The 57671-nt window shown below is 72.9% G+C and carries 53 protein-coding genes, 1 pseudogene and 1 riboswitch (1 of these 55 running past the window's edge); of the genes and pseudogenes, 10 read left to right on the forward strand and 44 right to left on the reverse strand.

Translation table 11 applies throughout. The features are described 5' to 3' along the window. Positions 1–345: 345 nt before the first annotated feature. A complete protein-coding gene (gene rpmG, locus ABZ495_RS22310; RefSeq protein WP_329486785.1) occupies positions 346–510 on the forward strand; it encodes a 50S ribosomal protein L33 in 165 nt (54 codons plus the stop codon). A gap of 113 nt (positions 511–623) precedes the next feature. On the opposite strand, the gene ABZ495_RS22315 is transcribed toward rpmG, so the two are convergent. Beyond that, the gene (locus ABZ495_RS22315; RefSeq protein WP_359837673.1) at positions 624–1796 is read right to left on the reverse strand and encodes a HoxN/HupN/NixA family nickel/cobalt transporter; all 1173 of its coding nucleotides are present in this window, start codon (positions 1794–1796) and stop codon (positions 624–626) included. A 32-nt stretch (positions 1797–1828) separates the two neighbouring features. Beyond that, positions 1829–2021: riboswitch (cobalamin riboswitch) on the reverse strand. Between the two features lie 81 nt (positions 2022–2102). Between ABZ495_RS22315 and ABZ495_RS22320 the strand changes: the two are divergent. After that, positions 2103–2441: pseudogene (locus ABZ495_RS22320) on the forward strand (metalloregulator ArsR/SmtB family transcription factor); the annotation flags it as partial. A 158-nt stretch (positions 2442–2599) separates the two neighbouring features. On the opposite strand, the gene ABZ495_RS22325 reads toward ABZ495_RS22320, so the two are convergent. Together ABZ495_RS22325 and ABZ495_RS22330 are read right to left on the reverse strand one after the other, a co-directional pair. Continuing rightward, a complete protein-coding gene (locus ABZ495_RS22325) occupies positions 2600–3079 on the reverse strand; it encodes an SRPBCC family protein (protein ID WP_359837675.1) in 480 nt (159 codons plus the stop codon). After that, the gene (locus tag ABZ495_RS22330) at positions 3076–3594 is read right to left on the reverse strand and encodes an RNA polymerase sigma factor (protein WP_359837678.1); all 519 of its coding nucleotides are present in this window, start codon (positions 3592–3594) and stop codon (positions 3076–3078) included. The genes ABZ495_RS22325 and ABZ495_RS22330 overlap by 4 nt, the downstream gene beginning before the upstream one ends. Before the next feature lie 139 nt (positions 3595–3733). Between ABZ495_RS22330 and ABZ495_RS22335 the strand changes: the two genes are divergently transcribed. Continuing rightward, positions 3734–4186 (forward strand): DUF3995 domain-containing protein, encoded by a 453-nt coding sequence (locus ABZ495_RS22335; protein ID WP_329486789.1) that lies wholly within the window; start codon positions 3734–3736, stop codon positions 4184–4186. Between the two features lie 61 nt (positions 4187–4247). Here the strand turns inward: ABZ495_RS22335 and ABZ495_RS22340 are convergent, their stop codons facing one another. The 13 genes from ABZ495_RS22340 to ABZ495_RS22400 form a co-directional block, all read right to left on the reverse strand. After that, positions 4248–5057 (reverse strand): DNA-formamidopyrimidine glycosylase family protein, encoded by an 810-nt coding sequence (locus ABZ495_RS22340; RefSeq protein ID WP_359837680.1) that lies wholly within the window; start codon positions 5055–5057, stop codon positions 4248–4250. 164 nt (positions 5058–5221) lie between these two features. Continuing rightward, complete coding sequence (locus ABZ495_RS22345; protein WP_359837731.1) at positions 5222–6184, reverse strand: AAA family ATPase; 963 nt, start codon at positions 6182–6184, stop codon at positions 5222–5224. Positions 6185–6327: 143 nt separating this feature from the next. Beyond that, positions 6328–6756 (reverse strand): type II 3-dehydroquinate dehydratase, encoded by a 429-nt coding sequence (gene aroQ, locus ABZ495_RS22350; RefSeq protein WP_359837733.1) that lies wholly within the window; start codon positions 6754–6756, stop codon positions 6328–6330. Between the two features lie 8 nt (positions 6757–6764). After that, complete coding sequence (aroB, locus tag ABZ495_RS22355) at positions 6765–7853, reverse strand: 3-dehydroquinate synthase (protein ID WP_329486792.1); 1089 nt, start codon at positions 7851–7853, stop codon at positions 6765–6767. After that, positions 7846–8367, reverse strand: a complete 522-nt coding sequence (locus tag ABZ495_RS22360) for a shikimate kinase (RefSeq protein WP_352293308.1) — start codon at positions 8365–8367, stop codon at positions 7846–7848. Before ABZ495_RS22360 ends, aroB begins: the two co-directional genes overlap by 8 nt. Continuing rightward, positions 8364–9548 carry a chorismate synthase gene (aroC, locus tag ABZ495_RS22365; protein ID WP_359837682.1) on the reverse strand — a complete coding sequence of 395 codons (1185 nt, stop codon included), beginning with the start codon at positions 9546–9548 and terminating at the stop codon, positions 8364–8366. The genes ABZ495_RS22360 and aroC overlap by 4 nt, the downstream gene beginning before the upstream one ends. A 393-nt stretch (positions 9549–9941) precedes the next feature. Further along, a complete protein-coding gene (locus tag ABZ495_RS22370; RefSeq protein ID WP_359837685.1) occupies positions 9942–10772 on the reverse strand; it encodes a shikimate dehydrogenase in 831 nt (276 codons plus the stop codon). Between the two features lie 34 nt (positions 10773–10806). Further along, the gene (gene mltG, locus ABZ495_RS22375; RefSeq protein ID WP_359837687.1) at positions 10807–12819 is read right to left on the reverse strand and encodes an endolytic transglycosylase MltG; all 2013 of its coding nucleotides are present in this window, start codon (positions 12817–12819) and stop codon (positions 10807–10809) included. 151 nt (positions 12820–12970) lie between these two features. Further along, a complete protein-coding gene (gene mltG / locus ABZ495_RS22380) occupies positions 12971–14227 on the reverse strand; it encodes an endolytic transglycosylase MltG (protein ID WP_359837690.1) in 1257 nt (418 codons plus the stop codon). Between the two features lie 91 nt (positions 14228–14318). Beyond that, on the reverse strand, positions 14319–14801 hold the full coding sequence (gene ruvX, locus ABZ495_RS22385; RefSeq protein WP_329486798.1) for a Holliday junction resolvase RuvX: 483 nt from the start codon (positions 14799–14801) through the stop codon (positions 14319–14321). Then, complete coding sequence (gene alaS / locus ABZ495_RS22390; protein WP_359808734.1) at positions 14801–17470, reverse strand: alanine--tRNA ligase; 2670 nt, start codon at positions 17468–17470, stop codon at positions 14801–14803. Before alaS ends, ruvX begins: the two co-directional genes overlap by 1 nt. Then, positions 17470–17907 (reverse strand): DUF6167 family protein, encoded by a 438-nt coding sequence (locus tag ABZ495_RS22395; RefSeq protein WP_329486800.1) that lies wholly within the window; start codon positions 17905–17907, stop codon positions 17470–17472. The genes alaS and ABZ495_RS22395 overlap by 1 nt, the downstream gene beginning before the upstream one ends. Positions 17908–17911: 4 nt before the next feature. Beyond that, a complete protein-coding gene (locus tag ABZ495_RS22400; protein WP_329486801.1) occupies positions 17912–18388 on the reverse strand; it encodes a DUF948 domain-containing protein in 477 nt (158 codons plus the stop codon). Positions 18389–18707: 319 nt separating this feature from the next. On the opposite strand from ABZ495_RS22400, the gene ABZ495_RS22405 reads away from it, so the two are divergent. Both ABZ495_RS22405 and ABZ495_RS22410 read left to right on the forward strand, forming a co-directional pair. Next, positions 18708–20861, forward strand: a complete 2154-nt coding sequence (locus tag ABZ495_RS22405) for a regulator (protein WP_359837692.1) — start codon at positions 18708–18710, stop codon at positions 20859–20861. A 71-nt stretch (positions 20862–20932) separates the two neighbouring features. Further along, positions 20933–21256 (forward strand): tetratricopeptide repeat protein, encoded by a 324-nt coding sequence (locus ABZ495_RS22410; RefSeq protein ID WP_329486803.1) that lies wholly within the window; start codon positions 20933–20935, stop codon positions 21254–21256. A 94-nt stretch (positions 21257–21350) separates the two neighbouring features. Here the strand turns inward: ABZ495_RS22410 and rpsD are convergent, their stop codons facing one another. The 3 genes from rpsD to ppk2 form a co-directional block, all read right to left on the reverse strand. Further along, a complete protein-coding gene (gene rpsD / locus ABZ495_RS22415) occupies positions 21351–21965 on the reverse strand; it encodes a 30S ribosomal protein S4 (RefSeq protein WP_063346792.1) in 615 nt (204 codons plus the stop codon). A 317-nt stretch (positions 21966–22282) separates the two neighbouring features. After that, positions 22283–23632, reverse strand: a complete 1350-nt coding sequence (locus tag ABZ495_RS22420; RefSeq protein WP_329486804.1) for a replication-associated recombination protein A — start codon at positions 23630–23632, stop codon at positions 22283–22285. Positions 23633–23717: 85 nt separating this feature from the next. Next, positions 23718–24557 carry a polyphosphate kinase 2 gene (gene ppk2 / locus ABZ495_RS22425; RefSeq protein ID WP_359808741.1) on the reverse strand — a complete coding sequence of 280 codons (840 nt, stop codon included), beginning with the start codon at positions 24555–24557 and terminating at the stop codon, positions 23718–23720. Between the two features lie 207 nt (positions 24558–24764). Here ppk2 and ABZ495_RS22430 point away from each other — a divergent pair, with 207 nt between their 5' ends. Continuing rightward, positions 24765–25691, forward strand: coding sequence for a LysR family transcriptional regulator (locus ABZ495_RS22430; RefSeq protein ID WP_359837695.1), 927 nt, complete (start codon positions 24765–24767; stop codon positions 25689–25691). A gap of 46 nt (positions 25692–25737) precedes the next feature. Here ABZ495_RS22430 and ABZ495_RS22435 read toward each other — a convergent pair whose 3' ends face one another. The 4 genes from ABZ495_RS22435 to ABZ495_RS22450 all read right to left on the reverse strand — a co-directional run bounded on the left by ABZ495_RS22435 (position 25738) and on the right by ABZ495_RS22450 (position 30120). Beyond that, positions 25738–26244, reverse strand: a complete 507-nt coding sequence (locus ABZ495_RS22435; protein WP_329486807.1) for an N-acetyltransferase — start codon at positions 26242–26244, stop codon at positions 25738–25740. A 92-nt stretch (positions 26245–26336) separates the two neighbouring features. Continuing rightward, positions 26337–28142 carry an aspartate--tRNA ligase gene (aspS, locus tag ABZ495_RS22440; RefSeq protein WP_359808745.1) on the reverse strand — a complete coding sequence of 602 codons (1806 nt, stop codon included), beginning with the start codon at positions 28140–28142 and terminating at the stop codon, positions 26337–26339. Continuing rightward, positions 28139–29401, reverse strand: coding sequence for a histidine--tRNA ligase (gene hisS, locus ABZ495_RS22445; RefSeq protein ID WP_329486809.1), 1263 nt, complete (start codon positions 29399–29401; stop codon positions 28139–28141). The genes aspS and hisS overlap by 4 nt, the downstream gene beginning before the upstream one ends. 11 nt (positions 29402–29412) lie before the next feature. Next, positions 29413–30120 (reverse strand): MBL fold metallo-hydrolase, encoded by a 708-nt coding sequence (locus ABZ495_RS22450; protein ID WP_329486810.1) that lies wholly within the window; start codon positions 30118–30120, stop codon positions 29413–29415. Between the two features lie 290 nt (positions 30121–30410). Between ABZ495_RS22450 and ABZ495_RS22455 the strand changes: the two genes are divergently transcribed. Both ABZ495_RS22455 and ABZ495_RS22460 read left to right on the forward strand, forming a co-directional pair. After that, positions 30411–31256: a peptidylprolyl isomerase gene (locus ABZ495_RS22455; protein WP_359808749.1), complete on the forward strand. Its 846-nt coding sequence runs from the start codon at positions 30411–30413 to the stop codon at positions 31254–31256. A gap of 262 nt (positions 31257–31518) precedes the next feature. After that, positions 31519–32748 (forward strand): DUF349 domain-containing protein, encoded by a 1230-nt coding sequence (locus tag ABZ495_RS22460; RefSeq protein WP_329486812.1) that lies wholly within the window; start codon positions 31519–31521, stop codon positions 32746–32748. 66 nt (positions 32749–32814) lie between these two features. Here ABZ495_RS22460 and ABZ495_RS22465 read toward each other — a convergent pair whose 3' ends face one another. The 16 genes from ABZ495_RS22465 to pgsA form a co-directional block, all read right to left on the reverse strand. After that, complete coding sequence (locus ABZ495_RS22465) at positions 32815–35247, reverse strand: bifunctional (p)ppGpp synthetase/guanosine-3',5'-bis(diphosphate) 3'-pyrophosphohydrolase (protein ID WP_329486813.1); 2433 nt, start codon at positions 35245–35247, stop codon at positions 32815–32817. Positions 35248–35434: 187 nt separating this feature from the next. Next, complete coding sequence (locus ABZ495_RS22470) at positions 35435–35986, reverse strand: adenine phosphoribosyltransferase (RefSeq protein WP_329486814.1); 552 nt, start codon at positions 35984–35986, stop codon at positions 35435–35437. A 27-nt stretch (positions 35987–36013) separates the two neighbouring features. Beyond that, positions 36014–37126, reverse strand: a complete 1113-nt coding sequence (gene secF / locus ABZ495_RS22475; protein WP_359808754.1) for a protein translocase subunit SecF — start codon at positions 37124–37126, stop codon at positions 36014–36016. 4 nt (positions 37127–37130) lie between these two features. Continuing rightward, positions 37131–38843, reverse strand: coding sequence for a protein translocase subunit SecD (gene secD / locus ABZ495_RS22480; RefSeq protein WP_359837736.1), 1713 nt, complete (start codon positions 38841–38843; stop codon positions 37131–37133). 242 nt (positions 38844–39085) lie between these two features. Further along, positions 39086–39493 carry a preprotein translocase subunit YajC gene (gene yajC, locus ABZ495_RS22485; RefSeq protein WP_329486816.1) on the reverse strand — a complete coding sequence of 136 codons (408 nt, stop codon included), beginning with the start codon at positions 39491–39493 and terminating at the stop codon, positions 39086–39088. Between the two features lie 246 nt (positions 39494–39739). Further along, positions 39740–40816, reverse strand: coding sequence for a Holliday junction branch migration DNA helicase RuvB (gene ruvB / locus ABZ495_RS22490; RefSeq protein ID WP_329486817.1), 1077 nt, complete (start codon positions 40814–40816; stop codon positions 39740–39742). Positions 40817–40885: 69 nt separating this feature from the next. Further along, the gene (gene ruvA / locus ABZ495_RS22495; RefSeq protein WP_329486818.1) at positions 40886–41497 is read right to left on the reverse strand and encodes a Holliday junction branch migration protein RuvA; all 612 of its coding nucleotides are present in this window, start codon (positions 41495–41497) and stop codon (positions 40886–40888) included. Beyond that, complete coding sequence (gene ruvC, locus ABZ495_RS22500; RefSeq protein WP_329486819.1) at positions 41494–42087, reverse strand: crossover junction endodeoxyribonuclease RuvC; 594 nt, start codon at positions 42085–42087, stop codon at positions 41494–41496. The genes ruvA and ruvC overlap by 4 nt, the downstream gene beginning before the upstream one ends. Positions 42088–42217: 130 nt before the next feature. Next, entirely contained in the window at positions 42218–42976 is a 759-nt protein-coding gene (locus ABZ495_RS22505; protein WP_329486820.1) for a YebC/PmpR family DNA-binding transcriptional regulator, read from the reverse strand. 99 nt (positions 42977–43075) lie between these two features. Next, entirely contained in the window at positions 43076–43699 is a 624-nt protein-coding gene (gene pdxT / locus ABZ495_RS22510) for a pyridoxal 5'-phosphate synthase glutaminase subunit PdxT (RefSeq protein WP_329486821.1), read from the reverse strand. Positions 43700–43795: 96 nt separating this feature from the next. Next, entirely contained in the window at positions 43796–44707 is a 912-nt protein-coding gene (pdxS, locus tag ABZ495_RS22515) for a pyridoxal 5'-phosphate synthase lyase subunit PdxS (RefSeq protein WP_329486822.1), read from the reverse strand. A gap of 155 nt (positions 44708–44862) precedes the next feature. Beyond that, positions 44863–45408, reverse strand: a complete 546-nt coding sequence (locus ABZ495_RS22520) for a hypothetical protein (RefSeq protein WP_329486823.1) — start codon at positions 45406–45408, stop codon at positions 44863–44865. A gap of 28 nt (positions 45409–45436) precedes the next feature. After that, positions 45437–45811, reverse strand: coding sequence for an isomerase (locus ABZ495_RS22525; protein ID WP_359808760.1), 375 nt, complete (start codon positions 45809–45811; stop codon positions 45437–45439). Between the two features lie 97 nt (positions 45812–45908). Next, on the reverse strand, positions 45909–47093 hold the full coding sequence (locus ABZ495_RS22530) for a glycosyltransferase family 4 protein (RefSeq protein WP_359837699.1): 1185 nt from the start codon (positions 47091–47093) through the stop codon (positions 45909–45911). A gap of 40 nt (positions 47094–47133) precedes the next feature. After that, a complete protein-coding gene (locus ABZ495_RS22535) occupies positions 47134–48126 on the reverse strand; it encodes a phosphatidylinositol mannoside acyltransferase (RefSeq protein WP_359808764.1) in 993 nt (330 codons plus the stop codon). Further along, on the reverse strand, positions 48126–48773 hold the full coding sequence (gene pgsA / locus ABZ495_RS22540; protein WP_359808765.1) for a phosphatidylinositol phosphate synthase: 648 nt from the start codon (positions 48771–48773) through the stop codon (positions 48126–48128). The genes ABZ495_RS22535 and pgsA overlap by 1 nt, the downstream gene beginning before the upstream one ends. A 278-nt stretch (positions 48774–49051) precedes the next feature. Between pgsA and ABZ495_RS22545 the strand changes: the two genes are divergently transcribed. After that, the gene (locus tag ABZ495_RS22545) at positions 49052–51100 is read left to right on the forward strand and encodes an elongation factor G-like protein EF-G2 (protein ID WP_359837701.1); all 2049 of its coding nucleotides are present in this window, start codon (positions 49052–49054) and stop codon (positions 51098–51100) included. A 13-nt stretch (positions 51101–51113) separates the two neighbouring features. Here the strand turns inward: ABZ495_RS22545 and ABZ495_RS22550 are convergent, their stop codons facing one another. Continuing rightward, the gene (locus ABZ495_RS22550; RefSeq protein ID WP_359837704.1) at positions 51114–51548 is read right to left on the reverse strand and encodes a DUF393 domain-containing protein; all 435 of its coding nucleotides are present in this window, start codon (positions 51546–51548) and stop codon (positions 51114–51116) included. Positions 51549–51732: 184 nt separating this feature from the next. Between ABZ495_RS22550 and ABZ495_RS22555 the strand changes: the two genes are divergently transcribed. Then, positions 51733–53379: a hypothetical protein gene (locus ABZ495_RS22555; RefSeq protein ID WP_359837707.1), complete on the forward strand. Its 1647-nt coding sequence runs from the start codon at positions 51733–51735 to the stop codon at positions 53377–53379. Positions 53380–53470: 91 nt separating this feature from the next. On the opposite strand, the gene ABZ495_RS22560 is transcribed toward ABZ495_RS22555, so the two are convergent. From ABZ495_RS22560 to ABZ495_RS22575, 4 genes are all read right to left on the reverse strand, one after another. Next, positions 53471–54031 carry an HIT domain-containing protein gene (locus tag ABZ495_RS22560; RefSeq protein ID WP_329486834.1) on the reverse strand — a complete coding sequence of 187 codons (561 nt, stop codon included), beginning with the start codon at positions 54029–54031 and terminating at the stop codon, positions 53471–53473. 86 nt (positions 54032–54117) lie between these two features. Next, entirely contained in the window at positions 54118–56097 is a 1980-nt protein-coding gene (gene thrS / locus ABZ495_RS22565; protein WP_359808770.1) for a threonine--tRNA ligase, read from the reverse strand. 87 nt (positions 56098–56184) lie between these two features. Next, on the reverse strand, positions 56185–57357 hold the full coding sequence (locus tag ABZ495_RS22570; RefSeq protein ID WP_359808772.1) for a hypothetical protein: 1173 nt from the start codon (positions 57355–57357) through the stop codon (positions 56185–56187). A gap of 31 nt (positions 57358–57388) precedes the next feature. Beyond that, positions 57389–57671: the 3' portion of a DUF4365 domain-containing protein gene (locus tag ABZ495_RS22575; RefSeq protein WP_329486837.1), read on the reverse strand. It continues 272 nt past the right edge of the window; 283 of the gene's 555 nt are visible here — the last part of the coding sequence; its start codon lies off the right edge, out of view; the stop codon is at positions 57389–57391.

Consider the following 57671-nt stretch of genomic DNA (forward strand, 5'->3'; position numbering starts at 1 on the left):
CCAGCATGTACTGCTCGGGGAAGGCGTCGCCCTCGAAACGCAGGCCTGCCGTCTTCCGGACCAGGCTGTGCGCGCCGACGCAGCCGATCACCGGGGCCCCGCGGCCGGTCGACCGGCCGCGCACCCGAACGGACGGCGCGGGCGGCGGACCGGACGACCGGAGCTGCCGGCGGGAGCGCGCGCCGCCCGACGAGCCCCGGCGCGTACGCGGTCGCGCGGCCGACCAGCGCCTCCACCGCCCGCCGGGGAATGGGCGGGGCGGAGGCCGTGTTGGACCCCGTGAAAACGACTTCCATTTCGGCGGAAGCCGTTTCCCGACCGCCCACCCCTCGGAGGAGGAGAACCATGGCCCGCAGCGAACTGCGCCCCGTCGTCAAGCTCAGGTCCACGGCCGAGACCGGCTTCACCTATGTGACCCGCAAGAACCGCCGCACCGACGCCGACCGGCTGGTGCTGCGCAAGTACGACCCGGTCGCGCGCCGGCACGTCGACTTCCGCGAGGAGCGCTGACCTCCCCCGTGGGCCCGGCAGGGCCCGCGGGCCACGGCGAGGCGGCGCCCACCCGAACGGACCGGGTGGGCGCCGCCTCGTGACACCGCGGTGCCGCGGGCCGTCGGGGCCGACTACTTGGTGACCCCGGCGGCCTCGTCGGCCGCCGCCCCCTGGGCGGGCACCCCGCCGGCCGGTACCACCGGCTTCGGGCTCCAGCGCTGTTCCACGCCGGCGAGGCGCCAGTAGGCGATCGCCGCCCCCCAGACCACCACGAACAGCCCGACGATCGCGTAGCCGACGTTGTCCAGCGAGATGTCCGCGATCCAGCCGCTGACCGGGTCGGTGAGGTCCAGCTTCTCGTGCAGCACGGCGACCAGCTCGATGGTGCCGATGATGAACGCCACCGCGATCGACAGCCCGGTGATGGTCAGGTTGTAGTACACCTTGCGCACCGGGTTGGAGAACGCCCACTGGTACGCGAAGTTCATGAACGTCCCGTCCAGCGTGTCGAACAGGCTCATCCCGGACGCGAACAGCAGCGGCAGGCAGACGATCGCGTACCAGGGCAGCCCGGCGGCCGCGCCGGAGCCGGCCATCACCATCAGGGTCACCTCGGTCGCGGTGTCGAAGCCGAGGCCGAGCACCATGCCGACCGGGAACATCTGGCCGGGCCGCGTGATCGAGCGGGTCGCCCGGTTCAGCACCCGGGCCATCAGACCGCGCGAGTTGAGGTGCTCCTCCAGCTCCGCCTCGTCGAACCGACCGGCCTTCATCGACCGGAACACCTTGAGGATGCCGAACAGCGCCGCCAGGTTGAGCGCGCCGATCAGGTAGAGGAAGACACCGGACGCGGAAGTGCCGACCACACCGAGCCACTGGTGCGTGGTGGACTCGTCGTCCATCAGCGTGCTGGCCAGCTGGGCGCCGCCCGCCACCAGGGCGGCCATCAGGACCACCATCGAGGAGTGGCCGAGCGCGAACCAGAAGCCCACCGAGACGGGCCGCTTGCCGTCCGCCATGAGCTTGCGGGTGGTGTTGTCGATCACCGCGATGTGGTCGGCGTCGAAGGCGTGCCGCATGCCGAGGGTGTAGGCGGTGATGCCCAGGCCCACCCCGAAGACCTGGGTGCCGACCTCGTACTTCTCCGGGGCGACCAGGAAGATCAGCGTCCCGAACGCCACCACGTGCATGGCCAGGATCACCCCCATCAACCCGGCCGTGCGGAGGGTGTCCTCGCGCCGCCAGCGGAAGCTCGGCAGGGCGGAGGACGCCGCGGGAACAGCGGCGGTTTCGGGCAGGGTCATCTTCGGATCACGCTCCAGCACCTCGTGGAAAGACGTTCGTGAGATGCCGTGGCCGGTCTCCTGGCTGACGGGGCTTCCGGATCCGCCTTCCCAGGCGCGCGAGGCGCCCAGTGGCGTCGTGGATACGGACGACTCCCCCGATCACAGTGGCGAGGGCCGCTCCGGACTCCGGACCCTGAGGGTCCGTCACCGGTCTTCCCGAACACCACGGCGGGCAACACCGTAGGGGGCCGCACCTCACCCTTGCAAGGCTGCGCACCTGCGCAGGTGTCCAGGATCACAGCCACGGGCTGCAACAATGTCCGCATGCATCTCGTACCGGCCGACCGCGCGGGCCACCGCACCATCGACGGGCACCGGGTCTGCGAGGCCATCGCCGCGATCGGCGACCCCGGGCACGTCCGGTCCTGGGCCGAGCGGTTCTCGCTGCTCGCCGACCCGGGGCGGCTCGCCCTGCTGCTCGCCCTGCACCGGGCCGGGCCGCTCGCCGTCACCGACCTGGCGGTCGCCACCGGCATGCGCGACCCGGCCGTCTCGCAGGCACTGCGGCTGCTGCGCACCGCGGGTGTGGTCACCGGCGACAAGGACGGCCGCGTGGTGCGCTACCGGCTCGTGGACGAGGCCCTGCGCCCCCTCCTCGATGAGTGCGCCGCCGCGGACCACCACGAGCACGGCGAGCCCGCCACCGGGAGCGACGCCACCGGCGGCGAGCCCTCCGCACCCCGGGCCGCCGCGGCCGGCTGACCGGCTGCGCCCGCGGAACACCGACCCGGCGCCCCGGGCCGTCGCGCCCGGGGCCCGCCTCACCCCTCTCGCACCAGCCGTTCGAAGCGCTCCAGCGAGCGCCGGGCCAGCGGGTCCGTCGCGGGCCGCAGGGCCCGGTCGAGCAGACCCGCGCCGGGGAGCCGGAACGCGCCGAGGAAGGCGAAGCGGGTGCCTCCGGCCTCGGCGCGAGCCGCCATCCCGCCCAGCAGGAAGCGGCTGCGCATCAGGCACCACCCGGGCGTCAGCTCGACGTCGAAACGGGCCCGCAGCCGGGTGTGGCCGGTCACCAGCGCCTCGGTGCGACCGTCCGCCGGTCTCCCGGCCACGCGGACCGACCGGATGTCCGGCAGCCAGCGCGGGAGCCCCTCCTCCAGGTCGGCCGCGGCCGCCCAGACCCGCTCGAACGGCGCGTCGATCAGCGCCTCCCGGACGGCGGCGCCGGGGGTGACGGCGGCGATCACATGCAGCCGGCGGACCGGGTCGAAGGCCGCCGTCGGCCAGGGGGTCGGTGCGGTCACTGCTGCCACGCCCTTCGAAAGCCGAGCCGGGCCCGGGAGAGCCGGGACTTCACGGTGCCGGGTGCCACGCCCAGCAGTTCTGCGGTGGACCGCTCGTCGAGCCCCTCCAGGTCGCGCAGCACCAGCACGGCGCGGTGCTCCGGCGTCAGCCGGGCGAGGACGTCCTGGATGTCGGTGGCCAGCTGCGGGTCGCCGGGGCGGGGCAGCTCGGAGAGGTCGGCCGGGACGCAGCGGGCGACCCGCCGGACGTGCCGGACGGCCTCCCGCACGGCGATCGAGCGGACCCAGCCGAACAGCGCGGCCGGGTCCTGGAGCTGGCCCAGCTTGCGGAAGACGGCGATCAGCGCCTCCTGCGTCGCGTCGGGGCCGTCGTCCAGCGCGATCGGACCGCAGAGCCGGCGGACGTAGGGCACGACCAGCTCCAGCAGCTCGCTGACGGCCAGTTGGTCGCCGCGCTGGGCGGCACGGACCAGGCCGGCGAGCCGGTCGGCGGTTCGGGTGTCGGGACCATCCACACCCGCATCAGAGGCGCCGGACCGGCCGGACGTTCCCTCCCTCCCCCGACTTCCCGCTGTGACGCTCGTCACGGGAACCTCCGGCCGGGCGGGCCGCTCCTGCGGGGTGACCCACCGTCGGAGCCCCCCGAGGACCACCGTGAACCGTCGCCGTACCGCCGCCCTCGCCGTCGCCGGCCTGCTCGCCGCCGACGCCCTGCTGCACGTCTACTGGGCCACCGGCCGCACCTGGCCGGCCGCCGACCCGGCGTCACTCTCCCGGGCGGTGCTCAACGCCGAGGTGCCGTTCACCCCGCCGGTCGTCCTGCCGCTCGCGGCGCTGCTGTTCTCCGGCTCGGCCCTGGTGCTCGCCCGCGGCGGCCTGTTGGACGGCGCGGCCCGCCGGCTGCCGGCGGTGGCGCTGCGCTGGGGGCCGCGCGCGGTGGCCGCCGGACTGCTCGCCCGCGGGCTGGCCGGGCTGCTCTGGGCCACCGGGGTCGGCGTCGACACCGGCTCGGCCTTCTACCGGCTCAACCTGGCCTTCTACACCCCGCTCTGCCTGGCCGCCGCGGCCGCCGCCCTGGCGGTCGCCCGTACCGGGGCGGACGGCTGACCGCGCCCCTCCCCCGGCAGCCCCGCGACCGCCCGCGGGGCACCGGGCAGCCGGCGCCGCCTCAGGCCCGCTGGCAGGTGGGGCACCAGAAGAGGTTGCGCGCGGCGTGCGCCTCGGTCCGGACCTCGGTGCCGCAGACCAGGCAGGGCATGCCGGCCCGGCGGTAGACGTAGACCTCGCCGCCGTGGTCGTCCACCCGCGGCGGACGGCCCATCGCCTCGGGGGTGTGCTCGGGTCGGACGGTGTCGATCCGCCCCACGCCGACGCCCTCGCGCATCAGCGCGACCAGGTCGGTCCAGACGGCGTCCCACTCGGCCCGGCCGAGGTCGCGCCCGGCCCGGTGCGGGTCGATGCCGTGCCGGAACAGCACCTCGGCGCGGTAGACGTTGCCCACGCCGGCCAGCACCTTCTGGTCCATCAGCAGTGCCGCGATCGTCGTCCGGCTGCCGGATATCCGCCGCCAGGCCGGCTCCGGGTCGGCGTCGGCCCGCAGCGGGTCGGGACCGAGGCGCGCCGCGACGGCGGCCTTCTCGGCGTCGGTGATCAGCGCACAGGTGTTGGGACCGCGCAGATCGGCGTAGGCGTCGTCGTTCGCCAGGCGCAGCCGGACCAGGCCGACCGGCTCCGGCGCGGGGCCCTCGCCGAAGGCGAACCCACCGTAGAGGCCGAGGTGGACGTGCACCCAGGCGTCGTCCTCGAAGCCGAGGAAGAGGTGCTTGCCGATGGCCTCCGCCCCGGTCAGCACCTGCCCGTCGACCAGCTTCGCGCCGTCCGCGAACCGGCCCTGCGGGCTGCTCGCACGGACCGGGCGGCCGCCGAAGGCCCTGGCGTTCTCGGCGGCGAGGCGGTGGATGATGTGGCCTTCCGGCACGGGCGTCAGCTCCCCCGGGTGTGCGACAGGATGCCCCCATCATCGCAGCCCGCACCGACAGGCCCGGCCGGGCCGCCGGCCGTCGCGGGCTCCCGGAAGGCGGTACCGAATCCGCGCCGGGGCAGCGCCGGAGCCACCCGGAACAGCCCCGGGCGGCGCGGGCCTCAGCGGACCGGGATGCCCATCAGCCGGGCCAGGATCACCCGGTCCAGCTCGGCGGCGGTGGCCGCGACGTCCAGCTGGGAGTTGTCGATGATCGGCAGCCCGGAGTTGTACCAGCCGGCCATCCGGCCGTGGATCCGGGCCACCTCCTCGTCGCTCAGCCGCCGGTTGCCACTGCGCCGGGCGTTGCGGCTCAGCACGGAGTCCAGACTGGGCAGCAGCACGACCGGGATCATCCCCGGGCCGATGTGCCGCTTCCAGCCGCCGAGGCCGATCGCCGGGCGGTCCGGGAAGACCGCGTCGTCGATGATGCAGGAGATGCCGTTGGCCAGGTAGTTGCGGCAGGCGAAGCCGCAGGTGCGGCGGGCCAGCCGGTACTGCGCCTCGGAGGCGTTGTTCCAGCCGGACTGCGGGTTGGCGAAGCCGGACTGCACCCACTCGCGGACGTCGTCGAGGCTGATGTGGGCGGTGGGCGTGGGCCGCCGCTCGGCCCAGTGCCGGGCGACGGTGGTCTTGCCCGCGCCGGCCGGTCCGATCAGCAGCACGGCGAGTGGCCCGGACGGCAGGTGCGGCTGCGCGGGGTGGACCGGGAGCTGGACGGGCGCGCCGGACGGCAGCAGGAAGTGCCCGGTGGCGCCGGCCGGAACCGGCGCGGGCGCCGCGGCGGTGGGAGCCGACGGCGGCACGGGCCGCGCCGGCGCGGGCGGTGCGACGGGGGCCGCCGGAGTGCCGGCCGGCGGCACGACCGGGCGACCGGCGTACGGGGGCCGACCGGCGGTCTCGCGCGCGGACCGGTCCGCGCCGTGGCGGACGGATTCGGCGTGGGCCGCCGCCCGCGGCACTCCCCGGGACGCGCCCGGCGCGCCACCGGCGGGCGGTGCGACGGTGGCACTGCCGGAGTACGGCGGGGCCGGCGGAGCGACGGGACGTGGGGGGACTTGTCCACCCCCGGCGTACTGCGTCACGGTCACCTCCCGACTTCTTTCAGCGGGGACACTACACGGCGGTCCCGCGGCGGGCACAGTCCGCCGCCGGGCCGCTGACGAGGGCCGGGGTGCCGGATCGGGCCGGCCGGGGCCGCGCCGATCCGGTACCCCGGCCCCGGGTGTCAGCGTGCGGTGAGCTGTCCGCCGAGCGCCCGCAGTGCCAGCTCGTACGAGCCCAGGCCGAATCCGGCGATGGTGCCGGAGGCGACCGCGGCGATCACCGAGGTGTGCCGGAAGGTCTCCCGGGCGTACGGGTTGGAGATGTGCACCTCGATCAGCGGCGCGGTCCGCTGGGCGGCGGCGTCGCGCATCGCGTACGAGTAGTGGGTGAAGGCCCCCGGGTTGATCACCACGGGCACCCCGCCGTCGGCCGCCTCGTGCAGCCACTCCACCATCTGCTGCTCGGAGTTGGTCTCGTGCACCTCGACCTCGAAGCCGAGCTCCTCGCCGAGCACGGTGCAGCGCTCGACCAGCCCGGCGTAGGAGGTGGCGCCGTAGACGTCCGGCTCGCGGCTGCCCAGCCGGCCGAGGTTGGGGCCGTTGAGCACCATCACCCGGGTCACGAGGAGACCTCCGCGTAGGCGGCGACCAGCAGGGACGGGTCGGGGCCCTCCAGCATGGAGGTCCGGCCGAGGCCGTCCAGGACGATGAAGCGCAGCAGGTCGCCGCGCGACTTCTTGTCGATCTTCATGGCGTCCAGCAGCTTCGGCCAGGCGTCCGCGCGGTAGCTCAGCGGCAGGCCGACCGAGGCCAGCACGGTGCGGTGCCGGTCGGCCGTCTCGTCGTCCAGCCGGCCGGCCAGGCGGCCGAGTTCGGCGGCGAAGACCATCCCGATCGAGATCGCCGCGCCGTGCCGCCACTTGTAGCGCTCGTTGCGCTCGATGGCGTGGCCGAGGGTGTGGCCGTAGTTGAGGATCTCGCGCTGGCCGGACTCCTTGAGGTCCCCGGAGACCACGTCCGCCTTGACCTGCACGGCCCGCCGGATCAGCTCGACGGTGTGCGGCCCGGCGGGGCTCCTGGCGCCCTCCGGGTCCGCCTCGATGAGGTCCAGGATGACCGGGTCGGCGATGAAACCGCACTTGATGACCTCGGCGAGACCGGAGACGTAGTCGTGCCGGGGCACCGTCTCCAGGGTGTCGAGGTCCGCCAGCACGCCCACCGGCGGGTGGAAGGCGCCGACCATGTTCTTGCCCTCGGCGATGTTGATGCCGGTCTTGCCGCCCACCGCCGCGTCCACCATGCCGAGCAGCGTGGTGGGCATGGAGACCCAGCGCACCCCACGCAGCCAGGTGGCCGCGACGAAGCCGGCCAGGTCGGTGGTGGTGCCGCCGCCGAGGCCGACGATCACGTCGCTGCGGGTGAAGCCGGTCTGGCCGAGCACCGACCAGCAGTACGCGGCGACCTCGGCGCTCTTGGCGTCCTCGGCGTTGGGCACCTGGAGGACGATCGCCTCGTAGCCCTCGCCCAGCAGGTCCTCGCGGATGGCGTCGGCCGTGGCGGCCAGTCCTTCGGGGTGGATCAGCGCGACCCGCTTGGCGCGGGTCCCGATCAGCTGCCCCAACTCGCCGAGCAGCTGGTGTCCGATCAGCACGTCGTACGGGTCGTGGCCCGCGCTGCCGCCGACGTGAATCCTGACGATGTCACTCATGGGGGGTCTTCAGCTCCAGTGCTTCCATTACGGCGTCCGCGACCTGCCCGGGGGTGCGGCCCGCGGTGTCGACGACGGCGGTGGCCACCTCCAGGTACAGGGGCCGACGCGCCTCCATCAACTCACGCCAACGCGCCCGCGGGTTGACCGCGAGCAGCGGCCGCGGCGCGTCCAGCCCCACCCTCCGGACGGCGTCCGCCGGCGGGACCTCCAGGAACACCACCGGCAGCTCGCGCAGCAGCGCCCTGGTGGCCTCGGCCATCACCGCACCGCCCCCCAGCGCCAGCACGCCGTCGTGGTCCCGGGCGGCGCTGCGCACCGCGGCCGCCTCCAGCTCGCGGAAGTGCGGCTCGCCCTCGTCGATGAAGATCTCCGGGATCGGCTTGCCGGCCGACCGTTCGACATCGGCGTCGGTGTCCCGGAAGGCGACGCCCAGGCGCTCGGCGAGGTCCCGTCCGACGGTGGACTTGCCACTGCCGGGCGGGCCGACCAGCACCACCAGGGGCGCGCTCATCGGACGATCAGGTTGTCCAGGTACCCCTGGACGTTGCGGCGGGTCTCGCTGACGTGGTCGCCACCGAACTTCTCGCTCACCGCGTCCGCCAGCACCAGCGCGACCATCGCCTCGGCGACGATCCCCGCCGCGGGCACCGCGCACACGTCGGAGCGCTGGTGGTGGGCCTTGGCCGGCTCGCCCGTCCGCACGTCCAGCGTCTGCAGCGCGCGCGGCACGGTCGCGATCGGCTTCATCGCCGCCCGCACCCGGAGCAGCTCACCCGTCGACAGGCCGCCCTCGGTACCGCCCGACCGGCCCGACGTCCGCTTGACGCCCTCCGGGGTCGGCACGATCTCGTCGTGCGCCTGCGAACCCGGCACCCGGGCCAGCTCGAAGCCGTCGCCGACCTCGACGCCCTTGATCGCCTGGATCCCCATCAGCGCGGCGGCCAGCCGCGCGTCCAGCCGGCGATCCCAGTGCACGTGCGAGCCGAGGCCGACCGGCACGCCGTAGGCCAGCACCTCGACGACCCCGCCCAGGGTGTCGCCGTCCTTGTGGGCCTGGTCGATCTCCGCGACCATCGCCTTCGACGCGTCGGCGTCCAGGCAGCGCACCGGGTCCTCGTCGAGGCGCGCCTCGTCGGAGGGCAGCGGCAGCACCCCGGCGGGGGCCTTGGCGCCCGCCAGCTCCACCACATGGCTGACGATCTCGATCCCGCAGGTCTCCTTGAGGTAGGCGCGCGCGACCGCGCCCAGCGCGACCCGGGCCGCCGTCTCCCGGGCGCTCGCGCGCTCCAGGATCGGCCGGGCCTCCTCGATCGAGTACTTCTGCATGCCCGCCAGGTCCGCATGGCCCGGCCGGGGGCGGGTCAGCGCCTCGTTGCGGGCCAGCCCCGCCAGCACCTCCGGGTCGACCGGATCGGCCGACATGACCTGCTCCCACTTCGGCCACTCGGTGTTGCCGACCATCACGGCCACCGGACTGCCCATGGTCTCGCCGTGCCGCACGCCGCCGAGGAAGGTCACCTCGTCCTGCTCGAACTTCATCCGGGCGCCACGGCCGTAGCCCAGCCGTCGGCGCGCCAGCGCCTCGGCCACCACCGCGGTGGTCACCGGAACACCGGCGGGCAGGCCCTCCAGCGTCGCGACCAGTGCCGGACCGTGCGACTCCCCCGCCGTCAGCCAGCGCAACGTACCCAACGGAGCTCCTTCATCAGCGGACCGGTCACGGCACTTGCCATGACCCGCCCGGGCGTGCTTCCTCTGTCCCTGGATCCTTTCATGCCGTCGGCATGCCCGGGAGCAGAGTCCGGGTGACGGACAGCAACCGGTCGACCCTCGGACGCGGTGGCCGGCGGAGCACCCGGGCCCCGCCGGGAGCACGGCCGGACCCCTCGCCGCGGCACGGCACGCCGGGTTGGCACGACACGCTGGACGGGCATGTCAGGTCCAGCCGGCACGACGCGCCAGAGTGGCACGACACGCCCTTCCGGCACGACACGCCGACGTGACACAGCGCGCCGATCCGGCACGACACGCCACCCCGGCACGACATGCCCGGGCGGCACCGCCCGCCGCCCCGCGCGCACCGCGTCAGCGGCCGGCGAGCGCCGCCTCACCCGCGGCCCGGATGGCCGCCAGCGGCCCGGGCGCGCGGCCGGTGAACCGCTCGTTCTGCAGGACCGCCTGGTGGACGAGCAGGTCCAGGCCGCCCAGCACGGCGGCGCCGCGCTCGGCGCAGGCGGCGGCCAGCGCCGTCGGCCACGGGTGGTAGAGCACGTCGAACAGCGCACCGGGCGCGGCGGGCAGCCCGGCGGCGAACGCGTCCGTCGCCCCCGCGGGCGTGGTCGACACGGTGAGCGGCTGCGCGAGCGCCTCCGCGCCCCGCTCCCAGTCGGCGGTCCGCACGGTCACCGCCAGGCGCTCACCCAGCTCGGCCATCTCCCGGGCCCGCTCGGCGCTGCGGACGTAGACCGTCACCTCGCCGGTGCAGATCTGGGCCAGCGCCGCCAGCGCCGACGAGGCGGTGGCCCCGGCACCCAGCACCGCCGCCCCCGCCACTTCGGTGATGCCGCGCTCGCGCAGGGCGTTGACGAGGCCCGGGATGTCGGTGTTGTCCCCGGTGCGCCGCCCGTCGGCGGTGAAGACCACCGTGTTCACCGCGTCGACCGAGCGCGCGGTCGCGCTCACCTCGTCGAGCAGCGGGATGACCGCCCGCTTCAGCGGCATGGTGAGCGACAGGCCCGCCCACCGCTCCGCGTCCAGTCCGGCGAGGAAGCCGGGCAGCCCGGCCTCGTCCACCTCGAAGGCGTCGTAGCGCCAGCCGTCCAGCCCGAGCGCCGCGAAGGCGGCGCGGTGCAGGTGCGGCGAGAGCGAGTGGGCGATCGGCGAGCCGAGGACGGCGGCCCGGTGCTTGCTGGTCAACGCTGTTACTCCGTGAACTACTGGCCCGTCAGGGCTACTTGGTGGTGCAGTGGACGGCCACCTTGTCGAAGCCCTGGCCGGCCGCCTTGCAGTACTCCTCGACATCGGCCGCGAACTGCTTGTCCGTCTCCGAGAAGCGGGTGTTCTTCGGGTCCATCGCGATGAAGTACAGCCACTTGCCGTCCGCCGGGTTCAGCACCGCCTTGAGCGCCGCGTCACCCGGGTTGGAGATCGGCCCGGGCGGCAGGCCCGCGTTGATGTAGGTGTTGTACTTGTTGGAGGCGTCGTTGATGTCCTTCTTGTCCAGCACCTTGCGGCCCAGCGAGTACTGCAGCGTGGTGTCCATGCCGAGCTTGCCGTCGATCTTGCCCGTGTCGGCCAGCCGGTTCTGGATCGTCCGGGCCATCTTGGCGAAGTCGTCGGGGTTGTTGCCCTCGGCCTGGAGGATGCTCGCCTCGATGACCACCTCGTAGCCGGTCTTGAGGCCGATCTTGGCGGCCTCCGCGTCCAGCCCCGCGTAGCGGTCGACGGCGTTCTTCACCATCTGCTTGAGCAGGTCCTCGGGCTTCATCCCCGAGGCGATCGAGTAGCGGGCCGGCCAGAGGAAGCCCTCGATGTTGCCGTTGGCGTACGCGGGCAGACCGAGGCTGCCCAGCTGCGCCTTGGCCACCTCGGCCGTGGTGCCCTTGGCCAGCTGCAGCTTGTCGTCGATCTTGGCGTAGGTGGCGGCGGCCGTCAGCCCCTCCTGGACGATCAGCTTCTCACCGCCGTTCGCCTCCACCAGGTTGGTGACGGCGGCCTCGGCCGACATCTCCTTGGGCATGGTGTAGGTGCCGTACTGGATGGTGGTGCACTTCGGGTTCTTCCCGCACGCCTGGGTGAAGGCCTCGATGCTCTTGACCACGCCGGCCTCCTTGAGCGTCTTGCCCATCTCGGCCCCGACGGCACCCTTCTTGATCTCCACCATGACCGAGCCGCTGCCCTGGCCGGTGAAGTCCGGGGGCGGCCCGAAGTGGTCCTGGTAGAAGCCGTACCCCCACCAGCCCGCGCCGGCCACGCCGCCGACCATCACCAGCGCGACCAGCAGGCAGGCGCCACCGTTGCGGCGGCCGGACTTCTTGCCCTTCTCCTTGCGCTTCTTCTTGCCCTCGCGGGAGTTGTCCTCCTCGCCGAGGAAACCGTTCTGGTCGTCCCCGCCGTCCTCGGCGTAGTCGTCCTGGTGCTCGTCCCACTCGGCCTCGGCCTGCTCGGGCTCGGCCTCCGCCGGCCGGCCGCCGGCCTCCAGCGCGGCGGCCTCCGCCTCCCAGTCGATGCCGTCCGGGCCGGGACCGGCGGGCCGCTCGGGCTCGGGCCGCCGGCGGCGCGAGGCCCGCCCGCCCGGCACCTGCCCGCCCGGAGCCTGCTCGCCCGGCACCCGCTGCTGACCGGGCTGCTGCGGCATCCCGGGCTGGGACGCGCCCTGCTGCGGCATCTCGGACTGGGGCGCGCCCTGCTGGTTCATACCCGACTGCGGCATACCCGACTGCGGCATCCCCTGCTGCGGCATGCCCTGCTGCGAGTACCCCTGCTGCTGCCCCTGGTACCCGGGGGCGCTCTGCTGCTGCCCGGGGAACCCCTGCTGCGGGTAGCCCTGCTGCTGGTCCTGGTACCCCTGCCCACCCGGGAAGCCCTGGCCCCCGCCGTGCCCCTGCTGCGGGTACCCCTGCTGGTCGCCGAAGGCCTGACCGCCGTACTGCTGGGCCTGCTGGGCCTGCTGCTGCCCCTGCGCGAACTGCTGTCCCCCGTACTGCTGGGGCTGCTGGGGCTGGCCGCCCGGGTACGCCTGCTGCGGGTAGCCCTGCTGGGGGTAACCCTGCTGCTGCGCCGCCTGCTGCATCTGCTGCGGGTAGCCCTGCTGGTCGACGAAAGCCTGACCGCCGTACTGCTGGGGCTGCTGCCACTGGTCGTCCGTCGGCCCGGGGACCGGCTGCTGGCCGCCGTACCCGGGGTCACCGGGGTGCCACGGCTCGGAGCCCTGGGGGCCGTAGCCCCGACCCAGATCGGTCATTGATCCCCTTACACCGACGGAGACGGCCGGAGGATCGGACCGGCCGTCCGGGACGGCGTCCCGGCTGATTCTCGAACCGGCGTGCTACTGCAGCGCCTGGAGGGAGACGTTACCGTACCGCAGCCTGGCCTCCGGCAGGGGCGATGTGCCCTCACTGCCCGCCCGGAGCGGTCGGCGCACCCGTCGGCTGACTGCCGCTCGCCCCCGCGGAGGCACCGCCCGAACCGCTCGCCGACGGGCTCGGCTGCGCGGCCCGGGCGGCGTTGAACTCGGCCACGTTGCGCTGCTGCACGTCGAAACTGTCGGTGAACCGGGTGTCCCCCGGCTTCACGGTGACGAAGTAGAGCCAGTCCCCCTGCGCCGGGTCCACCGCCGCCATGATCGCCTGCCGCCCGGGGTTGCCGATCGGCGTCGGCGGCAGTCCGGTGTGCAGATACGTGTTGTACGGGGAGTCCAGCTTGGTCTCCGTGACGGTGGTGTTCAGGGTCGAGCGCCCGAGCGCGTAGTTGATCGTGGAGTCCAGTTGCAGCGGCATGTTCTTGGCCAGCCGGTTGTAGATCACCCGGGCCACCTTGGCCATGTCCTCGGTGTTGTCCGCCTCGCCCTGCACCATGCTGGCGATGGTCACCAGCCCGTACAGGCTCTGCCCGAGGTTCTGTGCGACGACCTCCGCGTCGTCCCGGGCGAACTCCTTGCCGGCTCGCTCCACCATCTGCTTCAGCAGGTCCACCGCGGTGGTCCCGTCGGTCACGCTGTACGTCGCGGGGAAGAGGTACCCCTCCGGGCTGCCCTTGGCGAACTCCGGCAGCCCCAGCTCGGCGCCCTGCTCCTGGGCGGCCCGCTGCGTGGTGCCCTCGGGCAGGTCCAGCTTCTTGTCGATCGCCGTGTAGATCTGGTTGCCGCGCCAGCCCTCGGGGATGGTCAGGCCGTTGGCGTTGGCGGGGTCGACCAGGATGGCCAGCGCGGCGGCCGCCGACATCTTCTGCTTCAGCGTGTAGGTGCCGGGCTGGATCCGCCCGGCGGCGGCCGCGCTGCCCTTGGCCGCCCGGGTGAAGGCCAGCGAGCTGGCCACCACGCCGTTGCGCACCAGCGCGGAGGCGATCTGGGTGAGCCCGGCGCCCTCGGGCACCGAGACCTGGACGTCGCCGGTGCCCGCCCCGTGGTAGTCGGCGGCGGCCGGCGGCTTCTGCTGTCCCTGCAGCCAGGTGTACCCGGTCAGACCGGCCCCGCCGAAGACGACCACCAGGGCGAGCGCGGTCAGCCCGCAGGCGAGCCCGTTGCGCCGGCGGTGCGGATCCGGCGCATCGTGGCGAGGACGGGGCGCACCCGGCGGACGGCCCTCGGGTTCGAGCACCGGCGCACCGAGGTGGCCGGGTGTGAGCCCGGGCGTGAAGTCCTGGTCGGTCATTGCGCCCCCTCGGCGGTCCCGGAACGAGCAGAAGGGGCCCGTGCGGACGCGTCCGCACGGGCCCCTTCACCGGGACGTTAGATCAGACCGGTCAGCCGGCCGCCTCGACGCTCTCACCGGGCGGGCGTCCGCTCACCCGTTCGGACTCAAGGGCGGTCTGCAGGATCACCACCGCGGCGGCCTGGTCGACCACCGAGCGGCCCTTCTTGGCCTTGACCCCGGAGGCGCGCAGCCCGTGGGTGGCCGTGACGGTGGACATCCGCTCGTCGACCAGCCGGACCGGCACCGGGTAGAGCCGGTTGGCCAGCCGGGTGGCGTACCCGCGGACCTTCTCCGCCGCCGGGCCCTCCTTGCCGCTGAGCGAGCGCGGCAGGCCGACGATCACCTCGATCGCCTGGTACTCGTCGGCGATGGCGGCGATCCTGGCCTGCGACTTCACCCCGGCGGGGACGGTCTCCACCGGCGTGGCGAGCACCCCGTCGGGGTCGCAGGACGCTACCCCGATCCGGGCGTCACCGACGTCGACGGCGATCCGCCGCCCGCGGCGGAAGGGCGGCCTCTCCTCCTGGTCCATCAGCTGGCGCGCTCCGCGACCAGACCGCGCACCGCGGCGATGGCCTCGCCGACCGCGCCCGCGTCGGAGCCGCCGCCCTGGGCGACGTCGTCCTTGCCGCCACCGCCGCCGCCGAGGGTCTTGGCGGCGACCCGGACCAGCTCGCCGGCCTTGATGCCGCGCCCGCGCGCGTCCTCGTTGGTGGCGATCACGGTCAGCGGGCGGTCGTTGGCCACCGTGAAGGCGGCGACCACGGCCGGCCGCGAGCCGAGCCGGCCGCGCACGTCCAGGACGAGCTTGCGCAGCTCGTCGGCGCCGGTGCCGTCGGCGACCCGGGCGGCCACCACGGCGATGCCCTGGACGTCCTCGGCGGAGTCGGCCAGACCCGCGGCGGCGGCCAGCACCTTCTCGGCGCGGAAGCGCTCGATCTCCTTCTCGGCGTCCTTGAGCTTGGCGAGCATGCCCGAGATCTTCTCCGGCAGCTCCTCCGGGCGGCCCTTGACCAGCTCGGTCAGCTGGGCGACCACGGTGTGCTCACGGGCGAGGAACTTGTAGGCGTCCACGCCGACCAGCGCCTCGACCCGGCGCACGCCGGAGCCGATCGAGGACTCGCCGAGCAGCTTCACCAGGCCCAGCTGGGCGGTGTTGCCGACGTGCGTGCCACCGCAGAGCTCCTTGGAGAAGTCCCCGATGGTGACGACGCGGACCGAGTCGCCGTACTTCTCGCCGAACATCGCGATGGCGCCGGCCTTGCGGGCCTGGTCCATCGTCATGACCTCGGCGGTCACGTCCAGCTCGCGGGTCAGCACGTCGTTGATCTTCTGCTCGACGTCGACCAGCACGCTGCCGGGCACGGCGGCGGGCGAGCCGAAGTCGAAGCGGAAGCGGCCGGGGGCGTTCTCGGAGCCGGCCTGGGCGGCCGTCGGGCCGAGCGCGTCGCGCAGCGCCTGGTGGGTCAGGTGGGTGGCCGAGTGGGCGCGGGCGATGGCACGGCGGCGCTCGATGTCGATGGTGGCGTACGCCGAGGCGCCGAGCACGACCTCGCCGAACAGCACGCCGCCGGAGTGCACCGTCACGCCCGGGACGGGCTGCTGCACGTCGCGGATCTCCACCACGGCGCCGGAGTCCAGTCGGATCCGGCCGTGGTCGGCGAGCTGGCCGCCGCCCTCGGCGTAGAACGGGGTGCGGTCGAGGATGATCTCGACCTCGTCGCCCTCGCTCGCGGCCGGCGCCGGGACGCCGTCCACCAGCAGGCCGACCACGGTGGCCTCGCCCTCGGTGAGGTTGTAGCCGGTGAAGACGCTGGCGCCGGACTTGTCGGCGACCTCGCGGTACGCGGCGACGTCGGCGTGGCCCATCTTCTTGGCCTTGGCATCGGCCTTGGCACGGTCCCGCTGCTCCTGCATGAGTCGGCGGAAGCCGGCCTCGTCGACCTGGAGGCCCTGCTCCTCGGCCATCTCCAGGGTCAGGTCGATCGGGAACCCGTAGGTGTCGTGCAGCTTGAACGCCTGCTCGCCGGAGAGCACCGCGCCGCCGGACTGCTTGGTCTCGGTGACCGCGGTGTCCAGCAGGGTGGTGCCGGCCTTCAGGGTCTGCAGGAAGGCCGCCTCCTCGCCGCTGACGACCGTCTCGATGCGCTTGCGGTCGGCCTCCAGCTCCGGGTACTGCGGGGCCATCGCCTTGATCGCGACCTCGGTCAGGTCCTTCGCGACCTGGCCGGTGGCGCCCAGCAGGCGCATGTTGCGGATGGCGCGGCGCAGGATGCGGCGCAGCACGTAGCCGCGGCCCTCGTTGCCGGGGGTGACACCGTCGCCGATCAGCATCAGCGCGGTGCGGATGTGGTCGGTGACCACGCGCAGCGAGACGTCCGACTTGTGGTCGGCGCCGTAGGTGTGACCGGTCAGCTCGGCGGCGCGGTCGAGGATCATCCGGCTGGTGTCGATCTCGAAGAGGTTGTCGACGCCCTGCAGGATGGCGGCGAGGCGCTCCAGGCCGAGGCCGGTGTCGATGTTCTTGCTCGGCAGGTCGCCGAGGATCTCGAAACCGTCCTTGCCGTCACCGTGGCCGCGCTCGTACTGCATGAAGACCAGGTTCCAGATCTCCAGGTAGCGCTCGCCGTTGACGGCCGGGCCGCCCTCCTCGCCGTACGCGGGGCCGCGGTCGTAGTTGATCTCCGAGCACGGGCCGCACGGGCCGGGGACGCCCATCGACCAGAAGTTGTCCTTCATGCCGAGGCGCTGGATGCGCTCGGAGGGCACGCCGATGACGTCGCGCCAGATCTGCTCGGCCTCGTCGTCGTCCTTGTAGACGGTGATCCAGAGCTTCTCCTTCTCCAGGCCGTAGCCGCCGTCCGCGACGGGAGTGGTGAGCAGCTCCCACGCGAACTTGATGGCCCCTTCCTTGAAGTAGTCGCCGAAGGAGAAGTTGCCGCACATCTGGAAGAAGGAGCCGTGCCGGGTGGTCTTCCCGACCTCCTCGATGTCCAGGGTGCGCACGCACTTCTGGACGCTGGTGGCCCGGGAGAACTGCGGCTTGACCTCGCCGAGGAAGTACGGCTTGAAGGGCACCATGCCGGCGTTGACCAGCAGCAGGGTGGGGTCGTCGGCGACCAGGGACGCCGACGGAACGACGGTGTGGCCGCGCTCCTCGAAGAAGCGCAGCCAGCGGCGGCGGATCTCTGCCGACTCCATTAGTGGTCCTTCCGGTTCGGGGTACCGCCCGGCTGCGGCAGTGCGCGGCCGGGCGTCTTTTCGATGGCTGGGGTGGTGCGCGCACCGTCGGACGATGCGCGGGCACTGCTGGACGGAGGCAGGGCGGCGGCCGGGCTGCCGGGCGCCGCCGAGATAGCTCGGTACTGCGGCTCGCCGCGCAGGACCCGGCGCCGGGGCTCGACGACGGCGGTGCCGTCCAGTCCGAGGTCCTCGCGCAGCTGCTCCTCGCGCTCGGCCATGCCCGCCTTCACGTCCTGGGCGAACCGCTTGGCCGCGTCGCCCAGGTGCAGCGCGCCGCGCGCGGCGGTGCCGGAGAGGCTGTCCGGGGTGAGCCGGTGCACGGCCTCGTTGGCCTTGTTCATGGCCCAGACGGTGGCACCGGCGCCGACCGCCATCCAGAAGATGCGTCGCACCATGCCGTCAGCCCCTCACCGCGCGCCGGACCCGGGCGAGCAGGCCGCTCTTGGCCGTCGTCGCGGCGCGCACCTCGGCCCGGATCAGCCGGGCCAGCTCCTCGCGCTCGCTCGGCTGGGTGGGCAGCGTCACGGTGCCGTTCTGCTTGGCGACGGCCTTGCGGACGCCGTAGCTGAAGGCCGCGACCTTGACCAGCGGCCCGCCCAGGGTGGCCGCGACGGTGGAGGAGAGCGCCTGGGCGTTGGCGGCGGCGTCCTGGACGTTGGCGGTGATCTCGTCCACCCGCTCCAGCTGCTCGTTGGCGCTGCGCACGGCGGCTCCGGCCTCGGTCAGCAGCGGCACGGCCTGCTCGGTCACGGCGGAGACCAGGACGGCGGCCTCCTTGAGCACCCGCGAGAGGTGCACCAGCACGACGGCGAGCAGGGTGACCAGGACCGCCCAGAACACGGCGACGAGCAAGCCGGCCAGCTCTCCCACGGACACCTTGTGCGCTCCCTCGCCTTGCTGTTCTCCGAAGGAGACCCTATCGCGACCACGGCCGGTTTCCGGACCGGATATCGGCCGGGGCGTCCCCGGGCCCCGCCCCCGTGGATCCGGTCCGGGGTACGAGCCGCGCGCGTAACCTACCGGCCGGTCACCTCGTTCTGCCGGACGGGCCGTCGCCGGGGCGGCCCGCGGGCACGCCCGAACCGCGACGGTCCGGGCCCGGAGACGGGAGCAGCGCTTGGCCGCGGACCCGACAGCACGGCCCGGAGCGGGGGCGGCGCGGCGGGAGCCGGCGCCCGGCCGGCTCCCGGCCGAGGTGACCAGCTTCGTCGGCCGGCAGCGGGAGCTGACCGAGCTGGCCCGGCTGCTGGCCGCCGCGCGGCTGGTCACGGTGACCGGCCCGGGTGGCGTGGGCAAGAGCCGGCTGGCCCTGCGCGCGGCGGCCCGGGCGGCCGGCGCCTTCCCGGACGGCACCTGGCTGGTCGAGGTCGCTCCCGTGCAGGACCCGCTGCTGCTCGGCCACGCCGTGCTGGAGGCGCTGCGGCTGACCGACGGCACCCCCCGGCCGCCGCTGGACGTGCTGACCGAGCAGCTCGCCGGGCGCCGGACGCTGATCGTGCTGGACGGCTGCGAGCACCTGGTGGACGCCTGCGCGGAGCTGGCCGACGCCCTGCTGCGGGCGCTGCCCGGCCTGCGGGTGCTGGCCACCAGCCGGGCGGCGCTGCGCGCCCCGGGCGAGCACCTGCTCGTCCTGGCGCCGCTGCCGGTGGGCCCGGTCGGCCCCGGCGTACTGCCGGACGCGGTGCGGCTGTTCGCCGACCGGGCCCGGGCGGTGCTGCCCTCCTTCGAGATCACCGCGGCCTCCGCCGAGGGGATCGCCCAGCTCTGCCGCCGGCTGGACGGCATCCCGCTGGCCGTCGAGCTGGCGGCCGGCCGGCTGCGGTCGCTCTCGGTCGCGCAGATCGACGCCCGGCTGGGCGACCGGTTCCGCCTGCTCACCGGCGGCGCCCGGACGGCGCTGCCGCGCCACCAGACGCTTCGCACGACCATCGGGTGGAGTCACGAACTCTGCACGCCGCAGGAACGTTTGCTCTGGGCCCGGCTCTCGGTCTTCGCGGGGAGCTTCGACCTGGAGGCCGCCGAGTACGTCTGCGCCGGCGACGGCATCGAACCGGAGGACCTGCTCGACCTGGTGTCCGAGCTGATCAACAAGTCGGTGCTGCTCCGGGTGTCGGCCCCCGGCCGGCCGGCCGGGGAGGGGGGCGGCGTCAGATTCGGACTGCTGGACACCCTGCGCGAGTACGGCCTGCGGTGGCTGCGCTCGACCGGTGAGGAGCAGCGGCTGCGGCGCCGCCACCGGGACTGGTACCTGGGCGTGGCCACCTGGGGCGAGGTCGAGTGGTTCGGCCCCCGGCAGGCGGAGACCGCCGAGCGCACCGAGCTCGCCCACCCCAACCTGCGCGCGGCGCTGGAGTTCTGCCTGGCCGAACCGGGCGAGGAGCAGCTCGCCCTGCTGCTGGCGAGCACGCTCTGGTTCTACTGGGTCGGCTGCGGCCACCTCGGCGAGGGCCGGCACTGGCTGGACCGCGCGCTCGCCCTCGACCCGGAGCCGACCGAGGCCCGCGCCAAGGCGCTCTGGGTCACCGGGTACATGGCGACCCTCCAGGGCGACCTGCTCACCGCCCGCCCGGCCCTGGAGGAGTGCCGCCGCCAGGCGCTGGACACCGGCGACGACCGGGCGCTCGCCTACGCCGTCCACCGGCAGGGCTGCGCCGCGCTGATCGGGGACGAGCCGGCCCGTGCCGCCGAGCTCTTCGAGGAGGCGCTCTGGCACTACCGGACGATCGGCGAGCTCAACAGCAACGTCCTGATGGCCATGTTCGAGCTGGGTATCGCCTACCTGTTCCAGGGCGACCAGGACAGCGGCGAGTTCTGGCTCGGCGAGGTCCGCGAGCTCTGCGAGGAGCACGGCGAGCAGTGGGCGTACGCCTACGGGCTCTACGCGCTCGGGTACTCGCACTGGCTGGACGGCGAGGTCCGGCTGGCCCGGGCGCGGGCCCGCGAGAGCGTCCGGCTCAACCACCTCTTCCACGACCTGCTGGGCATCGTGCTGGCGATCGACCTGCTGGCGCTGCTGGAGACCGAGCCCACCGGGCCCGGCCGGCCGGGCGACCTGCGCGAGGCCCGGGTGCTGCAGGGCGCCGCGCACCGGATCTGGCAGGCGGTGGGCAAGCCGTTCTTCGGCTCGCGCACCTTCAACGGCCCCCACCGGCACTGCGAGGAGCGGGCCAGGGCCGGGCTGACCGAGCAGGAGTTCACCGAGTGCTTCGACCGCGGTGCCCGGCTGGACCTCGACGCCGCCGTCCACCGGGCGCTCGGCGGCGACGGCCGCGCGGGCGGTCCGGGCCGGCTGCCGGGCCCCTTCCCGGTGCCGCCGGCGCCGCACCCCTCACCGGCCAGGAATAGTTGAATCTTGTCCATTGCTACACCGGTCGGCACCTCCCGGCACCCCCGCCGGGCGGACGCCCGGAAGGAGCAATCGTGGCCACCAACACCGCCGACGAGTACCGCCTCGCGACGTTCTACTTCGACTCCAAGGCGTACACCGACGCCGCCCGCATGCTGGAGGGCGTCCTCGCCGAGGAGCCGGCCAACCTGTCGGTCCGGCTGCTGCTGGCCCGCAGCTACTTCCACTCGGCCCAGCTCTCCCGCGCCGAGGCCGAGCTGCGCCGGATCCTGGACGCCCACCCGGCCGAGGACTACGCCCGGCTGATGCTGGGCCGGACCCTGGAGCGCCAGGGCCGCGCCGAGGAGGCCCGCCCGCACCTGCGGCTGGCCGCCGCGATGACCGGCGAGGACGACTGAGCACAACCCGGGAGCACCCGGGAACGGGACGAGCCCCCGCCGCCTCGAAAGGCGACGGGGGCTCGCTGGGTACGGCAGGCGTACCGCTCGCGGGTCAGCGCGAGTAGTACTCGACGACGAGCTGCTCGTCGCAGATCACCGGGACCTCCTTGCGCTGCGGCGCGCGGTCCAGGCGGAAGGCCAGGGCCTTCAGGTTGACCTCGAGGTACTTCGGGGTCTGGCCCTCGCCCGCGTAGCCACCCTCACGGGCGACCTGGAACGGGACCTTCTCCTTGCTGCGCTCGCGAACGGTCACGACGAAGCCCGGCTTCATCTGGTACGACGGCTTGTTGACCTTGCCGCCGTTGACCTCGATGTGACCGTGGACGACCATCTGGCGGGCCTGGTAGATGGTGCGGGCAATGCCCGAACGCAGCACCAGGGAGTCCAGACGGGTCTCCAGCTCGGCGACGAGCGCCTCACCGGTCTTGCCCTCGGCCTTCTTCGCGCGGTCGAACGCGCGCGCCATCTGCTTCTCGCTCAGGTCGTACTGGGCGCGCAGACGCTGCTTCTCGAGCAGACGGACCTTGTAGTCCGAGTTCTGCTTGCGGCCACGGCCGTGCTGGCCGGGCGGGTACGGGCGGGCCTCGAAGTACTTGACGGACTTCGGGGTCAGCGGCACGCCGAGCGCACGCGCGATCTTGACCTTGGGACGCTTCTGGTTCGCCATGAACCAAACCTTCCTTGCTTACGAATACGGCTTCACCAGGTGTTGACGGAGGTCGCTCCTCGCGGTCCGGAGACAACCGCACCGCCCGGGGGCAGTGCGATCAGCCGCTCTCCACGACCGGGCACGGATGTGCAAGCACACGAGTAGCCCACCGAACCTGGGTTGGTGGGCTGCACGCGACACCGAAACGGTGCGCGACGCTCCTGGGGCCTCCCGGAGGAGACCACGGCCATTGCCCCGCTGGTGCGGCCGGTCGGTCAGGGTCTCCCCTGCCGCCGCGCCCGGGACACGGCACTCCGGACGAGTATACCCGCCGATCACTCGCCCTTGAGCCGACCCCTGGTCCACTCCACGATGTCCGCGTACCGGGCCTCCCCGCCGTGCCGGGTCGGCCGGTAGTACGCCTTGCCGTGCACGGCGTCCGGCGCGTACTGCTGCGCCGCGATGCCCTCCGGCAGATCGTGCGGGTACTGGTAGCCCTGGCCGTGCCCGAGCTTGCCCGCGCCGCCGTAGTGCGCGTCCCGCAGGTGCGGCGGCACCGCGCCCGCCAGGCCCTGCCGGACGTCCGCCAGCGCCGCGTCGATCGCCAGGTAGGCGGCGTTGGACTTGGGCGCCAGCGCCAGCGCGATCGCCGCCTGGGAGAGGATGATCCGCGCCTCCGGGAAGCCGATCAGCGCCACCGCCTGGGCCGCCGCGACCGCCGTGGCCAGCGCCGTCGGGTCGGCCAGGCCGACGTCCTCGCTGGCCGAGATCATCAGCCGCCGGGCGATGAACCGCGGGTCCTCCCCGGCCTCGATCATCCGGGCCAGGTAGTGCAGGGTGGCGTCCACGTCACTGCCCCGGATCGACTTGATCAGCGCGCTGGCCACGTCGTAGTGCTGGTCGCCGTCCTTGTCGTAGCGCACCGCGGCCTGGTTCACGGCCGTCTCGGTGGTGGCCAGCGTGATGCTCGCCTCGCCCTTCTCCAGCGCCGCCCCGGCGGCCGCCTCCAGCGTGGTGAGCGCCCGCCGGGCGTCCCCGCCGGCCAGCCGGACCAGGTGGTCCTCGGCCTCCGGGGTGAGCTCCAGCGCGCCCTCCAGACCGCGCTCGTCGGCCACCGCGCGGTGCAGCAGGGCGCGGATGTCCTCGTCCGTCAGCGACTCCAGCGTGAGCAGCAGCGAGCGCGACAGCAGCGGGGAGATCACCGAGAAGTACGGGTTCTCGGTGGTGGCCGCGATCAGGGTGACCCAGCGGTTCTCCACGGCGGGCAGCAGCGAGTCCTGCTGGGCCTTGGAGAAGCGGTGGATCTCGTCCAGGAAGAGCACCGTCTCCCTGCCGTTCATGCCGACCGCCCGGCGGGCGCCGTCGATCACCGCGCGGACCTCCTTGACGCCCGCGGTGATCGCGGACAGCTCCACGAAGCGGCCCTCGACGGACTGGCTGATCACGTGCGCCAGGGTGGTCTTGCCGGTACCGGGCGGCCCCCAGAGGATCACCGAACTGGTCGCCGCCGGGCCGCGCGAGCCCGAGACCAGCCGGCGCAGCGGCGAGCCCGCCTTCAGCAGCTGCCGCTGCCCGGCGACCTCGTCCAGGGTGCGCGGGCGCATCCGCACGGCCAGCGGGGCCCGGCCGGGCTCCTTGGCCTGGCGTTCCTCGGCGGCGGCGGTGAAGAGGTCCGGTTCGTCCACACCGGAAGCCTATGCGAGCCGACCGACACCCCGGCCCGGCCGCCGCGCCCCCGGCCGGGTCCGCGGAGCTCTCGGGCGGCCGGGCCTACCCGATCCGCGCCGAGTGGTCCGGTACGTACTTCTGCAGGTCCCGCGGCGGCCGCTGGTAGCCGCGCGACTCCGGGCGGGCCGGCAGCTCGATCCGCCGCGGGGCCACCTCGTGGTACGGGACGGTCGAGAGCAGGTGGGCGATCATGTTGATCCGGGCCCGCCGCTTGTCGTCGCTCTCCACCACGTTCCACGGCGAGTCCGGGATGTCGGTGTAGACGAACATCTCGTCCTTGGCCCGCGAGTAGTCCTCCCAGCGGCTGACCGACTCGACGTCCATCGGCGAGAGCTTCCACCGCCGCATCGGGTCCTCCAGCCGGTCCCGGAACCGCCGCTGCTGCTCGGTGTCGCTGACCGAGAACCAGTACTTGCGCAGCAGGGTGCCCGACTCGATCAGCATCCGCTCGAACATCGGGCACTGGTGCAGGAACTGCCAGTACTGCTCGTCCGTGCAGAAGCCCATCACCCGCTCGACCCCGGCCCGGTTGTACCAGCTGCGGTCGAACAGCACGATCTCCCCCGCGGCCGGCAACTGCTCGACGTAGCGCTGGAAGTACCACTGGGTCCGCTGGCGCTCGGTAGGCGTGGGCAGCGCCGCCACCCGGGCGATGCGCGGGTTCAGGTACTCCGTCACCCGCTTGATCGCGCCGCCCTTGCCGGCCGCGTCGCGCCCCTCGAAGACGACCACCAGCCGGGCGCCCTCGGCCCGCACCCACTCCTGGAGCTTCACCAGCTCGTTCTGGAGCCTCAGCAGCTCCCGCTCGTACGGCTTCTTCGCGAGCCGCTCCCGCCGGTGCTCCGGGCCGGTACCGGGATCGTGCTCGGCCTTGGCTGCCACCTGGGTGCCTCCGTTCGGCAAAGGCTGATGAGCACTCACCGTAGGCGCAACCCCGGGTTCCCGCAGGCCGGGGCGCCGGCCCGGCAGCGGCGGCCCCCTGAACCGCCGCTGCCGGACTCCCCCGTGGCCGGCCCGCGAGGGCCGAGTGATCAACCCTGTCGCAGACCTGCCGGGCCGGTCCAATATCCCGTTCCATAACCTTGGGGCATGGATGTGGACACCCGACTGCTGCGGAGCTTCGCCGCGGTCTGCGAGGAGGGCCAGCTGACGGCCGCCGCGGCCCGGCTGTTCGTCTCGCAGCCGACCCTCACCAAGCAGATCCGCCAGCTGGAGGCGCTGCTCGGGGTGGAGCTGTTCGAGCGCTCGCGCCGGGGCATGGCGCCCACCCACGCCGGCCGGGCCCTGGCCGAGCGCACCGGGCCGGTGCTGGCCGGCTGGGACGACGCGCTGCGCGCCACCCGGGCGGCGGCAGCCGAGCAGGGCTCGACGCTGCGGGTGGGCTTCGAGGGCGGCAGCATCAACCTGATGACCCGCAGCACGGTGACGGACTTCACCCGGCGGATGCCCGGCTGGCAGGTCGAGCTGCGGCAGAACAACTGGTTCGACCCGACCTCGGGGCTCGCCACCGGGGAGATCGACCTGACGCTCTGGCACGCCCCGCCGTCGCTCTCCGAGCAGTACAACGTCGCGGTGCTGGGCGAGGAGCCGCGCTGTGTGGCGCTGCCGGCCGGGCACCGGTTGGCGGGCCACCAGGTGATCCGGTTCGAGGACCTGCTGGACGAGCCCTTCGTCGCGATCCCGCTGGAGGCCGGGCACTGGCGCGACTACTGGCTGGCGGTCCCGGAACGGCGCGGGCGGCCGGTGCGGATCGGCGCGGTGGCGCACAACTCCGACGAGTGGCTGGCCGCGGTGGTGTGCGGTCAGGGCGTCGGCTTCGCCCCGGAGGCGATGAGCAGGCTGGCGGCGCGGGAGGACATCGCGTACCGGCCGGTGCGGGGGCTCAGCCCGAGCCTGGTCGGGCTCTACTGGCCGATGGGCCGCGAACTGACGCCCGCCATGGCCGCGTTCGTGCGCAGCTGCCGGGCCACGGTCGGGTTCTCGGCCGGCCCGGCGGTCCCGGGCCAGGCGGAGTGAGCCGGACGAAGCCGGTCCGGCGCGTACGGGGGCGGGCCGGACCGGGTCAGACCGCCTCGAAGGGCTCCGGGTAGCGGCAGAGCCCGCGCGGACCGCCGTCGTAGGCCGGCAGGGCGAGGGTCTGGAAGTAGGCCTCCGGCACCTCGAACGGGCCGGTGACCTCGTGCCGACCCGCCGGCGCGAAGCCGAACCTACCGTAGTAGTCCGGATCGCCGAGGACGACGACGAGCTTCTCCGCCGCCTCCTCCGCGGCCGTCAGCGCGGCCCGGACGACCAGCTCGCCGACGCCCTTGCGCTGCCACTCCGGGGCGACCGCGACGGGCGCGAGCGCCAGGCCCCGGCCATCGCCGACCGCCAGCCGGGTGAGCAGCGCGTGGCCCACCACCAGCCCGGCCTCGTCCACCGCCACCACGGACAGCTCGGGCAGCCAGGCGGGGTCGCGGCGCAGCGCGTCCACCAGATCGGCCTCGTCGGGGCCGGGGAAGGCCGCCATGTGGACCCGTCTGGTGGCGGGTGCGTCCTCGGGACACTCGATTCTGGTGGTGACCTTCATGGGGGGAGCCTCTCTCCGTCGCACACCGTTGTGGACCGGCCCCGGACGGCGGGTGCGCCGTCCGGGGCCGTGAAAGATTAGCCGATTGGGCGTCAGGCCCGGGGCTGGGCCTCGGGCTTGACCTCGGAGGACTTGGCGTCCTCGCGGACCTTCGGCTGGGCGTCGACGCCGGCCTCGCGACGCTGCGCCGGGGTGATCGGGGTCGGGGCACCGGTCAGCGGGTCACCACCGGTGGACGTCTTCGGGAACGCGATGACGTCGCGGATGGTGTCGTACCCGCCCAGCAGCGTGACGACGCGGTCCAGGCCGAAGGCGACACCGCCGTGCGGCGGCGGGCCGTAGTTGAAGGCGTCCAGCAGGAAGCCGAACTGCGAGGCCGCCTCCTCCTCGGAGAGGCCGATCGCGTCGAACGCCCGCTTCTGCACGTCCCGCTGGTGGATACGGATCGAACCGCCGCCCAGCTCCGAGCCGTTGAGGACCAGGTCGTAGGCGTTGGAGAGCGCCGAACCCGGGTCGGTGTCGAAGGTGGCGAGCGACTCGGCGGTCGGGGCGGTGAACGGGTGGTGCACCGCGTGCCAGCCCTGGAACTCGCCCTTGTCGTCCTCGATCGGCTCGAACATCGGGAAGTCGACGACCCAGAGGAAGGCCCAGCGGGACTCGTCGATCAGCTCGCAGCGGCGGCCGATCTCCAGGCGGGCGGCGCCGAGCAGCTCCTGCGAGGGGCGCTCCTTGCCGGCCGCGAAGAAGATCGCGTCACCGTTCTTGGCCCCGGCGGCGGCGGCCAGGCCGGCCAGGTGCTCCTCGGAGAGGTTCTTGGCGACCGGGCCGCGCAGCTCGCCGGTCTCGGCGTCGATCAGCACGTAGGCGAGGCCCCGGGCGCCGCGCGCCTTGGCCCAGTCCTGCCAGGCGTCGAGCTGCTTGCGCGGCTGCGAGGCACCGCCTGGCATGACCACGGCGCCGACGTACGGGGCCTGGAACACGCGGAACGAGGTGCCCTTGAAGTACTCGGTGAGGTCCGTGAGCTCCTGACCGAAGCGGACGTCCGGCTTGTCCGAGCCGTAGCGGCCCATCGCGTCCGCGTAGCTCATCCGGGGCAGCGGGTTGGGGATCTCGTACCCGTGCACGTCGCGCCAGATCGCACCGATGATCTTCTCGCCGAGGGCCAGGATGTCCTCCTGGTCGACGAAGGAGGCCTCGATGTCCAGCTGGGTGAACTCCGGCTGGCGGTCGGCGCGGAAGTCCTCGTCGCGGAAGCAGCGCGCGATCTGGTAGTACCGCTCCATGCCGGCCACCATCAGCAGCTGCTTGAACAGCTGGGGCGACTGCGGCAGCGCGTACCAGTGGCCGGGCTGCAGGCGGACCGGGACGAGGAAGTCGCGGGCGCCCTCGGGGGTGGAGCGGGTGAGGTACGGCGTCTCGATGTCGAGGTAGTCGTTCTCCTCCATCACCCGGCGGATGATGTTGCTGACCTTGGAGCGCAGGCGCAGGCCCTTGGCCGGGCCCTCGCGGCGCAGGTCCAGGTAGCGGTAGCGGAGGCGGACCTCCTCGTTGACCGTACCGGGCTCGTACTCGGCGACCGGGAAGGGCAGCGGGGCGGCCTCGGAGAGCACCTCGATCTCGCTGACCACGACCTCGACGGCGCCGGTCGGGATGTCCGGGTTCTCGTTGCCCTCGGGCCGCACGCGGACGTCGCCGACGACCTTGACGCAGTACTCGGCACGCAGGCCGTGCACCGAGTCGAGGTCGCGGACCACGATCTGCACGGTGCCGGAGGCGTCCCGCAGGTCGATGAAGGCCACGCCGCCGTGGTCTCGGCGGCGGGCGACCCAGCCGGCCAGGGTGACGGTGGTGCCTGCGTGCTCCGGGCGGAGCGTGCCCGCGTCGTGCGTGCGGATCACAGCTGCTTCTCCTTCAGGGTGGTGACGAGAGCGTCGAGGGCGACGGGGTTCTGCTCGCCGGTGGTCATGTCCTTGAGCTGGACGACGCCGTCGGCGAGGTCCCGGTCACCGGCGAGCACGGCGAAGCGGGCGCCGGAACGGTCCGCGGACTTCATCGCGTTCTTGATGCCCTTGACGCCGAAGGCGAGGTCGGTGGCGACGCCCGCGCGGCGCAGTTCGACCACCTTGGCGAAGAGGACGTTCTTGGCCTGGTCGCTGAGCGCGACGGCGTAGACGGAGGTGGCGGCCGGCAGGTCGAGGACGACGCCCTCGGCCTCCATCGCCAGGTAGCTGCGGTCCACCCCGAGGGCCCAGCCGACGGACGGCAGCGCGGGGCCGCCGATCATCTCGGAGAGCCCGTCGTAGCGGCCGCCGCCACCGATCGCGGACTGCGCGCCGAGGCCGTTGTGGACGAACTCGAAGGTGGTACGGGTGTAGTAGTCCAGGCCGCGGACCAGCTTGGGGTCGTCGGTGAAGGCCACCCCGTTGGCGGTCAGCAGCTCGCGGACCTTCTCGTCGTAGGCCTTGCACTCCTCGCAGAGGAAGTCGCGCAGCATCGGCGCGCCGCCGAGCTGGGCCTGCACCGACTCGCGCTTGTCGTCCAGCACGCGCAGCGGGTTGATCTCGGCCCGGCGGCGGGTGTCGTCGTCCAGGTCGAGGCCGGCCAGGAACTCCACCAGCGCGGCCCGGTAGACCGGGCGGCACTGCTTGTCGCCGAGGCTGTTGAGCAGCAGCGAGTAGTCGCGCAGGCCCAGCGAGCGGAAGGCGTCGTCGGCCAGGATGATCAGCTCGGCGTCCAGCGCCGGGTCCTCGGCGCCGATCGCCTCGGCGCCGACCTGCGAGAACTGGCGGTAGCGGCCCTTCTGCGCCCGCTCGTAGCGGTAGTAGGAGCCGGAGTACCAGAGCTTGACCGGCAGGTTGCCCTGCTTGTGCAGGTTGGCCTGGAGCGCGGCGCGCAGCACCGAGGCGGTGCCCTCGGGGCGCAGCGCGAGCTCGTCGCCGCCCTTGGTGGTGAGGTTGTACATCTCCTTGCTGACGATGTCGGTGGACTCGCCGACGCCGCGGGAGAAGAGCTTCACGTCCTCGAAGACCGGGGTCTCGATGTAGCCGTAGCCGGCCCGGCGGGCCGGCGCGGCGATCCGCTCGCGGATCGCCAGGAAGGTCGCGGAGCTGGGGGGCAGCAGGTCGTAGGTGCCCTTGGGGGCAGTGAAGGTGCTCAACTTCTCTTCCGTCACATTCCTCGTCGCGGGAAGGCCGGAGCGCCGAGCGCTCCCGCCGCCTGTCGGAGGTAGGGGTTGGTGGCGCGCTCGCGGCCGATGGTGGTCTGTCCGCCGTGGCCGGAGAGGACCACGGTCGCGTCGTCGAGGGGCAGGCACACCCGGGCCAGCGACCGCAGGATCGCGTCGCCGTCCCCGCCCGGGAGGTCCGTGCGCCCGATGGAGCCGGCGAAGAGCAGGTCGCCCGAGAACAGCACCGGGGGGAGGTCCTCGGCGCCGGGCGTCCGGAACGTCACCGACCCCTTGGTATGGCCGGGCGCGTGGTCGACGGTGAGCTTCAGGCCGGCCAGCTCCAGCACGCTGCCGTCGGTGAGCTCGCGCACGTCGTCGGGCTCGCCGACGGTGAGCTCGCCCATCAGCTGGGTGCCGAGCGAGCGGCCGAGCGCCTTCTCCGGGTCGGCCATCATGTAGCGGTCCTCGGGGTGGATCCAGGCCGGGACGCCGCGCGCGCCGCAGACCGGGACCACCGAGGCGACGTGGTCGATGTGGCCGTGGGTGAGGACCACCGCGACCGGCTTCAGCCGGTGCTCGCGGACCAGCTCCTCCACGCCGCGGGCGGCCTGGTGGCCCGGGTCCACGATGACGCACTCCTCGCCGGCGGCCGGTGCGACCAGGTAGCAGTTGGTGCCCCAGGCTCCAGCGGGGAATCCGGCGATGAACAACGCGCGTCCTTCGTGATTCGGGTCGGCCGTGGCGGCTGCGGGATGCGGCTACACGATGAGATGTAACGGAAGCCTACCGGCGCTCCGGGTCCGGTTGCGAACCAGATAGGCGGGACAGGTTCACTCCGTCCCGACGGGTTCACCGGGTTCTTACAGCCGCGGTCCCTACACTTGGCCGCCGATGGATGCGATGATCCGCTCCAGCATCCGCACACGATCCCTCCTCGCCCCCGGGCCGGAGGGGCCGGACAGCCCCCAGTACGACAGCACCCATGTAGGAGACACGGCCGGTGGTCAGCAGCGAACAGCGGCGGCGGCAGCTCGCCCGCGAGAAGTACGAGCGCCAGGCGCAGCGCCGGGCCGAGATGCACGCCGCGCGCCGGCGTCGCAACACGATCCTCGGCAGCGCGCTCGCCGTGGTGGTGCTGGCGGGCGGCGGTGTCCTGGTGGGCACGGGTGCCTTCACCTCGGACGACAAGAAGGACACCGCGGCGGCGCCGCCGACCGCGCCGAGCGCGCCGACCGCCACCGACGAGCCCACCACCCCGACCCGCACGCCGGTCGAGGGCTGCGCCGACCCGGCGCCGGGCGCGCCGAACGGCAAGCAGTGGAAGGCCGAGCCGGCCATGAGCGTCGACGCCGCCGGCAAGTACACGGCGACGCTGGACACCAACTGCGGCAAGGTGACGCTCTCGCTGGACGCGGCCAAGGCGCCGCACACGGTGAACTCCTTCGCCTTCCTGGCCGGCGAGCAGTACTTCGACCACACCAAGTGCCACCGGCTGACCACCGGCGGCATCTTCGTGCTGCAGTGCGGCGACCCGACCGCCAGCGCGACCAACCCGGGCGGCACCGGCGGTCCCGGCTACAAGTTCGCCGACGAGAACCTGACCGGCGCGACGTACCCGGCGGGCACCCTGGCGATGGCCAACTCCGGCCCGGGCACCAACGGGAGCCAGTTCTTCCTGGTCTACAAGGACACCCAGCTCGGCCCGAACTACACCCCGTTCGGCAAGATCACCGGCGGTCTGGACGTGCTTCAGAAGATCGCCGCCGCGGGCACCCTGGAGGGCGGGACGGACGGTCACCCGATGGCCGACGTCACCCTCAACTCGGTGACCGCCGCGAAGGGTTGACCGGCACCGGGACCGCCCCGCGGACGCCAGCGCGGCGCTCCGGCGCGGTCCCGGCCCGAAATCGCCCGGCCCGGATGCGGACAGCACCGGTCCTGGTCGCCTATGTTGGCGTTGTGTAGGGTGCCCAGACCCGCCGGCCGTCACCCTCGGCAGCAAAGCACGGCGGACGGGACGGCGGGCCCATCGGTCCGCCGCACATCAACTGTGGACGACGTACGCGTCCCGCTCCGGCGCGGGCGCGACGTCATGTGGAGGACGCGCTATGAGCAGCGACCCGTGGGGCCGTGTCGACGAGCAGGGCACGGTCTACGTCAGGACGGCCGACGGCGAACGCGTCGTGGGTTCCTGGCAGGCCGGCTCGCCCGAGGAGGCTCTCGCCTACTTCGAGCGCAAGTACCAGGGCATCGAGGTGGAGATCGGCCTGCTGGAGAAGCGGGTGCGCACCACCGACCTAGCCGCCAAGGACGCCCAGACCGCGCTGGACCACCTGCGCGCGCAGGTGACCGAGGGGCACGCGGTCGGCGACCTGGACGCGCTGGCCAAGCGGCTGGACACGCTCGCCGGTGACATCGAGAGCCGCCGCGAGGAGCGCAAGGCGGCCCGCGCCAAGGCCCAGGACGAGACCCGTACGGCCAAGGAGGAGCTGGTCGCCGAGGCCGAGCGGCTCGCCGAGTCCACCCAGTGGCGGGAGGCCGGGGACCGGCTGCGCGCGCTGGTGGACACCTGGAAGGGCCTGCCCCGGCTGGACCGCAAGAGCGACGACGAGCTGTGGCACCGGTTCTCGCACGCCCGCTCGGTCTTCTCGAAGCACCGCAAGGCCCACTTCGCGACCCTTGACGCCGAGCGCGACCAGGCCCGGGCCACCAAGGAGCGGCTGGTCAGCGAGGCCGAGGCGCTCTCCTCCTCCACCGAGTGGGGCGAGACCGCGGCCAGCTACCGCGACCTGATGGCGCGCTGGAAGGCCGCCGGGCGCGCCCAGCGGGACATCGAGGACGAGCTGTGGGCGCGTTTCCGCGGCGCCCAGGACGTCTTCTTCCAGGCCCGGTCCGCGGTGTTCAGCGAGCGCGACGCCGAGCAGGTCGGCAACCAGAAGCTCAAGGAGGCGCTGGCGGCCGAGGCCGAGGCGATCCTGCCGATCACCGACCTGAAGGCCGCCAAGGCCGCCCTGCGGGACGTCAACGAGCGCTGGGAGGCGATCGGGCACGTGCCGCGCGACGCCCGCCCGAAGCTGGACGCCCGGCTGAACACCGTCGAGCGGGCGATCCGCGAGGCCGAGGACAGCGAGTGGAAGCGCTCGAACCCGGAGGCCAAGGCCCGCGCCGCCGGCATGGTCGGCCTCTTCGAGGCCAAGGCCGAGAAGATCCAGGCCGACCTGGACAAGGCCCGTGCCGCCGGCAACGCGAGCAAGGTCGCCAAGCTGGAGTCCGAGCTGGCGGGTGTGCAGACCCTGCTGGAGCAGGCGCACCGCAGCCAGGAGGAGTTCAGCGGCTGATCCGCCGCCCTCCGGACCTGACGAAGGGCCCCACCGCCGAGGCGGTGGGGCCCTTCGCCGTACCCGCTACTTGCGGGCCGAGGTGACCCGGTAGACGTCGTAGACGCCCTCCACGCCGCGGACCGCCTTCAGGACGTGGCCGAGGTGCTTCGGGTCGCCCATCTCGAAGGTGAAGCGGCTCATCGCCACCCGGTCGCGGGAGGTCTGCACCGCCGCCGACAGGATGTTGACGTGCTGGTCGGAGAGGACCCGGGTGACGTCCGAGAGCAGCCGGGAGCGGTCCAGCGCCTCGACCTGGATGGCCACCAGGAAGACGGACGACTGGGTGGCCGCCCACTCGACCTCGATCATCCGCTCGGGCTGCTGGCTGAGCGCCTCCACGTTGACGCAGTCGGCGCGGTGCACCGAGACGCCGTTGCCGCGGGTGACGAAGCCGACGATCGGGTCGCCCGGCACCGGGGTGCAGCAGCGCGACAGCTTGACCCAGACGTCCTCGACGCCCTTGACGATGACGCCCGGATCGCCCTTGGCCCGGCGGCGCACCGCCCGGCGGTTGTCGTGCGTCGGCGTGGCCGTCTCGGCCAGGTCCTCGGTGGCACCCTCCTCGCCGCCGAGCGCCTGCACCAGCTTCTGCACGATGTTCTGCGCGGCGACGTGGCCCTCGCCGATCGCCGCGTACAGCGAGGAGATGTCCGGGTAGCGCATCTCGTGGGCCAGGGTGACCAGCGAGTCGCCGGTCAGGATCCGCTGGATCGGCAGGCCCTGCTTGCGCATCGCCCGGGCGATGGCCTCCTTGCCGTGCTCGATCGCCTCCTCGCGGCGCTCCTTGGAGAACCAGGCGCGGATCTTGTTGCGGGCGCGCGGGGACTTGACGAAGCCAAGCCAGTCCCGGGAGGGGCCGGCGTTCTCCGCCTTGGAGGTGAAGACCTCGACGCTGTCGCCGTTCTCCAGGGTCGACTCCAGCGGCACCAGCCGCCCGTTGACCCGCGCCCCTATGCAGCGGTACCCGACCTCGGTGTGGACGGCGAAGGCGAAGTCCACCGGGGTGGCACCGGCCGGCAGCGCTATCACGTCGCCCTTGGGCGTGAAGACGAAGACCTCGTTGTTGGAGAGGTCGAAGCGCAGCGACTCCAGGAACTCGCTCGGGTCCTCGGTCTCCTTCTGCCAGTCCAGCAGCTGCCGCAGCCAGGCCATCTCGTTGACGGCGCCGGCCTTGTCGTCCTTGCGGGTCTGGGTGGGGGTGTCGGTGCGGACCTTGGAGGCGCCGGCCACCGCGCGCTGCTTGTACTTCCAGTGCGCGGCGATGCCGTACTCGGCCCGGCGGTGCATGTCGAAGGTGCGGATCTGCAGCTCGACCGGCTTGCCCCCGGGACCGATCACCGTGGTGTGCAGCGACTGGTACATGTTGAACTTGGGCATCGCGATGTAGTCCTTGAACCGCCCCGGCACCGGGTTCCACCGCGCGTGGATGGTGCCCAGCGCCGCGTAGCAGTCGCGGACGGTGTCGACCAGGACCCGGATGCCCACCAGGTCGTAGATCTCGGCGAAGTCCCGGCCCCGGACGATCATCTTCTGGTAGACCGAGTAGTAGTGCTTCGGCCGGCCGGTGACGGACGCGGTGATCCGGGCGCCGCGCAGGTCGCCCTGGACCTGGTCGATGACGGTGGCGAGGTACTCGTCCCGCTTGGGGGCGCGTTCGGCGACCAGGCGCACGATCTCGTCGTACATCTTGGGGTAGAGGATCGCGAAGGCGAGGTCCTCCAGCTCCCACTTGATGGTGTTCATGCCCAGCCGGTGCGCCAGCGGGGCGTAGATCTCCAGCGTCTCGCGGGCCTTCTTCTCCTGCTTCTCCCGCTTGAGGTAGCGCATGGTGCGCATGTTGTGCAGCCGGTCCGCGAGCTTGATCACCAGGACGCGCGGGTCCTTGGCCATCGCGACGACCATCTTGCGGACGGTCTCGGCCTGCGCGGCCTCGCCGAACTTCACCCGGTCCAGCTTGGTGACGCCGTCGACCAGCAGGGCCACCGAGTCGCCGAAGTCCTTGCGCAGGGTCTCCAGGCCGTAGTCGGTGTCCTCGACGGTGTCGTGCAGCAGGCCGGCCATCAGGGTCGCGGCGTCCATGCCCAGCTCGGCCAGGATGGTCGCCACCGCCAGCGGGTGGGTGATGTACGGGTCGCCGCTCTTGCGCTTCTGCCCGCGGTGCCACTTCTCCGCGACGGCGTACGCCTTCTCGATGTCCCGCAGCAGGACCGGGTCGGCCTTGGGGTCGTTGGCCCGGATCGAGCGGAACAGCGGCTCCAGGACGGGGTTGAGCACGCTGGAGCGCTGGCCGCCGAGGCGGGCCAGCCGGGCGCGCATGCCCCCGGAGGAGGACGGACGGCTCGCGGGAGCCACCGGGCGGGAGGAGGTCGGCGCCGGGCGTGCCGGGGTGGCCCCCGAGGGCGTGGGACGGTTTTCGGGGGCGGCCGCTTCGGCCGTGGGCACAACCTCGTCGGGCAAGGACACTCCTCGGGGCACCGGGCCGGCCCCTCGTGCGGCTCGCACCATCACGCACAACCGGGAGGGGATGAACCTTCATGGTACCGAGCCCGGCGCTCCCGTGTTCAGCCGGTCGGCCCCGGACACGCGGAGGGCGGCGGTCGGATGATCCGACCGCCGCCCTCCGTCCGTTCCTCGGACGCTTCCCTCAGACCGTGACCAGCGTCTCCAGCGGCGCGCCGCCCAGGTGCCCGGCCAGCCGCTCCCGGCCGTCCAGGAAGCCCAGCTCCATCAGCACCACGACGCCCACCAGCTCGGCGCCGGCCTCCTTGACCAGGTCCAGCGAGGCACCGATCGTCCCGCCGGTGGCCAGCACGTCGTCCACCACCAGCACCCGCTCACCGGGTGCGAAGGCGTCGCACTGCACCTCCAGCGTCGCCGAGCCGTACTCCAGCTCGTACGAGCGCCGGAACACCTCGCCGGGCAGCTTGCCCTCCTTGCGGATCGGCACGAAGCCGAGGCCGGCCGCGAAGGCCGCCGGGGCCGCCAGGACGAAGCCGCGCGCCTCCAGGCCCACCACCTTGGTCGCACCGAGGGCCGTCGCCCGCTCCGCCAGCGCCCGGGTGAGGGCCGCGAAGGCCTCGGCGTCGGCGAGCAGCGGTGCGATGTCCTTGAACAGCACACCGGGCTTCGGGTAGTCCGGAACGTCCCGGATCCGGCTGTTCAGCAGCTCGGCCAGGGCGGTGTCGGCGGTGGTCACGGAAGGGTCCTCACGGTCGGTCGGGCGTCAGCGCTTGGTGGACGGACGGCCCTTGGCACGCGAGGTGCCGGCCGCCCGGCCGCGCTGACCGACCATACCCGCCGGCAGGTCGCCGTCGGCGATCTCCTCGCCCTCCGGGGCCTCGCCGCGCGCCTCCGCGGCGGCGTTCCTGGCCTCCGCGGCCCGCCGCTGGGCGACCCGCTTGGCCAGCGCCTTCATCTCCGGCTGCTCCTCCTTGAGCTGCGCGAGCAGCGGGGTGGCGACGCAGATCGAGGAGTAGGCACCGGCGGCGAGACCGATGAACAGGGCCAGCGAGATGTCGTTCAGCGTGCCGGCGCCCAGGAGGCCGCCACCGATGAACAGCAGCGCCGCCACCGGGAGCAGGGCGACCACCGTGGTGTTCAGCGAGCGGACCAGGGTCTGGTTGAGGCCCGCGTTGGCCGCCTCGCTGTAGGTGATCTTGTTCTGCTTGGTGAGCCCCTTCGCGTTCTCCTTCACGGTGTCGAAGACGACGACCGTGTCGTAGAGCGAGTACCCGAGGATCGTCAGGAAGCCGATCACCGTACCGGGGGTGACCTCGAAGCCCACCAGGGCGTACACCCCGATGGTGATCAGGAGGTCGTGGATGAGGGCGACCAGGGCGGCCACCGCCATCCGCCACTCGAAGGCGATCGCCAGGTAGACCGTCACCAGGACCATGAAGATGATCAGGCCGGTGAGGGCCTTGTCGGAGATCTGCTCACCCCAGCTGGGGCCGATCACCTGGGTGTCGATCTCCGCGATCGGGACGCTGAGCTCCTTGGACAGCTTGTCGGTGAAGACCGCCGAGGAGACCTGGTCCTCGGAGCTGACCTGGATGCGGATCTTCTTGCCGTCGTCCACGGACTGGACCAGCGGGTGCGAGTGGACGATCTTGTCCACCACGTCCTGCGTCTGCGAGATGGTCAGCCCCGGCTTGGCGACGGTGTAGACCGAGCCGCCCTTGAACTCGATGCCGAGTTTCAGGCCCATGGCCAGGCCGACGGCGGCGACCAGCACGATCACGCCGGAGATGCTGTACCAGAGCTTGCGGCGGCCGACGAAGTCGAAGCTGACCTCGCCCTGGTAGAGCCGGTGACCCAGATTGGAGAAGCGCGACACGGTGTCAGGCCTCCTTCACGGCGGCAGAGGAGGAGGAGCTGCGACGACGGGTGCTGCGCAGCGGCGGGCGGGCGCCCAGGCGCTTCGGGTCCAGGCCCGACCACGGGTGACCGTCGGAGAAGAACTTCCGGCGGGCCAGCAGGGTGATCAGCGGCTTGGTGAACAGGAAGATCACCACGACGTCGAGCGCGGTGGTCAGGCCCAGCGTGAACGCGAAGCCCTGCACCTTGCCGACCGAGACCAGGTAGAGCACCGCGGCACAGAGGAAGGACACGAAGTCCGACACCAGGATGGTGCGCCGGGCGCGCGGCCAGGCCCGCTGGACCGCCGGGCGCAGCGGGGCGCCCTCGCGGACCTCGTCGCGGATGCGCTCGAAGTAGACGATGAAGGAGTCCGCGGTGATACCGATCGCGACGATCGCGCCGCAGACGGCCGGTAGGTTCAGCGCGAAGCCGATCCCCGCGCCGAGCAGGCTCATGATCGAGTAGGTCAGGATCGCCGAGACGATCAGACCCGCGATCGAGACCAGGCCGAGGCCGCGGTAGTAGACCAGCGAGTAGAGGACCACCAGCACCATGCCGATGAGGCCGGCGACCAGGCCCGCCTTCAGCTGGTCGCCGCCGAGCTGCGGCGAGACGGTGGTGACGTCGTCCGTGGTGAACTCCAGCGGCAGCGCGCCGAAGCTCAGCACGTTGGCGAGGTTCTGCGCCTCCGCCTGGCTGAAGCTGCCGGAGATCACGGCCGAGCCGCCGGGGATGGCGTTGCGCACGTACGGGTGGGAGACGACCTGCCCGTCCAGCACGATGGCGAACTGGTTGGTCGGGTCCGGCTGGGCGGCGAGCTTGCCGGTGACGTCGGTGAAGGCGTCGGTGCCCCGGCCGTTGAACTGCAGCGCGACCTGCCAGCCGGCACCCTGCTGGGTGTCGATGGTGGCCTGCGCCTTGGAGACGTCGGCGCCCTTCACCGCGACCGGGCCGAGGGCGAGCTTGTAGAAGATCCCGCGCTCGTCCTTCTGGGTGCAGGCGACGGTCGGCTGCCCCTCGGACTTCTGCAGGTTCTTGCGCTGCTCGGGCTTGGAGCAGTCGATGGCGGCGAACTCGGCGGCCAGCTCCGGCGGCACGGTGCCCGTGGTCATCGCGGCGGAGAGGTCCGGGTTGACCGGTGCGGTGGGCGCGGGAGCGCTCGGGGTCGCGGCGGCGGGCGCGCTCGGAGCGGTGCTCGCGCTGCCGGTGGCGGCCGGGGTCGGGGTGGCGTCGGCGGCGAGCGCCTCACCGACGGCGCGGCCCTGCTTGGTCGCACTGGCGCTGGGGGCGCCGGCGGACGCGGCGGGCGAGCCGGTGGCCGAGGGGGTCGCGCTCGGGGCGGCGCTGCCGCTCGCCGAGGGGGACGCGCTCGGGGCCGGGGCCTGGACACCGCTCGGGGCGAGGGCGAGGACGGGGCGGAAGTAGAGCTGCGCGGTGGTGCCGACCTGGTCGACCGCGCTCTGCTTGTCACCACCCTTGGGGATGTTGACGATGATGTTCCGGTCGCCCTGGGTCTGGACCTCCGCCTCGGAGACGCCCATCCCGTTGACCCGCTGCTCGATGATCCCGGTGGCGATGTCCATGTTGGACTTGTTGATCGCCTTGGGGTCGGTCGACTTCGCGCTCAAGGTGATGCTGGTACCGCCGGCGAGGTCGATACCCAGGCGGGGCTTGGTGTGGCCCGTCCCGAACATGAGGGCGACCAGTCCGACGGTGACCACCAGGATGAGGGCCAGAGCCCGCCCCGGGTAACCGTCGCGCGGGCGCGACTTGGGTGTTGCCACCTTGCTCGTTTCTCCCTGTCCATGCCACCTCCCCTACCGGACCCCCGTCCGGCTCGTGGCGGACGGGGGCATGGCGGATCTGCGGCCCTGAGATCCTGTGGGCTCGCGGCACTACTGATTGCGCCGCGCGGCCGGGCGGGTGCCCGGCCGTACTACTTGGTCGCGGGACCAGCGCCCTCGACGTCGCCCTTGTCGGCGCTGTCCTTGGTGAGCGTCAGCGGCTTGTCCTCGACCGGCTCGACGTCGGCGTCCTCGGCCTCCGGCTCGGACAGCTCGTCCACGGCGGGGCGACCGTTGATGATCGCGTCGTACTCCTGCGGGTCCAGGACCGCCGCCACCGCGCTCTTGGTGAAGTGGGTGACCACGCCGGGCGCGATCTCCAGCTCGACGGTCTCCTCGTTGACCGCCTTCACCTGGGCGTACAGGCCGCCGATGGTGCGCACTCCCGCCCCGGGCTCCAGCGCGGTCTGCATGCTCGCCTGCTGCTGCTGGCGCTTCTTCTGCGACCGGAACATGAGCACGATCGCGATGATCGGGAGGAGAAGGATGATGAGGTTCACTGCAGCCAGGGTCCTTTACGGGCCGCCGGCCGGCGGCCTGTGTGGTAATGGTCGGCCCGTCAGGTGAGAGGGGCGGTCCGGCGGAGTCTAGGCGACCCCGAACTGATCGGACAACGCCAAGCATCGCATCCTGCCGCCGAAAGTGGCGAGCCTGCGCCTGCACAGATTCCCCGGACTTCTCCCCCGGCTTCTCCGCGCGGACCTGCTCAGGCGTCCGCGCGCCCCGATCGCCCCGGTGTCACCCGTTCAGCCCTCGTCCGCCGGGAAAAGTTCCGACTGGGCCGGTACCGCGCCCCTGGTGGTCTGAACCGGCGGGGTCAGGCCGAGGTGCTGCCACGCGGCGGCGGTGGCGATCCGGCCGCGCGGGGTCCGGGCCAGCAGGCCCTCGCGGACCAGGAACGGCTCGGCGACCTCCTCGACCGTCTCGGACTCCTCACCCACCGCGACCGCCAGGGTCGACAGGCCGACCGGTCCGCCGCCGAACAGCCGCAGCAGCGCGTCCAGCACCGCGCGGTCCAGCCGGTCCAGACCGCGGGCGTCCACCTCGTAGACGTCCAGCGCCCGGGCGGCGATCTCCGGGGTGACCACCCCGTCGTGCCGGACCTGCGCGAAGTCGCGGACCCGGCGCAGCAGCCGGTTGGCGATCCGCGGGGTGCCCCGGGAGCGGCCGGCGATCTCGGCGGCGCCGGCCGGGTCGATCTCGACGTCCAGCAGGGCGGCCGAGCGGTGCACCACCCGCTCCAGCTCGGCGGGCGCGTAGAACTCCATGTGGCCGGTGAAGCCGAACCGGTCGCGCAGCGGCGGCGGCAGCAGCCCGGCCCGGGTGGTCGCGCCGACCAGCGTGAACGGCGGCAGCTCCAGCGGGATGGCGGTGGCGCCCGGGCCCTTGCCGACGATCACGTCGACCCGGAAGTCCTCCATCGCCATGTAGAGCATCTCCTCCGCCGGCCGGGACATCCGGTGGATCTCGTCCAGGAAGAGCACCTCGCCCTCGGAGAGCGAGGAGAGGATCGCGGCCAGGTCGCCGGCGTGCTGGATGGCCGGGCCCGAGGTGATCCGGATCGGGGCGCCCAGCTCGGCCGCGATGATCATGGAAAGGGTGGTCTTGCCGAGCCCGGGCGGACCGCTGAGCAGCACGTGGTCCGGCGCGGTCCCGCGCTGCCGGGCGGCCTGCAGCACCAGGGACAGCTGCTCGCGCACCCGCTCCTGGCCGATGAACTCGTCCAGCTGCTTGGGGCGCAGCGCCGCCTCGACCGCCTGGTCCTCGCCGTCGGCGGCGGCCGTCACCAGCCGGTCGGCCGGGTCGGAGTCGTACGGGCTCATCGGTGCGGGCTCCAATGTCGACAAGGTGACAGATGGTCGGTTCGGTGGAGGGCGGTGGCCGACGCGGCGTCAGCGCGTCCGGTTGAGGGTCCGCAGCGCGGCCCTGAGCAGCGCGCCCACATCGGTGACGGCCTGCGCCTCGGCCTCGGGGGCGACGGCAGTGACCGCCTCGTCCGCCTCGCGCGGCGCGTAGCCGAGGCCGACCAGGGCGGCGTGCAGCTGCTCGCTCCACGGCGCGGGCCCCGCGGCGATCGGCTTCTGGGCCGGGACGCTGCCGTGCGGGGCGCCCAGCTTGTCCTTGTACTCCAACAGCAGCTTGGCGGCCTTCGCCTTGCCGATACCGGGGACGGCGATCAGCGCCTTCTCGTTCCCGGCGGCGACGGCGGCGCGCAGCTCGTCCGGGCTGTGCACGCCGAGCATGGCCTGGGCCAGGCGCGGCCCGACACCGGGCGCGGCCTGGAGGATCTCGAAGACGGCCCGCTCGTCGTCGTCGGCGAAGCCGTACAGCGTGAGCGAGTCCTCCCGGACGACCAGCGAGGTGGCGAGCCGGGCCGGCTCCCCGAGGCGCAGGCCGGCCGCGGTCGCCGGGGTGCACTGGACGGCCATGCCGACGCCGCCGACCTCGACGACGACGGTGCCGCCGCTGACGGCGGCCACCGGCCCTTGGACGAAGGCGATCATCGAGCGGCTCCTCGGGGGGATCGTGCGGAGTACGGGGCCCGGGCGGCGGGCGCGGCCGCGCCGGGCGCGGTCCTGGCGGGCGCCGCCTTGGCGAGCGCCGCGGCGATCCGGTCGCTCGCGCCGCCGCGCCAGATGTGGCAGATGGCCAGCGCCAGCGCGTCGGCGGCGTCGGCCGGCTTGGGCGGGGCGTCCAGTCGCAGCAGCCGCTGCACCATGGCGGTGACCTGGGCCTTGTCGGCCCGGCCGGAGCCGGTGACGGCGGCCTTCACCTCGCTGGGGGTGTGCAGGGTGACGGGGATGCCGCGCCGGGTGGCGCAGAGCATCGCGACCGCGCTGGCCTGCGCGGTGCCCATCACGGTGCGGACGTTGTGCTGGGCGAAGACCCGCTCGACCGCGACCAGGTCGGGCCGATGCTCGTCGAGCCAGCTCTCGATGCCCTGCTCGACCAGCAGCAGCCGGGGCCCGATGTCCGCCTCGGCGGGCGTGCGCACCACCCCGACGCCGACCATCCTCAGCGGCCGGCCCGGCGCGCCGTCGACCACCCCGATCCCGCACCTGGTCAGCCCCGGGTCCACACCCAGTACTCGCACCTCGACCCCGCCTCTCCGAAACGCGCCGCTCGCCGTGGCGACCTGCGAAGGCTACCGCCAGGGTCGGACAGTCCCACCGACGACACCGGCCCGGTGGTCGTGGGACCACCGGGCCGGGGAGTGGGCACGATCACTCGGCGTCGAGCTGCGCACCGACCTCGTCGCTGATGTCGAAGTTGGCGAAGACGTTCTGCACGTCGTCGCTGTCCTCCAGGGCGTCGATCAGCTTCAGGATCTTGCGGGCGCCGTCGACGTCCAGCTCGACCTGCATGCTCGGGAGGAAGTTGGCCTCGGCCGAGTCGTAGTCGACACCGGCGTCCACCAGCGCGGTCCGGACGGCGACCATCTTCGAGGCCTCGGAGACGATCTCGAAGGACTCGCCGAGGTCGTTGATCTCCTCGGGCTCCTGGTCGAGGACGACCTCGAACAGCTTGTCCTCGTCGACGCCGTCGGCCTTGGGGACGATCACGACGCCCTTGCGGTTGAACAGGTACGAGACCGAGCCCGGGTCGGCCATCGAGCCGCCGTTGCGGGTCATCGCCACGCGCACGTCGGAGGCGGCGCGGTTGCGGTTGTCGGTGAGGCACTCGATGAGGACGGCGACACCGTTCGGGCCGTAGCCCTCGTACATGATCGTCGAGTAGTCGGCCCCGCCGGCCTCCGCGCCCGAGCCGCGCTTGACGGCGCGGTTGATGTTGTCGATCGGGACGGAGCTCTTCTTCGCCTTCTGGATGGCGTCGTACAGCGTGGGGTTGCCGGCCGGGTCGCCGCCGCCGGTGCGCGCCGCCACCTCGATGTTCTTGATCATCTTGGCGAAGAGCTTGCCGCGCTTGGCGTCGATCACGGCCTTCTTGTGCTTGGTGGTAGCCCACTTAGAGTGGCCGGACATCGCCAGCTCCTTTACGTCGCCAAAGGGAAATGAACAGGACGGATCTTACCGGTGCCGCCGCCGGTGGGGTGCACACGGTCCGCGTGCGGCGGCGAAGCGTTACCGGGCCGCCGCCGCCAGGTGCTCCTCGACCATCCGCACGAAGTAGCCGTGCACCCGGTGGTCGCCGGTGAGCTCGGGGTGGAAGGAGGTCGCCAGCAGGTTGCCCTGGCGGACGGCGACGACGCGGCTCTCCGGACCGTCGGCGGCCGGCAGCTCGGCCAGTACCTCGACGCCCGCGCCGACGGCCTCGACCCAGGGGGCGCGGATGAACACGCCGTGCACCGGGGCGTCGTCCAGGCCGCGGAAGGCGATGCCGGACTCGAAGGACTCGTTCTGGCGGCCGAAGGCGTTGCGGCGCACGGTCATGTCGATGCCGCCCACGGTCTCCTGGTCGTCGCGGCCGTCCAGGATCTTGTCGGCCAGCATGATCATGCCCGCGCAGGTGCCGTAGACCGGCATGCCCCCGGCGACCCGCTCGCGCAGCGGGTCCATCACGCCGAACAGCAGGGCCAGCTTGGACATGGTGGTGGACTCCCCGCCGGGGATCACCAGCGCGTCGACCTCGGCCAGCTCCTCGGCACGGCGCACCGGGCGGGCGAGCGCGTCGGCCTCGGCCAGCGCGACCAGGTGCTCGCGGACATCGCCCTGCAGGGCGAGGACGCCGATGACTGGAGTGCTCACGGTCTCAAACCTCTTCGATCGTTACGTCGTGTGTACGTGGCGCGGCCCGCCGCGCGCCGAGGCGCTGCGGCGGGCCGGCGCTTGGCGCGGGGCCGACTACCAGCCGCGGTTGGCGTAGCGCTCGCTCTCGGGAAGGGTGTCGCAGTTGATGCCGACCATGGCCTCGCCCAGGTTGCGGGAGGCGTCCGCGATGATCTTCGGGTCGTCGAAGAAGGTGGTGGCCTTGACGATCGCGGCGGCACGCTTGGCCGGGTCGCCCGACTTGAAGATGCCGGAGCCGACGAAGACGCCCTCGGCACCGAGCTGGCGCATCAGCGCGGCGTCGGCCGGGGTGGCCACACCACCGGCGGAGAACAGCACGACCGGCAGCTTGCCGAGCTCGGCGACCTCCTTGACCAGCTCGTACGGAGCGCGCAGCTCCTTGGCGGCGGCGAACAGCTCGTTGTTGTCGTAGCCGCGCAGCCGGGCGATCTCGTTCTTGATCTGGCGCAGGTGGCGGACCGCCTCGACGACGTTGCCGGTGCCGGCCTCGCCCTTGGAGCGGATCATGGCCGCACCCTCGGCGATGCGGCGCAGGGCCTCGCCCAGGTTGGTGGCACCACAGACGAACGGCGTGGTGAACGCCCACTTGTCCGAGTGGTTCACCTCGTCGGCCGGGGTCAGCACCTCGGACTCGTCGATGTAGTCCACGCCGAGCGACTGCAGGACCTGGGCCTCGACGAAGTGGCCGATCCGGGACTTCGCCATGACCGGGATCGAGACCGCGGCGATGATCTCCTCGATCATGTTCGGGTCCGACATGCGCGCGACGCCGCCGTCCTTGCGGATGTCGGCGGGCACCCGCTCCAGCGCCATGACGGCGACAGCGCCGGCATCCTCGGCGATCTTGGCCTGCTCGGCGTTGACCACGTCCATGATCACACCGCCCTTGAGCTGCTCGGCCATGCCGCGCTTGACCCGGGCGGTACCGATCTGCGGCTGGTCTGCGGTGGTGGGGGTGGTGGACACGTGAGACCTCACTCGAAGATGAACCAGTGCTATCGCCCTATGGTAGGCGGAAGAAATGGTCTTTCCATGCGCCATCAAGTCCAGGCTGGCCGACGGGATACGACAAACAGGCCGGATCCGGGCACACCCGGTCCGGCCTGTGAGACGCCCGCTCCTCAGGCCGGAGCACCCTCCGGGGTCAGCGCCGACGGCGGGGCGTCGTCCATCTCGAAGGCCATCGGGAACGGTGCCTTGCCCGCCAGCCGGAAGTAGCGCACCAGCCGGTGTTCGCGCACCGCCCGGGCCGCACGCACCGCGTCGTTGTGGAACCGCCGCGCCATCGGCACCCGGCGCACCGCGGCCGTCAGCTCCTTGACCGCCTCCTCGCCGCCCGGCTCGGCCACCAGCACCGCGACCTGCTCCGGCTCGGCGAACACCGCCCGCAGCGCCATGCTCAACTGGCTCTCCGCCACCTCGCGCTGCTCGTCGTCGGCCTGCCGGGCCGCGTGCGCCGCGTCCAGCAGCAGCAGCGAGGCCGCCGGGTCCAGCAGCGAGGAGGCCGCCAGCTCGATCGCGACCGAGGCCCGCCGGACCAGCTGCGCGTCCAGCGCCGCCCGGGCGGCGTCGATCCGGGCGTGCAGCCGGTCCAGTCGGCCGGCCGTCCAACTCAGGTACATGCCGAACAGCACCACGGCCACGGCGGCCCAGATCCAGGTAGTCACGGGGCGCTACGCTACCGGGTGCCCGGCGTCAGCCCTCGGCGGTGGCACTCCGGTAGCTGGCGCGGTCGATGTCCTCGACGTTCACCGCGGTGAACAGCCGGGTGCCCGGCGCCGGCGCGATCCGCTCCGCCAGCAGCGCCAGCACGGCGTCGCCGAGCGCCGCCTTCGCCTCCGGGGTACGGCCCGGGAAGATCTGGAACTCGACGTACACCTGGGCGTCGCCCGCGCCCTCGCCGTCCTCGACGCCCACCACGAACTCCCGCACCTCGCGGAAGACCGTCTTGCACGCCTCCGGGCTCGCGTCGATGGTCTTCACCACCAGCCGGTTGATCGCCAGGCCCAGCGCACGCCGGTCGAAGGCGCCGGACAGGCTCGGGGAGTAGTCGACGGAGATCTGCGGCATCCGGTGCCTCCAGGGTCACGATGATCGGTGGTTCAGGCAGCCCAACCCCGGACGGCCCCCGCCGATTCCCGGCCGACCGGCCCCCGGACGCCGGAGGTCAGTCCCGGGCCAGCCCGAACCGCCCGCGCCGGCCGCCGCGCTCGTCCTCGCCGACCACCGCCACCGCGCCGGCCGTCACCGTCTCGTACACCGACAGGATGTCCGCACCGACCGTCGACCAGTCGAACCGCCGCACGTGCCGGGACGCCGCCTTGCGCAGCTCCTCCAGGCGACCCGGGTCCCCCAGCAGCCGCAGTGCCGCCGCGGCCAGCGCGTCCGCGTCCTCCACCGGGAACAGCTCCCCCGCGTCCCCGCCGTCCAGCACCTGCTTGAACGCGTCCAGGTCGCTCGCCAGCACCGGGGCGCCCGCCGACATCGCCTCCACCAGGATGATCCCGAAGCTCTCGCCACCGGTGTTCGGCGCCACGTACAGGTCGACGCTGCGCAGCAGCCGGGCCTTGTCCCGGTCGCTCACCATGCCGAGGAACTCCACCTGCGCGCGGACCTCCGGCGCCAGGCCGGCGACCGCCTCCTCCTCGTCGCCCTTGCCGGCCACCAGCAGCCGCACCCCCGGCCGCTCGGCCAGGATCCGCGGCAGGGCCGCCAGCAGCGTCGGCAGGCCCTTGCGCGGCTCGTTGATCCGGCCGATGAAACCGATCGTGCCGGGCTCGCCGGACGCCGCCCCACCCGTCCAGCGCGCGTCCGGCTCCGCCTCCGCGAAGAAGCCGACGTCCACCCCGTTGGGAATCACCACCGCGTCCCCGCCCAGGTGCTCCACCAGGGTCCGCCGGGCGTACTCGCTCACCGCGATCCGCGCCCGCATCTTCTCCAGGCCGGGCTGCAGGATCGGCGAGGCCGCGATCATCGCCCGCGACCGCGGATTGGACGTGTGGAAGGTGCCGACCATCGGCCCCGACGCCGACCAGGCGGCCAGCATCGACAGGCTCGGCGAGGCCGGCTCGTGCACGTGCAGGATGTCGAACCGGCCCTCGTTCAGCCAGCGCCGGACCCTGGCCGCCGAGAGGATGCCGAAGCTCAGCCGCGCGACCGAGCCGTTGTACGGCACCGCCACCGCCCGCCCCGCCGAGACCACGTACGGCGGCAGCGCCTCGTCGTCCTCCGCGGGCGCCAGCACCGACACCTCGTGGCCGAGGCCGATCAGGTGCTCGGCCAGGTCCCGGATGTGGAACTGCACCCCGCCGGGAACGTCCCAGTCGTACGGGCAGACGATGCCGATCTTCACTGGTTCCTCGTGATCCTGTAGGTGCGGCGGGTGCGGCGGGTCAGGGCCCGGAGGCCTCGGCGGCGGGCTCGCCGGCCGGAGCGGGGCGGGCGGCGCCGGCCGGCCGCGCCGGCTCCTCCACCGCCGCGCGGACCGGCAGGTCCGCCAGCCAGAACCGCTGCAGCATGTGCCAGTCCTCGGGGTGCTCGCGGATCCCCTGCTCCCAGACGTCAGCCATGGCCTGCACCATCGCCTGGGTCTTCTCCTTGCGGTCCCCCTCCGGCGGCGGAACGATCTCGGGGTGGATCCGCGCCCGCAGCAGCGGGCCGTCGTACCAGAGCGAGACCGGCAGCAGCGCCGCCCCGGTCCGCTGGCAGAGCGCCGCCGGACCGGCCGGCATCCTGGTCGCCTCCCCGAAGAAGGACACCTCGATCCCGGCCTCCGAGAGGTCCCGGTCGCCGACCAGGCAGACCAGCTTCCCCTCCCGCAGCCGGCGGGCCAGCGTACCGACGACGTTCACCCCGCCGCCGGTCAACGCGAGCACCTCCATGCCCAGGCTCTCCCGGAACGCCACGAAGCGGTCGAACAGCTTCTCGGGCTTCAGCCGCTCCGCGACCGTGGTGAACGGGTACCCCTCCAGCGCCACCCAGGCGCCCGCGAGGTCCCAGTTCCCCATGTGCGGCAAGGCGACGACCGCGCCGCGGCCGGACTCCATCGCCTCCCGCAGCTGCTCGAAGCCGGCCACCTGCACATCCCGGGCCACCCGCTGCCGGCTCCACACCGGCAACCGGAAGGACTCCATCCAGTACCGCATGTACGACCGCATCCCGGCCCGCGACAACTCCCGCAGCCCGGCCTCGTCCAGCCCCGGCCGGACCCGCCGCAGGTTCGCCTCCAGCTGGAGCACCCGCTTGCCGCGCCTGCGCCAGGCGAAGTCGGCGATCCGGTCGAACAGGCCCCGCGCCACCGGCTCCGGCAGGTGCCGCAGCACCGCCCAGCCCGACGCGTAGGCCGAGTACACCAGTCGGTCCTTCACCGAAGGCCCGCCCCCCATCAGCTCCCGGCCGCCGCTCGGTCGGCCTCGAACGCCTCGCGGCGCACCGTCAGCATCCGCTGGAACACCGTGACCAGGCTGCCCGCGGCCACCAGCCACAGCGCCACCGGCAACAGCCACTCCACATAGGGCACCCCGAAGGTGTGCAGACCCGTGACGCCGGCCGCGACCAGACTGATCACCAGCCGCTCGGCCCGCTCCACCAGCCCCGACACATCACACGGCAGCCCCTGGCTCTCCGCCCGCGCCTTGGTGTACGAGACCACCAGGCCGCTGGCCAGGCAGAAGATCGCCACGGCACAGAGCAGGTCGTTGTCGCCCCCGCCCGCGTACCACATCGCCAGCCCGCCGAAGATCGCGGCGTCCGCGACCCGGTCCAGCGTGGAGTCCAGGAAGGCACCCCACTTGGTGGACCGGCCCAGCTGCCGCGCCATGTTCCCGTCCACCAGGTCCGAGAAGATGAACAGCGTGATCGTGATGGTGCCCCAGAAGAACTCCCCACGCGGGAAGAACACCAGCGCACCGGCGACCGAACCGGCGGTACCGATCAGCGTCACGGCGTCCGGGCTCACACCCAGCCGGATCAGGAACGCGGCGAACGGGGTCAGGACACGTGTGAAGAAGGCACGCGCGTATTTGTTGAGCATGGCCTTCCGGACCGCTCCGATCTCCCTGGTACCCGCCTGCGGCGGAGTACGCGGCAGACGGCCGGACGGATCAGCCCACCCGGCGCACCCATCGTAGCCACGCCCGCGACACCCCTCCGCGCACCGCACCGCCCGCCCGCCCCCACCGCCCGCCCTCCCGCGACCCCTGGCGCACGGCCGCACACACCCGGTCACCGCGAACCCCCAGAACACGCGCCCCCGCGAACACCGCCCCTAGACTTTTCACGTCAGCCTCGGCGCGACGGGAGGAGACCCCGATGCCCGACCGCAGCACCGCACGATCCGGCCAGGCGCCCAGCGTCACCGACCCCGGACAGCTGCGCAACGTCGTCCTCATCGGCTGCAGCGGCGTGGGCAAGACCACCCTCGCCGAATCCCTCGCCCTCACCGCCGGCGCCCTCGGCCGGGCCGGCCGCGTCACCGACGGCAACACCGTCTCCGACCACGAGGACATCGAGCACCAGCAGCAGCGCTCCGTCCAGCTCTCGCTGCTCCCCCTCGAATGGAACGGCGTCAAGGTCAACCTGATCGACCCGCCCGGCCACCCCGACTTCACCGCCGACCTGCGGGCCGCCCTGCACGCCGCCGACGGCGCCGTCTTCGTCGTCTCGGCCACCGACCCGGTCACCACCCCCACCCGCGCCCTCTGGCGCGAGTGCGCCGCCGAAGGCATCCCCCGCGCCATCGCCGTCGCCAAGTTCGACATCGCCCGCAGCGACTTCGACGACATCCTCACGGCCTGCCACGATGCCTTCGGGCTCGGCCCGGACACCCTGCGCCCGCTCTTCCTCCCCGTCCACCACGACGGCCACCCCGCCGGCACCGTCGACCTGCTCACCGGCCGCACCTACGGCGAGGCCGAACCGCTGCCCGACACCGGCCCCGCCCGCGAGAGCCTCGTCGAAGCCATCTCCGGCCAGGACGACACCCTCATGGAGCGCTACCTCGCCGGCGAACCGCTCGACGCCGACGCCCTCGAAGCCGGTCTGCGCCGCGAAGTCCTCGCCTGCGCCCTGCACCCCGCCCTGCCCACCACCGACCGCGGCCTCGGCTCGGCCGAACTCCTCGACCTCATCACCACCGCGTTCCCCGACCCCACCGAACGCACCCGCCCCGGCCCCGACTGCGACCCCGACGCCCCCCTCGCCGCCCAGGTCGTCCGCGTCACGGCCGACGCCTACGTCGGCCGGATCAGCCTGCTGCGGATCTACGCCGGCACCCTGCGCCCCGACACCCACATCCACCTCACCGGCCCCGACCACCCCGAGGACCAGACCGGCGACGAACGCGTCACCGGCCTCACCAGCCCGTTCGGCAAGCTCCAGCGGCCCGTCCCGCACGCCGTCGCCGGAGACCTCGTCTGCGCCGCCAAGGTCAGCACCGCCCGCCCCGGCGACACCGTCCACGAACCCGGCCACCCCGTGAAGCTCGACGGCTGGCCACTGCCCGAACCGCTCCTGCCGATCGCCATCGAGGCGCACGGCAAGGGCGACGACGACCGGCTCTCCCAGGCCCTCGCCCGGCTCACCGCCGAAGACCCGGCGCTGCGCCTGGAACAGAACCCCGACACCCACCAGCTGGTCCTCTGGTGCACCGGCGAGGCCCACGCCGAGGTCGTCCTCGACCGGCTCCGCGGCCGGCACGGCGTCCACGTCGACACCGTCGAACCCAAGGTCGCCCTGCGCGAGACCTTCGGCACCGCCGCCGCCGGCCACGGCCGACTGGTCAAGCAGTCCGGCGGCCACGGCCAGTACGCGATCTGCGAGCTGGAGGTCGAACCGCTGCCGGCCGGCGCCGGCTTCGAGTTCCGGGAACACGTCGTCGGCGGCGCCGTGCCCAAGCACTTCATCCCCTCGGTGGAGAAGGGCGTCCGCGCCCAGCTCGCCAAGGGCGTCGGCGCCGGGTACCCGCTCGTCGACATCCGGGTCACCCTCACCGACGGCAAGGCGCACTCCGTCGACTCCTCCGACTCCGCCTTCCAGAACGCCGCCGCCCTCGCCCTGCGCGACGCCGCGGAACACGCCGTCATCCGACTGCTCGAACCGGTCTCCGCGGTCAGCGTCCTGCTGCCCGACGACTACCTCGGCGCCGTCCTCGGCGACCTCTCCGCCCGCCGCGGCCGGGTCCTCGGCACCGAGACCGGCGGCCCGGGCCTCACCCTGCTCCGCGCCGAGGTCCCCGAGCTCGAACTCGCCCGCTACCCCGTCGACCTGCGCTCCCTCACCCACGGCACCGCCGAGTTCTCCCGCGCCCATCTGCGCCACGAACCCATGCCCGCCGCCCTCGCGGCCAAGCACACCGCCTGACGGTCCCGCGGCCTCAGCGCCTCGGCAGCGCGCAGGCCGGCGTCCCGCCCGGCATCCGGTGCCGGTTCTTCGCCACCCAGCGGTACAGCACGTCCGCGAGCGGCCGCACCGGCGCCAGCGCCAGTACCCCGCCCAGGTACGCCCAGACCCCGCCCGACCGCATCAGCAGCCGCGCCACCGCCTGCGCACCGCCGTACACCCGGCCGGCCGGCGTCACCCAGAGCACCTCGCGCCCGGCCCGCTCCCAGGACACCTCGCCGCGCCCGCCGGCCAGCGCGTCCAGCCCGGCGAGATCCGCGAACTGGAACGGCTCCGCCTCCCAGCCGCCCGACGCCAGGGTCTGGCGCAGGTACCGCTCCGCCCAGCCGGCACACGTGGTGCAGAACGCGCAGTCCCCGTCGAAAACCAGCACCGGATCCTTCATCACGGCTCCCTCCGTACGGCCCATGCGCCCATCGTGCACCATTGCGCCCGTCCACCCCCCGCACACGGGTATCGCACGGCGCAAAGGTGGGCATCATGCCCCACGAGCGCGTACTGGCCCGAACGTGACGGCACTTCAGACGATCATCCGCGCGCCGGTACCGCGGCGCGGTAACCTGCCGCTGACAAGGGGAGGAGGGGAAGCCACCGTGACGACACTCGACATGACCCCGGGTGCGCAGATACCCCGGACCGACACCGGCCCGCAGACCGCCGTCACCCAGGCGCTCTCCTCGGCCGCCTACCGCGACGGCGAGGTCCGCGGCTTCGTCGAGACCGTCGCCAACGCCACCGAGAAGAAGGGCCGCTTCGCCCTCTTCCGCCCCAACCTCGGCGAGGCCTTCAGCCGCGCCGTGATCGGACGCACCCTCGGCGGCGACCGCAAGCCCCTCGTCCCGTCCTTCGGCATCGACACCCGGCAGATCGTCGAGCACTGCCTGGCCGCCGAGGACCTGCGCGCCGCCCGGGACCGCCGGCTCACCACCGTCACCCTCGTCACCGGTCTGCTCTTCCTGCCCGGCGCCCTGGTCTGGCTCGGCGCCTTCCAGCTCCGCGCCTGGCTCAAGCGGGACAGCCCCAGGAACGCCGGCGTCGTCGGCGCGGTGGTCCTCCTCGTGGCGGCCGCCGTCGGCGTGCTGCTCGCCCTCAAGCCGCCCGCCGGCGGCCTGTTGGGCGTCTACCTGCGCGTCGTGATGCTCGCACCGGTCGTCGGCTGGTACCTCGCCAAGCGCATCGTCGTCGGCACCGCCGTCGACCTGCGCAACCGCTGGCGCGACCTCGTCGAGGGCAACGCCGTGGCCGCGACCGTCCCCATGGCCGTCCCGCGCGACGACCTGGACAAGAAGGCCGCCGACCTGCGCGCCAAGCTCGGCCGGCTCGAAGCCGAGCAGGACACCAACATCCAGCACTACGCCGGTCCCAAGGGGATCCTCGGCGCCGGCCGGCGCTGGGGCGAGTGGAAGATGGTCGACGCCCTGCGCCCGGCCGAGGGCCACGCCGACTTCCGCGCGTTCCACCCCTGGGACCTCGTCCGCAAGATCGCCGGGCACCTCAAGGGCCTCGGCATCAGTGAGGTCGCCAACAGCGGCATTCCCAACGTCGCCGTCAAGCAGTGGGTGGTCTTCGAGGTCGGCGAGGGCGCCGACGAGATCGGCCGCCCCGGCAACGCCGACATGGACGGCGACCGGATGCGCGACTTCGCCGTCCAGGCCATAGCGGACAAGCAGACCTTCCCCGGCGGCCCCCGGCACTACCTCGCCACCCAGTTCGTCACCCACGACGGCAAGCTGGTGCTCACCTTCACCGTCACCGTCGTCCTGCTCGCGCACACCATGAACGTCAGCGTGGCCGGCTACGCGCTCGGCCCGGTCAACGGCGTCTTCTCCGACAAGCCCAAGGACAAGGAGAAGTCCGTCCCGAAGAGCCTGAAGTTCTGGGAGGAGCGGACGGTCAAGCTCCCGCTGATCGACAACGACGAGGTGGTCCGGCAGGCCGTCCGCGCCCCCCTCCACCGCAGCCCCGGACTGCTCGCCTGGCTCGGCGGCGGCCTCGGCCTGCCCGAGCCGTTCGGCCTGCGCCACGTCTGGGCCGCACCGCCCTGGAACACCCGGTCGATGACCGACAACGCGCTCAACGCCGCCACCCCGGTGCTCACCGCCGTCCACGCGGCCGTGCTGGAGTTCCTGGAGGAGCACGACCTCGACACCGAGCGCTTCTTCAAGAACCGCGCCTCGATCATCAAGTCCGAGGCGCAGGGCACCCGGCCCTACAAGGTCGACCAGTACGACGCGGGCTGAGCGGCCCGACGCAGAGCAGGGGAAAGGGGCCCACCGGTTCTCCGGCGGGCCCCTTTCCCTGTGGTCCAGCCCTGTGGTCCAGCCCTGCGGTTCAGCCCTGCGGCCAGGCCTCGGCCAGCATCTTGCGGGTGTCCGCCAGCAGCTGCGGCAGCACCTTGGTGTGGCCGACCACCGGCATGAAGTTGGTGTCCCCGCCCCAGCGCGGCACCACGTGCTGGTGCAGGTGCGCCGCGATCCCGGCGCCCGCCGCCGCGCCCTGGTTCATCCCGATGTTGAACCCGTGCGCGCCCGAGGCCGCCCGCAGCGCCGCCATCGCCTTCTTGGTGAACACGGCCAGCTCGGCCGTCTCCGCGTCGTCCAGCTCGGTGTAGTCCGCGACGTGCCGGTACGGGACCACCATCAGGTGCCCGCCGTTGTACGGGTACAGGTTGAGCACCGCGAACACGGAGTTCCCGCGCGCGACGACCAGCCCTTCCTCGTCGCTCAGCGACGGGATCGAGCAGAACGGACAACCGTCGTCCGGAGCCGGACCGGTGGGCTTGTTCTCGCCCTGGATGTAGGCCATCCGATGGGGGGTCCACAGGCGGCGGAAGCCGTCCGGCTCGCCGACGCCCCGCTGCAGTTCCGGCTCAGTCGTCATGCTGATCAGCATATTCGCCCGGCGTGGCTTGCAAAGCAGTGCGGGGCAGACTCCGTGTGGAGACTGCCCCGCGAACCCCGCTGACGCGGGGCGGGAGGTCACACCTGGACGCGACGCTCCACCGCGTCGACGATCTCGGCGACCGCCTCGGCGAGCGGCACGCCGTTCTTCTGCTCGCCGTTGCGGTAGCGGAACGACACCGCGCCCGCCTCGACGTCGTCGTTGCCCGCGATCAGCATGAACGGCACCTTGCTCTTCTGGGCGTTCCGGATCTTCTTCTGCATCCGGTCGTCCGAGGTGTCGACCTCGACCCGGATACCGCGCTTCTTCAGCTCGGCCGCGACCTCCAGCAGGTACGGCACGTGCTCGTCGGTGATCGGGATGCCGGTCACGGTGACCGGGGCCAGCCACGGCGGCATGGCGCCGGCGTAGTGCTCCAGCAGCACCGCGAAGAACCGCTCGATCGAGCCGAACAGCGCACGGTGGATCATGACCGGCCGCTGACGCGAGCCGTCCGCCGCCGTGTACTCCAGGTCGAAGCGCTCGGGCAGGTTGAAGTCGAGCTGAATGGTCGACATCTGCCAGGTCCGGCCGATCGCGTCCTTCGCCTGGACGGAGATCTTCGGGCCGTAGAAGGCCGCGCCGCCCGGGTCCGGGACCAGCGGCAGGCCCTGCTTCTCGGCCACGTTCGCGAGCACGGCGGTGGCCTCCTCCCAGGCCTCGTCCGAACCGACGAACTTGACCGGGTCCTTGGTGGAGAGCTCCAGGTAGAAGTCGGTCAGACCGTAGTCCCGCAGCAGGTTGAGCACGAAGGTCAGCGTGGAGTCGAGCTCCTCCGCCATCTGCTCACGGGTGCAGTAGATGTGCGCGTCGTCCTGGGTGAAGCCGCGGGCGCGGGTCAGGCCGTGCACCACGCCGGACTTCTCGTACCGGTACACCGTGCCGAACTCGAAGAGGCGCAGCGGCAGTTCACGGTACGAGCGGCCGCGCGCGTCGAAGATCAGGTTGTGCATCGGGCAGTTCATGGGCTTCAGGTAGTAGTCCACGCCCTCGTCGAGCTGCATGGGCGGGTACATACCGTCCGCGTACCAGTCCAGGTGGCCGCTCTTCTCGAAGAGCTTCCCCTTGGTGGCGTGCGGGGTGTAGACGAACTCGTAGCCCTCCTCCTCGTGCCGGCGGCGCGAGTAGTCCTCCATGGCGCGGCGGATGATGCCGCCCCTGGGGTGGAAGACGGCGAGGCCGGAGCCGATCTCCTCGGGGATGGAGAAGAGGTCGAGCTCGTTGCCGAGCTTGCGGTGGTCGCGCTTCTCGGCCTCGACCAGGAAGTCGAGGTGCGCCTTCAGCTCGTCCTTGGTCGGCCAGGCGGTGCCGTAGATGCGCTGCAGCATGGGGTTGCGCTCGCTGCCGCGCCAGTAGGCGGCGGCGTTGCGCATCAGCTTGAAGGCCGGGATGTGCCGGGTGGACGGCAGGTGCGGGCCGCGGCAGAGGTCGCCCCAGCAGAGGTCGCCGCTCTTGGCGTCCAGGTTGTCGTAGATGGTCAGCTCGCCCGCGCCGACCTCGACGTCGGCGCCCTCGCCGGCGGTGGCGGCGGAGCCCTTGAGGCCGATCAGCTCCAGCTTGTACGGCTCGGCGGCCAGCTCCTCGGCGGCGGCCTCGTCGGTGACCACCCGGCGGGAGAACTTCTGGCCCTTCTTGATGATCTCCTGCATCTTCTTCTCGATGGCCTTGAGGTCATCGGGGTGGAACGGCTTCTCGACGTCGAAGTCGTAGTAGAAGCCGTCCTTGACCGGCGGGCCGATGCCGAGCTTCGCCTCCGGGAAGAGCTGCTGCACGGCCTGGGCCATGACGTGCGCGGTGGAGTGGCGCAGGATGTCCAGGCCGTCCTTGCTGCCGATCTCGACCGGCTCGACCTCGTCGCCGTCCTGCACGGCGTACGCGAGGTCCTTGAGCTGGCCGGCGATGCGCGCGGCGATGATCGAGCGGTCGTCGGCGAAGAGCTCGGCGGCCGTAGTGCCCGTGGTCACCACGCGCTCTTCCCGATCGGGTTCGCGGTTGATGATTACCCGGACGTCCGTCACCGGTCTCTCCTGACGTGCTGGATTCATAGGACGCAACACGGCGCTGCGCGTGACGATGGTACCGAGAGCACCACCCCCACCGTGCACCTACGCCCCCGCTCCCCCTTCTCCCAGGGTCTTCAGCAGCCGCTCCCGCTCGGCCTCCTCCAGACCGCACGGCTCCAGCGCTCCCGGGTGGGTGAGCCGCCGGAACCCGCCGCGGCGCTCCAACCGGCCGCTGACCCGCACCGGAGCCCCGACCAGGTGGGCCTCGACGGCCACCCGGTAGGCGGGGTCGGCGAGCCGCACCCGGACCTCGCTGACCTCCGCGCCGCCGAGCACCTTCAGCCGGACGGTGCCCGGTCCGGCGGGGTCGGCGCGCTTGAGCCGGACGACCAGGCCGACCACGGTGACGGCGACCGCCGGTTCGATCCGCTCCAGCAGGGCGGCCGCCTCCTCCAGCGCGGGCAGGTCCCCGGGCGAGAACTCCAGGGCGATCCGCCGGTCGCCGAAACCGCCGGGCGGGCCGACGGCGGCCGACCAGGCGACGGACAGCTGGGCCGCCGTGGCGCCGCGCACCAGGTCCTCGACGGACTGCACCAGCTCCCGGCTGACGCCCGCCTGCACCGCGTTCTCGAAGGCCTCCGGGCCGCCGCTGACCCGCCGGTAGTCCACGGCGTCCCGCAGCGCCTCCAGGGCCCGGACCAGGGTGGTGACCACCGCCCGCCCCTCGGGCGCCGGGGTGTACGCGGTGAGTCCGGCGGCGCCGTCCGCCGCCGGACCGCCGCCGACCACCAGGACCTGCTCCAGGAAGTCCCCGGCCCAGGTGTCCAGCCGGGCGCCGAAGTAGGCGGCCCTGGTCCGCCCGGCCTTGGCGCCGGCCGCCAGCATCGCCCGGGCCGCCCGCTGGAGCCGCTCGGCGCCGTCCCAGGGCACGGTGCCGGCCGGCCCGGGGAGTTCGCGCCGCCACTGCAGCTCGTCCCCCGGCACCGCCAGGGCGAGCAGGATCGAGCGGGCGGACGGGCTGCGGGAGCGCGACAGTGCGGTGACGGCGTCGGCGAGCAGCTCGACGGCGTCGTCGAAGCCCTCCCCGGCCGGGACCAGCAGGCTGGTGCCCGGGTCGGAGTCGCCCGGGGGCGTCCAGCGGCCGTACCGGGCCGAGGGGCCGCCGCGCCGGACCCAGCCGTGCCGGGCGAGCAGCGTGGTGAGCACCGCCGGGTCGACGGCCGCCGGGTCGGGCAGCGCCCGGGAGGCCTCCTGCGGCCCGTGTGGCAGCGTCATGGTCCTGCTCCTCCCCGCCGGGGCGGGGCCGTCACGGGCTGCCGCCCGCGCCGACCCGCGCCATGATGTCGCACAGTGCCCGGTCGTCGAACACCTTCGCGGTGGGCACCCGGACGTTGGTCCGCCGCTGCCCGGTGACCGGGTGTCCGGCCAGGTTGACCCAGTAACAGCAGTGCCGCAGCTCCAGCGCGTCCGGGCCGGCCGAGAGCCAGCGGTCGACCCGGCGCGGCAGCAGCATCACGACCAGGATCCGGGGCACCGCGACCCGCTCCCGCGCGAGCTTGCGCAGGTGGTCGTTGTCCAGGGTGAAGCTG

This window comes from Kitasatospora sp. NPDC005748 (genome assembly GCF_040630735.1).
In the GTDB taxonomy this organism is placed as follows: domain Bacteria; phylum Actinomycetota; class Actinomycetes; order Streptomycetales; family Streptomycetaceae; genus Kitasatospora.

Excerpts from the sequence above, each read along its gene's own strand:
- rpmG (WP_329486785.1), top strand. The coding sequence starts at position 346 with ATGGCCCGCAGCGAACTGCGCCCCGTCGTCAAGCTCAGGTCCACGGCC.
- ABZ495_RS22315 (WP_359837673.1), bottom strand. The coding sequence starts at position 1,796 with ATGACCCTGCCCGAAACCGCCGCTGTTCCCGCGGCGTCCTCCGCCCTG.
- aroQ (WP_359837733.1), bottom strand. The coding sequence starts at position 6,756 with ATGGTGCTCAACGGCCCCAACCTCGGCCGGCTGGGCAGCCGCGAGCCG.
- aroB (WP_329486792.1), bottom strand. The coding sequence starts at position 7,853 with ATGAGTGACATCGTCAGGATTCACGTCGGCGGCAGCGCGGGCCACGAC.
- ABZ495_RS22360 (WP_352293308.1), bottom strand. The coding sequence starts at position 8,367 with ATGAGCGCGCCCCTGGTGGTGCTGGTCGGCCCGCCCGGCAGTGGCAAG.
- mltG (WP_359837687.1), bottom strand. The coding sequence starts at position 12,819 with ATGACCGATCTGGGTCGGGGCTACGGCCCCCAGGGCTCCGAGCCGTGG.
- mltG (WP_359837690.1), bottom strand. The coding sequence starts at position 14,227 with ATGACCGACCAGGACTTCACGCCCGGGCTCACACCCGGCCACCTCGGT.
- ruvX (WP_329486798.1), bottom strand. The coding sequence starts at position 14,801 with ATGGACCAGGAGGAGAGGCCGCCCTTCCGCCGCGGGCGGCGGATCGCC.
- alaS (WP_359808734.1), bottom strand. The coding sequence starts at position 17,470 with ATGGAGTCGGCAGAGATCCGCCGCCGCTGGCTGCGCTTCTTCGAGGAG.
- ABZ495_RS22395 (WP_329486800.1), bottom strand. The coding sequence starts at position 17,907 with ATGGTGCGACGCATCTTCTGGATGGCGGTCGGCGCCGGTGCCACCGTC.
- rpsD (WP_063346792.1), bottom strand. The coding sequence starts at position 21,965 with ATGGCGAACCAGAAGCGTCCCAAGGTCAAGATCGCGCGTGCGCTCGGC.
- ABZ495_RS22430 (WP_359837695.1), top strand. The coding sequence starts at position 24,765 with ATGGATGTGGACACCCGACTGCTGCGGAGCTTCGCCGCGGTCTGCGAG.
- ABZ495_RS22435 (WP_329486807.1), bottom strand. The coding sequence starts at position 26,244 with ATGAAGGTCACCACCAGAATCGAGTGTCCCGAGGACGCACCCGCCACC.
- ABZ495_RS22460 (WP_329486812.1), top strand. The coding sequence starts at position 31,519 with ATGAGCAGCGACCCGTGGGGCCGTGTCGACGAGCAGGGCACGGTCTAC.
- secD (WP_359837736.1), bottom strand. The coding sequence starts at position 38,843 with ATGTTCGGGACGGGCCACACCAAGCCCCGCCTGGGTATCGACCTCGCC.
- ruvB (WP_329486817.1), bottom strand. The coding sequence starts at position 40,816 with ATGAGCCCGTACGACTCCGACCCGGCCGACCGGCTGGTGACGGCCGCC.
- ruvA (WP_329486818.1), bottom strand. The coding sequence starts at position 41,497 with ATGATCGCCTTCGTCCAAGGGCCGGTGGCCGCCGTCAGCGGCGGCACC.
- ABZ495_RS22505 (WP_329486820.1), bottom strand. The coding sequence starts at position 42,976 with ATGTCCGGCCACTCTAAGTGGGCTACCACCAAGCACAAGAAGGCCGTG.
- ABZ495_RS22525 (WP_359808760.1), bottom strand. The coding sequence starts at position 45,811 with ATGCCGCAGATCTCCGTCGACTACTCCCCGAGCCTGTCCGGCGCCTTC.
- ABZ495_RS22535 (WP_359808764.1), bottom strand. The coding sequence starts at position 48,126 with ATGGGGGGCGGGCCTTCGGTGAAGGACCGACTGGTGTACTCGGCCTAC.
- pgsA (WP_359808765.1), bottom strand. The coding sequence starts at position 48,773 with ATGCTCAACAAATACGCGCGTGCCTTCTTCACACGTGTCCTGACCCCG.
- ABZ495_RS22545 (WP_359837701.1), top strand. The coding sequence starts at position 49,052 with ATGCCCGACCGCAGCACCGCACGATCCGGCCAGGCGCCCAGCGTCACC.
- ABZ495_RS22550 (WP_359837704.1), bottom strand. The coding sequence starts at position 51,548 with ATGGGCCGTACGGAGGGAGCCGTGATGAAGGATCCGGTGCTGGTTTTC.
- ABZ495_RS22560 (WP_329486834.1), bottom strand. The coding sequence starts at position 54,031 with ATGCTGATCAGCATGACGACTGAGCCGGAACTGCAGCGGGGCGTCGGC.
- ABZ495_RS22570 (WP_359808772.1), bottom strand. The coding sequence starts at position 57,357 with ATGACGCTGCCACACGGGCCGCAGGAGGCCTCCCGGGCGCTGCCCGAC.